General features: G+C 73.1%; 54 protein-coding genes and 1 tRNA gene (2 of these 55 running past the window's edge). 21 read left to right on the top strand and 34 right to left on the bottom strand.

Annotated elements, in window-relative coordinates; genetic code table 11:
- Positions 1-1086, bottom strand: partial view of a coiled-coil domain-containing protein gene (locus EES43_RS07875; RefSeq protein ID WP_206430172.1) — the 5' portion only. It extends 213 nt beyond the left edge of the window; only the first 1086 of its 1299 coding nucleotides appear in the window; it begins with the start codon at positions 1084-1086; its stop codon lies off the left edge, out of view.
- Between the two features lie 464 nt (positions 1087-1550).
- Between EES43_RS07875 and EES43_RS07870 the strand changes: the two genes are divergently transcribed.
- Both EES43_RS07870 and EES43_RS07865 read left to right on the top strand, forming a co-directional pair.
- Positions 1551-1625, top strand: a tRNA-Val gene (locus EES43_RS07870).
- Between the two features lie 308 nt (positions 1626-1933).
- Positions 1934-2323, top strand: coding sequence for a VOC family protein (locus EES43_RS07865; RefSeq protein ID WP_124268055.1), 390 nt, complete (start codon positions 1934-1936; stop codon positions 2321-2323).
- 193 nt (positions 2324-2516) lie between these two features.
- Here EES43_RS07865 and EES43_RS07860 read toward each other — a convergent pair whose 3' ends face one another.
- The 6 genes from EES43_RS07860 to EES43_RS31820 all read right to left on the bottom strand — a co-directional run bounded on the left by EES43_RS07860 (position 2517) and on the right by EES43_RS31820 (position 5928).
- On the bottom strand, positions 2517-2921 hold the full coding sequence (locus EES43_RS07860) for a hypothetical protein (RefSeq protein ID WP_124268054.1): 405 nt from the start codon (positions 2919-2921) through the stop codon (positions 2517-2519).
- 296 nt (positions 2922-3217) lie between these two features.
- Positions 3218-3442 carry a hypothetical protein gene (locus tag EES43_RS07855; protein WP_124268053.1) on the bottom strand — a complete coding sequence of 75 codons (225 nt, stop codon included), beginning with the start codon at positions 3440-3442 and terminating at the stop codon, positions 3218-3220.
- A 497-nt stretch (positions 3443-3939) separates the two neighbouring features.
- Positions 3940-4413: a hypothetical protein gene (locus tag EES43_RS07850; RefSeq protein WP_206430005.1), complete on the bottom strand. Its 474-nt coding sequence runs from the start codon at positions 4411-4413 to the stop codon at positions 3940-3942.
- Positions 4410-4781, bottom strand: a complete 372-nt coding sequence (locus tag EES43_RS07845) for a helix-turn-helix domain-containing protein (protein ID WP_050361301.1) — start codon at positions 4779-4781, stop codon at positions 4410-4412. Before EES43_RS07845 ends, EES43_RS07850 begins: the two co-directional genes overlap by 4 nt.
- Before the next feature lie 54 nt (positions 4782-4835).
- Positions 4836-5216: a type II toxin-antitoxin system RelE/ParE family toxin gene (locus EES43_RS07840; RefSeq protein ID WP_124268052.1), complete on the bottom strand. Its 381-nt coding sequence runs from the start codon at positions 5214-5216 to the stop codon at positions 4836-4838.
- A gap of 166 nt (positions 5217-5382) precedes the next feature.
- On the bottom strand, positions 5383-5928 hold the full coding sequence (locus EES43_RS31820) for a hypothetical protein (protein ID WP_346774273.1): 546 nt from the start codon (positions 5926-5928) through the stop codon (positions 5383-5385).
- 119 nt (positions 5929-6047) lie between these two features.
- On the opposite strand from EES43_RS31820, the gene EES43_RS31815 reads away from it, so the two are divergent.
- Positions 6048-6428, top strand: coding sequence for an HNH endonuclease (locus EES43_RS31815; protein ID WP_346774357.1), 381 nt, complete (start codon positions 6048-6050; stop codon positions 6426-6428).
- 691 nt (positions 6429-7119) lie between these two features.
- Here EES43_RS31815 and EES43_RS07830 read toward each other — a convergent pair.
- Positions 7120-7656 carry a DUF6879 family protein gene (locus tag EES43_RS07830; protein WP_124268051.1) on the bottom strand — a complete coding sequence of 179 codons (537 nt, stop codon included), beginning with the start codon at positions 7654-7656 and terminating at the stop codon, positions 7120-7122.
- Positions 7657-7658: 2 nt separating this feature from the next.
- Positions 7659-7799 carry a hypothetical protein gene (locus EES43_RS31195; RefSeq protein WP_164493073.1) on the bottom strand — a complete coding sequence of 47 codons (141 nt, stop codon included), beginning with the start codon at positions 7797-7799 and terminating at the stop codon, positions 7659-7661.
- A 169-nt stretch (positions 7800-7968) separates the two neighbouring features.
- On the opposite strand from EES43_RS31195, the gene EES43_RS07825 reads away from it, so the two are divergent.
- The 3 genes from EES43_RS07825 to EES43_RS07815 all read left to right on the top strand — a co-directional run bounded on the left by EES43_RS07825 (position 7969) and on the right by EES43_RS07815 (position 9175).
- On the top strand, positions 7969-8187 hold the full coding sequence (locus EES43_RS07825; protein WP_124268050.1) for a hypothetical protein: 219 nt from the start codon (positions 7969-7971) through the stop codon (positions 8185-8187).
- A 168-nt stretch (positions 8188-8355) separates the two neighbouring features.
- Positions 8356-8817, top strand: a complete 462-nt coding sequence (locus tag EES43_RS07820; protein WP_124268049.1) for a DUF7144 family membrane protein — start codon at positions 8356-8358, stop codon at positions 8815-8817.
- 136 nt (positions 8818-8953) lie between these two features.
- Positions 8954-9175, top strand: coding sequence for a DUF2277 domain-containing protein (locus tag EES43_RS07815; RefSeq protein ID WP_124268048.1), 222 nt, complete (start codon positions 8954-8956; stop codon positions 9173-9175).
- 26 nt (positions 9176-9201) lie between these two features.
- On the opposite strand, the gene EES43_RS07810 is transcribed toward EES43_RS07815, so the two are convergent.
- Positions 9202-9945, bottom strand: coding sequence for a DedA family protein (locus tag EES43_RS07810; protein ID WP_124268047.1), 744 nt, complete (start codon positions 9943-9945; stop codon positions 9202-9204).
- A 196-nt stretch (positions 9946-10141) separates the two neighbouring features.
- Here EES43_RS07810 and EES43_RS07805 point away from each other — a divergent pair, with 196 nt between their 5' ends.
- Complete coding sequence (locus tag EES43_RS07805; protein ID WP_241192348.1) at positions 10142-11134, top strand: superoxide dismutase family protein; 993 nt, start codon at positions 10142-10144, stop codon at positions 11132-11134.
- A 48-nt stretch (positions 11135-11182) separates the two neighbouring features.
- On the opposite strand, the gene EES43_RS07800 is transcribed toward EES43_RS07805, so the two are convergent.
- The 3 genes from EES43_RS07800 to EES43_RS07790 all read right to left on the bottom strand — a co-directional run bounded on the left by EES43_RS07800 (position 11183) and on the right by EES43_RS07790 (position 14165).
- Positions 11183-11629, bottom strand: a complete 447-nt coding sequence (locus EES43_RS07800; RefSeq protein WP_124271841.1) for a DoxX family protein — start codon at positions 11627-11629, stop codon at positions 11183-11185.
- Between the two features lie 120 nt (positions 11630-11749).
- Positions 11750-13432 carry an alkaline phosphatase D family protein gene (locus EES43_RS07795; RefSeq protein WP_124268046.1) on the bottom strand — a complete coding sequence of 561 codons (1683 nt, stop codon included), beginning with the start codon at positions 13430-13432 and terminating at the stop codon, positions 11750-11752.
- A gap of 88 nt (positions 13433-13520) precedes the next feature.
- Positions 13521-14165 (bottom strand): HNH endonuclease family protein, encoded by a 645-nt coding sequence (locus EES43_RS07790; RefSeq protein WP_124268045.1) that lies wholly within the window; start codon positions 14163-14165, stop codon positions 13521-13523.
- A gap of 265 nt (positions 14166-14430) precedes the next feature.
- On the opposite strand from EES43_RS07790, the gene EES43_RS07785 reads away from it, so the two are divergent.
- Positions 14431-15165, top strand: a complete 735-nt coding sequence (locus EES43_RS07785; RefSeq protein ID WP_124268044.1) for an ABC transporter permease — start codon at positions 14431-14433, stop codon at positions 15163-15165.
- Between the two features lie 158 nt (positions 15166-15323).
- Here the strand turns inward: EES43_RS07785 and EES43_RS07780 are convergent, their stop codons facing one another.
- Positions 15324-15986: an HAD-IA family hydrolase gene (locus EES43_RS07780; protein WP_124268043.1), complete on the bottom strand. Its 663-nt coding sequence runs from the start codon at positions 15984-15986 to the stop codon at positions 15324-15326.
- Between the two features lie 285 nt (positions 15987-16271).
- Positions 16272-17450: a peptidoglycan-binding domain-containing protein gene (locus EES43_RS07775; RefSeq protein ID WP_124268042.1), complete on the bottom strand. Its 1179-nt coding sequence runs from the start codon at positions 17448-17450 to the stop codon at positions 16272-16274.
- 135 nt (positions 17451-17585) lie between these two features.
- Here EES43_RS07775 and EES43_RS07770 point away from each other — a divergent pair, with 135 nt between their 5' ends.
- The gene (locus EES43_RS07770) at positions 17586-19652 is read left to right on the top strand and encodes an MDR family MFS transporter (RefSeq protein ID WP_124268041.1); all 2067 of its coding nucleotides are present in this window, start codon (positions 17586-17588) and stop codon (positions 19650-19652) included.
- Between the two features lie 35 nt (positions 19653-19687).
- On the opposite strand, the gene EES43_RS07765 is transcribed toward EES43_RS07770, so the two are convergent.
- A complete protein-coding gene (locus EES43_RS07765) occupies positions 19688-20176 on the bottom strand; it encodes a GNAT family N-acetyltransferase (RefSeq protein WP_124268040.1) in 489 nt (162 codons plus the stop codon).
- A gap of 337 nt (positions 20177-20513) precedes the next feature.
- On the opposite strand from EES43_RS07765, the gene EES43_RS07760 reads away from it, so the two are divergent.
- Positions 20514-22682 carry a bifunctional glycosyltransferase 87/phosphatase PAP2 family protein gene (locus tag EES43_RS07760; protein WP_124268039.1) on the top strand — a complete coding sequence of 723 codons (2169 nt, stop codon included), beginning with the start codon at positions 20514-20516 and terminating at the stop codon, positions 22680-22682.
- Positions 22683-22752: 70 nt separating this feature from the next.
- On the opposite strand, the gene EES43_RS07755 is transcribed toward EES43_RS07760, so the two are convergent.
- Entirely contained in the window at positions 22753-24012 is a 1260-nt protein-coding gene (locus tag EES43_RS07755) for a cytochrome P450 (RefSeq protein ID WP_124268038.1), read from the bottom strand.
- A gap of 302 nt (positions 24013-24314) precedes the next feature.
- On the opposite strand from EES43_RS07755, the gene EES43_RS07750 reads away from it, so the two are divergent.
- A complete protein-coding gene (locus EES43_RS07750) occupies positions 24315-25493 on the top strand; it encodes a steroid 3-ketoacyl-CoA thiolase (RefSeq protein WP_124268037.1) in 1179 nt (392 codons plus the stop codon).
- Positions 25494-25681: 188 nt separating this feature from the next.
- Here EES43_RS07750 and EES43_RS07745 read toward each other — a convergent pair whose 3' ends face one another.
- From EES43_RS07745 to EES43_RS07720, 6 genes are all read right to left on the bottom strand, one after another.
- Positions 25682-26521 carry an ECF transporter S component gene (locus tag EES43_RS07745; RefSeq protein WP_124268036.1) on the bottom strand — a complete coding sequence of 280 codons (840 nt, stop codon included), beginning with the start codon at positions 26519-26521 and terminating at the stop codon, positions 25682-25684.
- Positions 26518-28260: an ABC transporter ATP-binding protein gene (locus tag EES43_RS07740; RefSeq protein ID WP_124268035.1), complete on the bottom strand. Its 1743-nt coding sequence runs from the start codon at positions 28258-28260 to the stop codon at positions 26518-26520. The genes EES43_RS07745 and EES43_RS07740 overlap by 4 nt, the downstream gene beginning before the upstream one ends.
- Positions 28257-29423, bottom strand: coding sequence for an energy-coupling factor transporter transmembrane component T (locus EES43_RS07735; RefSeq protein WP_124268034.1), 1167 nt, complete (start codon positions 29421-29423; stop codon positions 28257-28259). Before EES43_RS07735 ends, EES43_RS07740 begins: the two co-directional genes overlap by 4 nt.
- Positions 29420-30085, bottom strand: coding sequence for an SCO2322 family protein (locus tag EES43_RS07730; protein ID WP_124271840.1), 666 nt, complete (start codon positions 30083-30085; stop codon positions 29420-29422). The genes EES43_RS07735 and EES43_RS07730 overlap by 4 nt, the downstream gene beginning before the upstream one ends.
- A gap of 80 nt (positions 30086-30165) precedes the next feature.
- The gene (locus EES43_RS07725) at positions 30166-31416 is read right to left on the bottom strand and encodes a prenyltransferase/squalene oxidase repeat-containing protein (protein WP_124268033.1); all 1251 of its coding nucleotides are present in this window, start codon (positions 31414-31416) and stop codon (positions 30166-30168) included.
- A gap of 387 nt (positions 31417-31803) precedes the next feature.
- Positions 31804-32928, bottom strand: a complete 1125-nt coding sequence (locus EES43_RS07720; RefSeq protein WP_124268032.1) for an MBL fold metallo-hydrolase — start codon at positions 32926-32928, stop codon at positions 31804-31806.
- Positions 32929-33161: 233 nt separating this feature from the next.
- Here EES43_RS07720 and EES43_RS07715 point away from each other — a divergent pair, with 233 nt between their 5' ends.
- Positions 33162-34622: an aldehyde dehydrogenase gene (locus EES43_RS07715; protein ID WP_124268031.1), complete on the top strand. Its 1461-nt coding sequence runs from the start codon at positions 33162-33164 to the stop codon at positions 34620-34622.
- Positions 34622-34855 carry a ferredoxin gene (locus tag EES43_RS07710; protein WP_124268030.1) on the top strand — a complete coding sequence of 78 codons (234 nt, stop codon included), beginning with the start codon at positions 34622-34624 and terminating at the stop codon, positions 34853-34855. Before EES43_RS07715 ends, EES43_RS07710 begins: the two co-directional genes overlap by 1 nt.
- A 26-nt stretch (positions 34856-34881) precedes the next feature.
- On the opposite strand, the gene EES43_RS07705 is transcribed toward EES43_RS07710, so the two are convergent.
- The 4 genes from EES43_RS07705 to EES43_RS07685 form a co-directional block, all read right to left on the bottom strand.
- On the bottom strand, positions 34882-36156 hold the full coding sequence (locus tag EES43_RS07705; protein ID WP_124268029.1) for an MFS transporter: 1275 nt from the start codon (positions 36154-36156) through the stop codon (positions 34882-34884).
- Between the two features lies 1 nt (position 36157).
- Positions 36158-37822 (bottom strand): condensation domain-containing protein, encoded by a 1665-nt coding sequence (locus tag EES43_RS07700; protein WP_124271839.1) that lies wholly within the window; start codon positions 37820-37822, stop codon positions 36158-36160.
- Positions 37823-38073: 251 nt separating this feature from the next.
- On the bottom strand, positions 38074-39384 hold the full coding sequence (locus EES43_RS07690) for a DUF6271 family protein (RefSeq protein WP_124268028.1): 1311 nt from the start codon (positions 39382-39384) through the stop codon (positions 38074-38076).
- Complete coding sequence (locus EES43_RS07685; RefSeq protein ID WP_124268027.1) at positions 39366-40454, bottom strand: phytanoyl-CoA dioxygenase family protein; 1089 nt, start codon at positions 40452-40454, stop codon at positions 39366-39368. The genes EES43_RS07690 and EES43_RS07685 overlap by 19 nt, the downstream gene beginning before the upstream one ends.
- Before the next feature lie 547 nt (positions 40455-41001).
- Between EES43_RS07685 and EES43_RS07680 the strand changes: the two genes are divergently transcribed.
- The 3 genes from EES43_RS07680 to EES43_RS07670 all read left to right on the top strand — a co-directional run bounded on the left by EES43_RS07680 (position 41002) and on the right by EES43_RS07670 (position 42874).
- Positions 41002-41859: a class-II aminoacyl-tRNA synthetase family protein gene (locus tag EES43_RS07680; RefSeq protein WP_124268026.1), complete on the top strand. Its 858-nt coding sequence runs from the start codon at positions 41002-41004 to the stop codon at positions 41857-41859.
- 120 nt (positions 41860-41979) lie between these two features.
- Positions 41980-42231: an acyl carrier protein gene (locus tag EES43_RS07675; protein WP_124268025.1), complete on the top strand. Its 252-nt coding sequence runs from the start codon at positions 41980-41982 to the stop codon at positions 42229-42231.
- Between the two features lie 10 nt (positions 42232-42241).
- A complete protein-coding gene (locus tag EES43_RS07670) occupies positions 42242-42874 on the top strand; it encodes a 4'-phosphopantetheinyl transferase family protein (protein WP_124268024.1) in 633 nt (210 codons plus the stop codon).
- A 144-nt stretch (positions 42875-43018) separates the two neighbouring features.
- On the opposite strand, the gene EES43_RS07665 is transcribed toward EES43_RS07670, so the two are convergent.
- Positions 43019-43630: a TetR family transcriptional regulator gene (locus tag EES43_RS07665; protein ID WP_124268023.1), complete on the bottom strand. Its 612-nt coding sequence runs from the start codon at positions 43628-43630 to the stop codon at positions 43019-43021.
- Between the two features lie 231 nt (positions 43631-43861).
- Between EES43_RS07665 and EES43_RS07660 the strand changes: the two genes are divergently transcribed.
- From EES43_RS07660 to EES43_RS07650, 3 genes are read left to right on the top strand one after another with little or no spacing between them, the layout of a single operon-like run.
- Entirely contained in the window at positions 43862-45175 is a 1314-nt protein-coding gene (locus EES43_RS07660) for a glycosyltransferase family 4 protein (RefSeq protein WP_124268022.1), read from the top strand.
- Positions 45176-45227: 52 nt separating this feature from the next.
- A complete protein-coding gene (locus EES43_RS07655; protein ID WP_124268021.1) occupies positions 45228-45959 on the top strand; it encodes a class I SAM-dependent methyltransferase in 732 nt (243 codons plus the stop codon).
- On the top strand, positions 45956-47029 hold the full coding sequence (locus EES43_RS07650) for a prenyltransferase/squalene oxidase repeat-containing protein (RefSeq protein WP_124268020.1): 1074 nt from the start codon (positions 45956-45958) through the stop codon (positions 47027-47029). The genes EES43_RS07655 and EES43_RS07650 overlap by 4 nt, the downstream gene beginning before the upstream one ends.
- A gap of 28 nt (positions 47030-47057) precedes the next feature.
- Here the strand turns inward: EES43_RS07650 and EES43_RS07645 are convergent, their stop codons facing one another.
- Positions 47058-47351, bottom strand: coding sequence for a hypothetical protein (locus EES43_RS07645; RefSeq protein ID WP_124268019.1), 294 nt, complete (start codon positions 47349-47351; stop codon positions 47058-47060).
- Between the two features lie 185 nt (positions 47352-47536).
- On the opposite strand from EES43_RS07645, the gene EES43_RS07640 reads away from it, so the two are divergent.
- Positions 47537-48316, top strand: coding sequence for a maleylpyruvate isomerase family mycothiol-dependent enzyme (locus EES43_RS07640; RefSeq protein WP_124268018.1), 780 nt, complete (start codon positions 47537-47539; stop codon positions 48314-48316).
- 65 nt (positions 48317-48381) lie between these two features.
- On the opposite strand, the gene EES43_RS07635 is transcribed toward EES43_RS07640, so the two are convergent.
- The 5 genes from EES43_RS07635 to EES43_RS07615 form a co-directional block, all read right to left on the bottom strand.
- A complete protein-coding gene (locus EES43_RS07635) occupies positions 48382-49392 on the bottom strand; it encodes an LLM class F420-dependent oxidoreductase (protein WP_124268017.1) in 1011 nt (336 codons plus the stop codon).
- Between the two features lie 111 nt (positions 49393-49503).
- Positions 49504-50352 carry a DUF5336 domain-containing protein gene (locus EES43_RS07630; RefSeq protein WP_124268016.1) on the bottom strand — a complete coding sequence of 283 codons (849 nt, stop codon included), beginning with the start codon at positions 50350-50352 and terminating at the stop codon, positions 49504-49506.
- Between the two features lie 180 nt (positions 50353-50532).
- Positions 50533-51489, bottom strand: a complete 957-nt coding sequence (locus tag EES43_RS07625) for an N-acetylmuramoyl-L-alanine amidase (protein ID WP_124268015.1) — start codon at positions 51487-51489, stop codon at positions 50533-50535.
- Between the two features lie 21 nt (positions 51490-51510).
- A complete protein-coding gene (locus tag EES43_RS07620) occupies positions 51511-52098 on the bottom strand; it encodes a class I SAM-dependent methyltransferase (protein ID WP_241192623.1) in 588 nt (195 codons plus the stop codon).
- Positions 52099-52310: 212 nt separating this feature from the next.
- The gene (locus EES43_RS07615) at positions 52311-53837 is read right to left on the bottom strand and encodes an MFS transporter (RefSeq protein ID WP_124268013.1); all 1527 of its coding nucleotides are present in this window, start codon (positions 53835-53837) and stop codon (positions 52311-52313) included.
- A 250-nt stretch (positions 53838-54087) separates the two neighbouring features.
- Between EES43_RS07615 and EES43_RS07610 the strand changes: the two genes are divergently transcribed.
- Positions 54088-56145 carry the 5' portion of an acyl-CoA dehydrogenase gene (locus tag EES43_RS07610; protein WP_124271838.1) on the top strand. Its footprint extends 192 nt past the window's final position, so only the first 2058 of its 2250 coding nucleotides appear in the window; its start codon is at positions 54088-54090; its stop codon lies off the right edge, out of view.

Below are 56145 nucleotides of genomic sequence, written 5' to 3'. Positions count from 1 at the left end.
GTCCCGCACGGCGAACCGGGTCCGCTCGATCTCCCGCTGCGGGTCCTTCGCCACCGCGTCCAGCCGCTGCAACCGGTCCCCGGCCGCAGAGACCGCCTCATCGGTCGCGTTGAGCAGGGCCCGCACCGTGCTGAGCCGCGCCGTGGCGTCGGCCCAGTGCTGCTCCGCGCGCGCCTTCCCGGCCTCCGCGAGCTTGGCCTCGGCCTGCCGTACGTTCACGAGGGCCTGCTCCGGCACCGGCTGGAGATCCTGCCAGCAGGCGGCCGAGAAGCGCCGCCGCAACTCGCTGAGGACCGGCTCCACCGCGCCTGCGCGGGTCGTCAGCGCCTGCGCGCGGGTCCGCAGGGACACCAGCCGGCGGTCGATCTCGGCGGCCCGCTCCGGCAGCCGCTCCGCCTCGGCACGCACGGCCTCGGCATCGCGCAGCACCACATCCGCCCGCTGAAGCGTCTCAGCGACGCCGTGGCGGCCCGCGCCCTGGTTCAGCTTGGTCAGCTCCGGGGCGAGGGCGGCGAGCCGGGCGGCGAGGTCGTCGGCGCGCAGACCCGCGGCCCGTACGGAGTCGAGGGCGTTGCTCGCCGCGAGGAGCGCCTGCCGGGCCCGCTCCACGGCGGGCGCGAGCCGCGCGAGCTGCGTTTCCGCCTTGCCCAGCAGCGGGCCGAGCCCCTGCGCGAAACGGTCCAGCTCGCCCTTGACCCGTACGAGGTCGTCCTTGGCCCGGGTCAGGTCGGCGCGCGCGCCGGCGGCCGCGGAGGGCTCCAGATCGTCCCGGTCCAGGTCGTGGGCGTCGACGGCGGTGATGTAGGTGTGGCTGACCTCGTCGATCCGGCGTCCCAGGGCGGCGAAGTCCTCCACCGCCCGGCGGCCCTGCGGGGAGTCGTCGACGGCGCTGATGGTTTCGACGGAGATCTTCAGATCCCGCTGGGCGGTGTCCAGCTCGTAGAAGGCCCCGGCCGCCGCGTCCTTCGCCGCCTGGGCCTCGGCGCGCTGGTTCTCCCCGCGCCCGCCGAACCAGCGGCGCGTGCCACCGCCGCCGGCGAAGGCGGCGGGCAGCACGGCGGCCAGCAGGGGCACGGGCAGCAGCACCAGGGCCACCACCTCGGCGACGGCCCGCACGCCACGCGGCGTCCGCCACCCGTCGGCCCGCCGGCCGCCCCGGACTCCCGGAACGCCCTCGACGGCGGGGCCCCCACCCGCTCGTGCCTTCGGCCGCGTGCGTGTCGCCGTCACATGCCTCTCCCGTGCTGTTCCGCCCCTGCCCGGTACATTCTCCCACCAGGTAACGACGAACACACGGGCCGGTTGGTTCGCGCTTCGGACGTCGACTTGGCCGTCTCGCTGCGCGCTTCGACCACATGAGGGCCCGGTGCCGCGCGGGACGCCGCTCCTCACGCCGGCGTCCTCAGCGCGGGCGGCCACCGGCTGTCCGAGGCGACCCGCAGGCGGACGACCGGGGCACATGGCCCGACCAGCCGAAAGCCGCCCTGAGCGGAACGCGGAACGGTTTGCGGGCGGGGCCCCCGGGCCATGTACGCTGTTCCCTCATCCACGGGTGCGTAGCTCAGGGGTAGAGCGCTGCTCTTACAAAGCAGATGTCGGCGGTTCGAAACCGTCCGCGCCCACCAGCACAAAGACCCCCAGCCGATCATGGCTGGGGGTCTTTGACATCCACTTCTGACATCAACGGGCGCGGTCACCCACGGTCGGGACGCTGCCGCCTCAGCATCCGGTCTAGGTGACTCACGGCCTCGCGCTGCGTGTCCTGCTCGACGTGTAATGGTGACGTCGGGTAGTGAAACTGTCTGAATGCCCCAGCAGTCCTGATCGCGTACCGCTGCGTTGGAACGACGGCTAAGATCCACAGCGACATCGCGTGTCGGTCGCCGGCTGGGTGAGGCATGGAGGTGTCGGGAGGTGCCCTCGGAGGCATTCCTTGTCAGTTGAGTTGAACCACACGATCGTCCATGCCCGGGACAACCGGGAGTCTGCCGAGTTTTTCGCGGACCTGCTGGGCCTTGAGATCACCGCAGAGTGGGGTCCGTTCATCGCGGTCGACCTGAGTAATGGCGTCACGCTGGACTTCGCCGCGATCCCCGCAGACAAGATCACCCCGCAGCACTACGCCTTCCTGGTCTCCGAGGCGGAGTTTGATGCGGCATACGCGCGGATCACGCAGCGCGGCATCGAGCACTACGCCGACCCGCACCGGCAACACCCCGGCGCGATCAACCACAACGACGGCGGACGCGGCGTGTACTTCATGGACCCGGTCGGCCATGCCATGGAGCTCATTACCGTGCCGTATGGCGGCTGGCCGTCGTAAGCACATGAGCCGAGGGCTGCACCCTGCGTTGGGGTGCAGCCCTCGACTGCTGCTTGGTCGAGGATCGCAGTCAGTGTCTTTGTGTTCGCCTTCCCGACGCTGGTCGTGATGATGAAGGCCATGGGGGGAGAAACGCTTGCGCGTGGGCCGAGGTCGGCATCGTCGCCCTGACCTGTGGGCGTGAAGAACGAAACTATTGCCTCCCGGGCACGTAGCGGTGGCTGACTTCTGCGGCGTAGGTGGCCCAGTCGCCAGCGGAGAGGCGTTGCCAGGCGACGGCGGCATCGGTGTGGATGCCCAGGGTGTGGGCGGGGATCTCGGTGGCGAGCTGGAAGAGCGCCGTGCTGCGGGCCTGATTGGGACGGATCCCGAGCCGGTTCAGCCGCTGTGTCAGCTGTGTGGTGCTGATCGGCCGTCCGGGCTGTCCGCCGGGGAAGAGCCATCGAGACGGTGTCAGGGCGCCGATGGTCGCGTGGCCCTTGCGGTTCGCCACGACGGTGCGGGCGAGGTGGGCGACGGGCTCGGGCAACTGGATGGGGGCGTCGCCGAGGTGGAGACGTACTTCCTGGACGCCGATCTCGACGTCCTCGGTGGTCAACCGGTGGATCGCCGACGGCCCTTGGGCGTAAAGGAGGAGAAGCAGTCCGGCGAGGCGGTCTTCGGGATTGAGGGTGTCGTCGTGCAGGAGCCGGCGTGCGACGTTCCAGCGGTGTTCGTCGTCGAGTGGCTGGGTGGGGCCGTTCCAGCGGACGGCGGGGACGTGGACAGTGGTGAGCTTGTTGGTGCGGGCCCAGCGGATGAAATGCCCGGCTATGTAGCGGTAGGTGGCGGAGTCGTCGGTGAGCCAGCGGTCGAGGTCGGCCTGTCGGCAGGTTTCCAGGGTGAGGCCGTGGGTTACCGGTGCAGGACTTTGCGCTGCTCGGGGTCTTGCTGGGATGCGAGGAGGCCGGTGAGGAAGCGTTCGAGGCGGACCATGTACTCGTCCCGCTCGGGCAGGGCACCGACGCTGACGAGGACTTGGCGGAGGTGGGCGAGGGGCGGGCTGTCGGGCAGCGCGTCGAGGGCCTCGTGAGTCAGGGCTCGTCTGCCGGCCGCGAGGTCGGCCAGGACCGGAGACACGGACGGCTTGTTCAGCCACCGCTTGGCGGTGAGGGGGTGCTCGGTGGTGGCGATGTCCTTCCGCAGGGCTTCAAGGCACCCGGCTGCGCTCCGCTCCGCCGGGCGCGCTTCCCGGCTCTGGCTGCGCCCGCGCTCCTGCCTTCGGCCCGCTTGGCGCTGCCGCCGCCGACGCGCGCCCGCTGTGTAGGCCCGTGGGGCATGAGACGAGAACCAAGCCCGCGGCTTCAAGACGATGCCTCCGGCGGGGGCGCTCAGACTCCGGGATGGACGGGGCGCCGCTCGCGAGTGCCGGCCGGAGCGTGGCGAGCGTCGTGGGGCGCCCATCCCGACCACCTTCGACCCAGGCAGAGCCGAGCAGTCGCGGCCCAGGGCGTCAAGGTCGTTCGTACAGTGGCGCGCTCCACCTTGACGCCCTGAACCACGACCGCTCCACGGTGTGTGGGTCGAAGGCGGACGGGATGGGAGTAGGGGGAGTGGTGGGTGCGGATGCGCGGTGTTTATGCAGGCTTAGGCTTGGCTGCCACTGGCAACAGCCCAACTTCTTCAAGATCGAGAACAGAGAGAAGCGGGGCTGCGATGCCAACCTTCACAGCAGACTGATGGATCGCTTCCCGCAGGTAGGGGCGCGCTACCGGAGTCGCGATGACTGAGGCGAACCGCTTAGCAATGGTTGCTGGAATGCTGACGGGCTCCGGCGTTCTGAAGACCGCGGCCACGTCTGCGACCATCCGACCCTCCGAGGTAACGACCACGGCCCGCATGCGGACAGCCAGCTGATTCCCCTCCATCCGCTGCATGAGCTGGATCTCTGCCTTGTCGTCGCTTCGTTCCTCGTCAGGGTCGTCACGAAGCCCGTCGAACCCATCGGTCCTGCGCGCACTCACCTCGTAGTAGACGATGTCAACAAGCTTGGCGAGTTGCTGCAGTTCCTCTAGCGATGACACCTCTCGCAACGACGACTCAGCACTCACGCAGCACCACGTCGGCCACCAGCCACCGGGACTGTCTCCGCGCTCTGTGCCAGCGGCTCCCAGCTGTCTGTGCTTAGGGCCGGTTCGTCGACAACGTGTGGCCTAATGGCCACAGCCATCCCTACTGCTCGGGCGTACCGCAGAAGAGTGGACAGCCGAGGGTCTCCCCCCAGGCGCTCCAGATCGGAGACGGCAGACTGAGTTGTCTCCATGGTCTGCGCTACCTGCTTCTGGGTGATGCGGCACGCTTTGCGATGCTTCACCAGGGTCTCCACGAGCATCATGACCGCGTCAACGTCGCTGGCGGCAGCACTCGTCTGCGCGTCGTCGAGGTCAAGACCAAGCAGCCCTGCAAGGTGCTCGTCCATAGCACTCCTTCCCTGACTGCCGAGTATCGCTCAGGACCGATATCACTTCAACGGCTACGTAGCGCCTGCGTCACTGCTTGGCCTGTTTTGCCACTCGGATAGCCGTTTGCGTGCCGTGTCAATATCGACTGGGTCCGTCTTCGCCTCTTGCGTGGACTTTTTGTTTACGAACCTGAGCGCGAGGAGCACCGGGCTCTCGCCGTCGATCAAGCTGTAGAAGAGCCTGAAGATCCGCTCCCCGCAGTTCAGCCTCAGCTCCCACAGCCCCTCACCGAGGAACTTGCGATCTTTGGGTAGCAGCTCCTCGTTGGCTGCGCGCTCCATGATCTTCCCCAGGCGTAGGCGCTCATGCTGTTTGAGCTGGCACTTAGCCATCTCCTTCTGGACGACATCGGCGTCCAGCGCTGACCGGTAGAACTGCCATGTCTTGGCCATCCACCCCCGCCTCCCGCACCTCACGCGGCGTTGACCTTACCGCGCGAACCCCGGCCGTAACAGAGGGTAAATCGACGCCGTCTGCTCGCCACTGACTAGTCGCTTGGAGTGGACTAGCGCCGCGCGGACACTCGCGTTAGTTGCTTGGGGACGGAGAGGTCGTGCGTCACTCCGGTGCGTCCTTGGAGCCGAAGGCGTTGTCAGAGCCGGGTCTTACGATCCCTCTATGCGAAGAGGAGCGATCACGCGAGAGTCCGTGCTCAAGGTCCTGGCGGAGCATGACGAGTTGGGGCGTGAAGCCTTCCTGACGAAGTACGGCTTCGGGGAGGCGCGGTCCTACGTCCTGGTTCACGAGGGCCAGGAGTACGACTCCAAAGCTGTCGCCGGGGTGGCCCACAAGTGGGATCAGGGGCGGGTCCTCACGCGGGACGAGTTCAGCGGGGGCAAGGATCATGCCGCGGCGTGGCTCAAGCGGGTTGGCTTCCCGGTCAAGGCCATCAAGAACCCGGACTGGGCTCGCGACGAGGTCATCCTTGCCTGCCACCTCGTGATGGAGAACGGCTGGAAGGGGCTGGACGCCGAGGACGGCCGGGTGGTGGAGCTGTCTGCCCTCCTCCAGTTGCTTCCCATCCACGCGGAGGCGGAGCGCAACGAAAAGTTCCGCAACTCCAACGGCGTCGCCCGTAAGACGTTCGACATCGCCAATCGCCACCCCGAGTATCAGGGGAAGCCCACCAACGGTGGTGCGCCACCGGCGAGTTGCAGTCCTTCGCGCCGACCGAGGACGAGGAGTTCGGCGACGACTTCAGCGCGCCGGAGGGGCGGCTGCTCATGCGGCGGCACCGGGCGCGTGAACGGAACAAGAGCCTGCGTAGGAAGAAGATCGCTTCTGTCCTTCAGCGTGGCGGACGGCTCGCTTGTGAGGCGTGCGGCTTCGACTTCGAGAAGATCTACGGGGACCGCGGTGCCGGGTACATCGAGTGCCACCACGTCCTTCCGCTCCATATCGCAGGAGAAGGCCGTACGAAGCTCAGCGATCTCGCCCTCATCTGCGCCAACTGTCACCGCATGATCCACCGGCGCGCGCCATGGCCGACTCCTGCGGAATTGCGAGCCTCGATAGAGCAGAAGCATGCAGATGACAGGCGGGCCGCCGCGGCTTTGACACGACCGCGCAGGGCAGCCGACGCAGATGCCGAACCCGTGAGCTGACATCCACTGCCGACATCAACGTCGGTGCACAACGGCAGCCTGGGAGAATCCTGGACGGCGGCCGCGGCCGGGCCCGCCAGGGTGCTTGACCACCTTCGGCCGAACTTACAAAGCAGATGTCGGCGGTTCGAAACCGTCCGCGCCCACCACGTACTACCGAATCCCCAGGTCGGGGTACAGGCGACCTGGGGATTTGCCCTTTCCACGCACTGCCACCCCAGTAGGTGCGGTAAAGCGGCCTGCTCTCAAGGGCGGGCCGCTACCGTGCGTCCGGACCATGCGGCTGAACCGGGCGGGTCCTCGGCGCGCACTTCGAGCTCTTGCAACTGCGGCTGGGCTCGTCGCCACGCCTCCAGCGCGGCCTGGATCTCCTCAGGGCTACCACCTTCCTTGATGAGGCGCCTTGCCTCAGGGGGTGGCCGACCGGAGGGTGTGCGGGTCCTGTCTGCGGGCGGCCGGGGCGCCGGCTCAGGTGTGGCAGGTGCACGCACAGCCCTGGCGGGTGCACGCGGCGTGCTGTTCGGCTGCGGCGATGTGCGGGAGCGGGCCGCGGCAGGCGGTGCTGTGTGTCGGCGCGTTGGAGGGCGCCCAGCGGCAGCGGGCGGCGAACTCCCGCACGGTCAGGCCGGCTCGGTGCGCAGCTCTCGGCTTCGCACGCCGAGGAGGACCCGGGCCCGCTGATAGTCGGTGCTTACATGGGGGAACGTACCCGTCGGATGAACTCTTCGTACCTAGCAGCGTGGTGCCATGCCGCGTCGCGGATCCGGCACGCCCGGACCACCTGCTCCGGATCGGTTGTCAGCTCCATTCGCCGGTCGGTGTCGTTGCAGTTGAAGCGTGCGACGACTCGGGAGTCGAACAGCCAGAAGTCCTCTTCGCAGCCGAGACCGATGGCTGCGGCCGCGGAGCGGTGCAGGTACCTGATGTCCTCGCCGGTGCCAAGGTTGTCGGGCGTCGTGGCCAGCAAGTACCGCTGGTTGTCTGTCGCAGGTTCGTCGACCAGGCGGACGCTCGCGATGCGCCGCCCGGTCGCTGTCTGCGCGCGGACGTTGACGAACCAGGGGCCGTCCTCGTCGCGGGGCGGCGCGACACCTTGGAGGAACTGCCGGTACTCCACGGTTTCCTGGTCGGCGGCGTACTCCCGGCGGGTCTCCAGCCGCCATGCGGTGTGCTCGAAGCCGTCGCGGAAGAAGTCGAGTATCCGGGCGGCGGAGACGACGCTCGGCAACGTCACTTCTTCGGGGCGAAGTTGACGAGCAGCGCTCGGTCGACGGTGTATCCCTGGACCTCGCCCGAGTCGACGTTCTCGTAGAGCGTCGGGCACTCGCCGGTCTTCGAGTTGGTGCCGAGCATCCGCAGTGTGCGGGCCATGTTCGTCCCCCTCTTGGTCGTGACCCGGCCGCGCAGCCGGGCGGAGCCGAACGTCGCTCGGTGATCGAGAAACGCGCCGGCGTTCGTGCGCGGCGGCCGGACGCCGGTTCATCCGCCGGCCGACAGCGGCCCGGATGCGGCTCCGCAGGCCCCGGTGCACCGTGGAGGCATGGCCGAGCATCCTCCCGTGATCGTCCATCCGCCCTCCGCGACCGGGGGGCGGCGGGTCACCGTGCGTGGGCAGATCGTGGGGCTGGCGCACGGGCGCGGTGAGGTGGCCTCCCTGCTGCGGGCCGCCGGGCTCGGCCCGGGGCCGCAGGAAGTCGTCGAGCTGAACCGGCCCGAGCTGATCGAATGGCGCGGCGGCGACCTGGACACCTGGGGGTGATCCCGTGCGACGTCGTCGTGGTCGAGGCCCCTGACACTTCACCCGTTCGGGTGCATCCAGGTGGCTGGCCCGGCCTGCCGCGAGGAACGTCGGAGCTGATCAGTCCAGACCGACAGGGCAGGTCGGGCACCACGCAGGCGTGGTGCCCGTTCCGTCAGAGGAGTTCCCATGTCGCAACCCAGCTCACCCACGCCCGGCCCATCGAGCCCCGCCTCCTCCGGGTCGGACGTCAGAACCGGCAGCCCGTGGGCCGCCGGAGGGACGATGTTCGCCGGAGTCCTGCTCTTCGTGGACGGTGTCCTCGGAGTGCTCAAGGGCATCGCCGGGATCGCCACCAACGACGTGTACGCGCGCATCAACGACTACGTCTTCAAGTTCAGCGTGAGCTCGTGGGGCTGGATCCACCTCGTCCTCGGCGTGATCCTCATCATCGTCGGCTGGGGCATCCTCAGCGGCCGGACGTGGGCCCGTGTGCTGGGTGTGGTGATCGCCTCGCTCACTCTGATCGCCAACTTCATGTGGCTCCCGTACCAGCCGGTGTGGGCCGTCGTGACCATCGCCATCGACATCTTCGTCATCTGGGCCCTGTGCACCGACCGGTCGAGGGACCGGTCGAGGACCGTGGTCTGACGGGGGAGGCGGCGAAGCCGCGGGCGGCGCGGTACCCGGGTCGGGTCCGCACCGCCCGCGGTTCGTCCGAGCGGTGCGGCCACCGCGCCGGATCGGGCCGATCGCTCTTGTCAGTGGTGCGGTCCACACTGGAGGCATGTGCCGCAGTATCAAGACCCTTCGCCCGCCCGCTCTCCCCGGAGAGGCCACCGAGGAGGACATGCGGGCCGCAGCCCTTCAGTACGTGCGGAAGGTGTCCGGTTTCCGGGCGCCCGCCGCGCACAACCGCGAGGTGTTCGATCGTGCCGTCGACGAGATCACCGCAGCCACCATGACGCTGCTGGACGGCCTCGAAATACGGGGCGCGGCCAGGAGCTGAGGGCCAGGAGCTGAGGTCCCGGAGGATCAGGGCGTGACCGGCGACGGAGCAGGGGCCGCCGGTGCGCTGGCAGGTGCCGGTACGGAGACCGGCGGGAGAGCGGCTGCCGCCGCGTTCGGCGTCGCGTCGGCCGCCGACGCGGTCGCGTCCGCCCCGGCCGGGCGCTTCATCAGGAACGCCGCCAGCCCGCCGGCGACGAACAGCGCCAGGACCGATACGGCCGTCCCGAACCAGGTCGAGCCCAGCCACCGGCCGCCGAAGTAGCCCAGCCCCACGCTGTAGCCCGCCCAGGCCAGGCCCGCCAGCGCCGACCACGGCAGGAAGTCGCGCACCCTGCGGTGCGCCGCGCCCGCACCGAGCGAGACCACGGAGCGGCCGGCCGGGGCGAACCGGGCGATGATCACCAGCGCGCCGCCGCCCCGGCTCAGGGCCGCGCCGAGGCGCTCCTGCGCGGTGGTGAGACGCCGGGAGCGGGCGATGGCCCGGTCCAACCGGTCACCGCCGCGCCAGGCCAGCCGGTACGCGACCAGGTCGCCGAGCACCGAGGCCGTCGCCGCGCAGAGGATCAGTACGACCAGGGAGGGCACCTGCCCGGTCGCCCCGCCGCCCGTGGCGCTGACCGTGGTGGAGCCGGCAGCCGCCGCCGTGGCCGCCGTGATCACGAGGACACCGCTGGGCAGCAGGGGCAGGAACACGTCCAGGAGCACCGAGAGGGCGACCACCGCGTAGATCCATGGGCTGCTGGTCAGCGCGCCCACACTCTCAAGCACCGTCTACTCCCCGATCGTGTCAACGCCGCGACGTCGCAGGGGAGCGGCAGGGGCGGCAGTGTCAGCTGTACAGCGTACGCCGAAGGGGGTATCGCGCAGGAGGCGGGCCGGGTGATGTTGTGCAGGTCACGTACACCTCGCGGACGCTGTGCCGTTAGGAGAAGGACAGCATCGGCGAGAGGCCCTGGAGCAGCGCATGACGGCAGGCTCGGTACGGACGACGACAGCGCACGGTACGGACCACGGCACGGACCACCAGGCGGACCGCGGCACGGACCACGAGGCGGACCGCGCCGGCGATCGCGTCACGGACCAGGTTGTGGACCGCGGCGCGACCGCCCCCTCGCACCTGACAGGCCGCAGAGCGGGAGCGCGGCGGAGCGGAGCGCTTCCGCGGGTCTCGGGGGTGGTCGCGGGAGCGGCCGTCCTGCTCGTGCTGGCGGGCGGCCTCGGCGCGGCCCACGGAGCGGACGGCGGGCAGAGCGGGGCGAGTCGGCAGAGCGGGGCGAGCGGGCACGGCGGTCAGGGGGCGGCCGACAGCCATGCGGCGCACGGCGGGCAGGGGCCGAGTGGTGCGGGCTCCGGGGGCAGGGGCTCCCGGCGCACGGGAACGGCGGGCACGGGAACGGCGGGCACGGGCTCCGGGGGCACGGGGACGGGTGCGGCCGGCGGAGTCGGATCCGCCGGCGGAGGTGCGGAGGTGGCCGGCGGTGTGGGGCCGGCCGGCGGGGGCGCGTCCTGGGCCCGTAAGCACGGGGTCTTCTCCCCGCCCGGCGCGTTCGTCCCGTCCGACGCCCTGACGTACGACGCCCGGCTCGTGCCGCCGGCCGCGCGGATCGAGGTGGCGCAGTACGCGGACCGGGCCGGGACCGGGGTCGCGGCCCGGCTGGAGGGGCTCGTCGCGAACCGCGCGTACGGCGCGCACGTCCACACCTCTCCGTGCGGAGCCGATCCGGCGGCGGCCGGGCCGCACTACCAGCACCGTCCGTCCGCCACCGCCGACCCGGAGAACGAGGTGTGGCTGGACTTCCGCACCGACCGGCACGGGAACGGCGCGGCGCGGGCCCGGCACGGCTGGGGCTTCCGCGAGGGCGGCGCACGGTCGGTGGTCATCCACGACGAGCAGGGTGGCGCGGGCGAACGGATCGCGTGCTTCACGGTGCCGTTCGGGCCCTACGGCACGGGGTGACGCCGGGCGTCCCGCACCGCGCCACCCCGGCCCGGCGGGGGCGTCGGGTCAGACCGAGACGGTCCGGGGCTCCTCGTGCCGGGCCGTCTCGACGGGGGCGTGCTCCTTCCGCCCGCCGAAGAACCGGTCCACGGCCAGCGCGCCCGGCCCGGTGAAGACCAGCAGGAGGAACGCCCAGCAGAAGATCGCCGAGGCTTCGCCGCCGTTCTCCGTCGGCATGAGCGCCTGCGGCTGGTGGACCGTGAAGTACGCGTAGGCCATCGAGCCGGACGCGAGGAAGGCGGCGGCGCGGGTGCCGAGGCCGAGGGCGACCAGCGCGCCGCAGACGAGTTGGATCAGGGCGGCGTACCAGCCGGGCCAGGCCCCGGCCTCCGCCTCCCGGCCGCCGAACACGCCGAAGAGCGTGGAGGCGCCGTGCAGGGCGAAGATCAGGCCGATGGCGAAGCGGTAGAGGCCGAGCGCGTAGGGCTGGGCCTCGTTCAGGCGGAGGGACAGGCGGAGGGGCATGGGGGCTCCTTCGGTCGTGGGGGGACGTGAACCGATTGAGCGCCTCAGGTTAGGGAAACCTCATCAGTGCTTGCAAGTTCAACATTCTGCTGCGTGGCGGAAAATCGTCTATTTCTCGGACGTCAGTGCGCGCTCAAGAACGGTCTCCAACCGGGCGCCTTCGGTGCTCGCTGTGGCCTGTACCAATGTCAGTGCGGAGTTCCGGCCACGCAACGTGAGCGTCATGAGCTGATTGCCGAACCACGGGCCGCCCGACCTGCCCCAGGAGACCGGTGGCGTGCCCGTACGGCCGTGGCGCGCCAGCATCCGTCCCAGCCGCTGGCCGGCCCGGCTCCAGCCGAAGCGGAATCCGGCGCGGATCGGCCGTGGGATCGAGTTGTGCACGGGCGAGCAGGTCAGCTGGAGGACGCGTGCTTCGGGCGGGCCGCCGGTGACGGTGGCCGGCCAACGGGGCTCGGTGATGTACGCGTGGTGCACGTCGCCCGAGAGCACGCAGACGGTCGCCGGGGCGTCCGGCCCGCTACCCGCGCGGCGCAGCAGTTCCGTGAACGTACGGAAGGAGTCCGGGAACGCCGCCCAGTGCTCCAGGTCGGCGGCGCGTCGCACCTTCTCGCCGAAGCGGGCCCAGCGGCTGCCCCGGGCTCCCGCGCACAGCGCCGCGTTCCACGTCTCCGCGTCGTGGACGAGCGGAGGGAGCAGCCAGGGCAGGGAGCTGCCGATGAGCAGGTGGTCGTACGAACCGGGATCGCCGAGCACTTCCTCGCGCAGCCAGCGGTCCTCGTCGGCGTCGAGCATCGCCCGCCGCCGCTCGTCCAGGACACGGGCGGCCCGGGTGTCGACCATCACCAGCCGTACTCGGCCGAAAACACGTCGGTAGCTCCAGCGGGTGCGGGTGGGGTCCGCGTCCGTCTCGGCGGCGAACCGGCGCAGCGTCTCGGTGCCGTCGGACGCCTCCCGGACCGCCGCGTAGACGGGGTCGGCCGCCAGCTCGGCGGGGGAGAGGTTGCCCAGGTGCTGATGGACCCAGTACGACATGAGCCCGCTGACGATCCGCTCGTGCCACCAGGGCGTGGCGCGGATGTCCTCCTGCCAGGCGGCGCTGGTGTTCCAGTCGTCGATGACGTCGTGGTCGTCGAAGATCATGCAGCTTGGAACCGTGGAGAGCAGCCAGCGGACCTCCGGGTCGCGCCACGATTCGTCGTAGAGGTAGGTGTACTCCTCGTAGTCCGCGATCTCCGTGCCCGGCGGTTCGCTCAGGTCGCGCCGGGCCGCGAGTCTGCGCCGCGTCGCCCCGGACGTCTCGTCCGCGTACACCTGGTCGCCCAGGAGCAGGAGGACGTCGGGGCGCTCGGCGGCGGGGTCGGCGGCGAGGCCGGCGGCCAGGGTGACCAGCGCGTCCGGGCCGACGGGGTCGTGCCCGCCGCCGGGGGCCGCCGCCCAGCGGCACGAGCCGAACGAGATCCGGACGCCCTGCCCGGCCGCCTCCTCGCCCCCGGCCACCGCGGGCGTGGTGATGGTGCTCGGCGGGAGGCGCGAGTCCCGCGGCGGCCAGACCCTCCGGCCGCCGGCCAGCACCTCGTACGCCGTGGTGGAGCCCGGGGTCAGGCCCTCCACGACCACGAGGGCGTAGTGGTGGCCCGCCACCGCGAAGGTCGGGGACGAGCCGGAGGCGCCGTCCGCGCACCGCACGTCCACGGTGCACGGACGGCTCGCCTCCACCCAGACCGTCGCGGCGGCCCCGGACTCCCAGTCGACGTACCGCAGCAGTGGTCCCAGACGCAGCCCGGTCATGTGGTGCCTCCTCGCTCCGTGGTCACGGACGAGTCCGAGCGTACGGAACGGCACCGCGCGGGCGTACGTCTTATGGCGGCCCGCGCGGTCAGCAGCCGTTCAGGGCCGACTGGAGCGCGCTCTTCTCGGCCGAGTCGACGCTGAGACCGTAGTAGTGCTTCACATGGACCCAGGCGCGGACGTAGGTGCACGTGTACGCCGCGCGGGACGGCATCCACTCGGCCGGGTCCTTGTCGCCCTTGGCCTGGTTGACGTTGTCGGTGACGGCGATGAGCTGCGGGCGGGTCAGGTCGTTGGCGAAGGACTGCCGCTGCGCCGTGGTCCAGCCGCTCGCTCCCGAGCGCCACGCCTCGGCCAGCGGGACCATGTGGTCGATGTCCAGGTCGGAGGCGGCGCTCCAGGTCGCCCCGTCGTACTGCGAGTACCAACTGCCGCTCACCGCGGCGCAGGAGGAGTCCTGCTGGACGTTCGAACCGTCGCGCTTCAGGACCACCTCGCGTGTGTTGCAGGCCCCCGACTGGGTGATCCAGTGCGGGAACTTGTCGCGGCTGTACCCGCTGGACGAGCCCTCCGCGCCGACGGTGAGCTGGCCGAGATAGGTGCGTGCGGTCGCCGCGCTGACCGGCGTGGGCATGGCCGCCGAGGCGGTCGGCGCGGTGAACAGGACGGAGGTGGCGGCGAGGGCGGCGGTTGCGGCGGCGACGGCGGTGCGACGCGCGTAGACACCTGACATGGAAACTCCCTTGATGTGGGGGGTGCTTGGACGGGCGGCCGGTGGAGCCCGGTCATCGTTGCGGCGCAAGGTTTCTGCTGAGTGGGCGCCAGGTAACAGAGTGACGACATGTGCACGTCACATCAAGGGGTAGGGCGGGTTGTGCGGGGGTGAAGTGATCCCGGGGGCGTACTCGGTGTGTTGGGGCGGCGGAGCCTCGCCCGCCCGCTGTCCGGCCCGCCCGATGTCCGGCCCGCCCGCTGTCCGGCGGCCCTATCGTGGCCGGGTGCTGCTACCCGTGTCCCCCACTCTCGGGGTCGTCCTCGCCGTCCTGTTGGTGTTCGCGGCCGGTGTCGCCGCGTGGGCCTCGCTGGGCCGATCGCGCGAGATCCTGGTGGCCGGGATACGGGCCGCGGTCCAACTCGGCGTCGTCTCCCTGGTGATCGGGTGGGTCGCGCGCGGCCTGCCGCCCCTGCTCGCCTTCGTGGCGCTGATGTTCGCCGTGGCGGTGTGGACGGCGGGGCGGCGGATCACCGGCAACCGGACCTGGCGGTGGGCGGCCGTGCCGATCGCGGCGGGCGTGCTGCCGGTGGTGGTGGCGCTGCTGATCACGGGGCTCGTGCCGGTCCGGGGCCTGGCGCTCATTCCGGTGACGGGCATCCTCATCGGCGGGGCGCTGACCGCGACCGTCCTGAGCGGGCGGCGCGCGCTGGACGAGATGGCCGCCCGGCGCGGCGAGGTGGAGGCGGCGATGGCCCTCGGGCTGCTCGACCGGGACGCGCGGCTGGAGATCGTACGCCCGGCGGCGTCGGACGCGTTGCTGCCCGGACTGGACCAGACCCGGACGGTCGGTCTCGTCACCCTGCCGGGCGCGTTCGTCGGCATGCTGCTGGGCGGCGCGTCACCGGTCCAGGCGGGCGCGGTGCAACTGTTCGTCCTGGTGGCCCTGATGGCCGTCCAGGCGGTGGCCGTCGCCACGGTGCTGGAGCTGGTCGCGCGCGGGCTGCTGCACCGGGACTGACGGGGAAGACCGGACGGGGGAGAGGGAACCGGGCCGGCAGAGAAGGGGAGGCGTGTCCGGCCGGGAGCGTGGCGGGAGCGCGCGGCGGGCGGTCCCGGGTGGCCGGTGCCGGGCGTGTCGCGTGTCGCCTCTCGGGCGTCTCGGGCGTCTCGGGTGCGTCAGGTCGCGCTGATGTGCAGGCGGATCGAGCCGTCCCCGGCCACCTCCACCCGTACCAGCGTCAGGTCCTCGACGTGGGCGTCCGGCGAGAGCGCCGCGGCACGCGGACCGACGCCCACCACGCGCATGCCGGCCGCCCGGCCCGCCGCGACGCCCGCCTCCGAGTCCTCGAACACCACGCAGTCCGCCGCCTCGAAGCCCAGCGCCGCCGCACCCTTGAGGAAGCCCTCGGGGTCCGGCTTGCTCGCTCCGACCTGCTCGGCGGTGACGCGGACGGCGGGCATCGGCAGGGCGGCAGCCGTCATCCGGGCCGTGGCGAGCGCGCTGTCGGCCGAGGTCACCAGTGCGTGCGGGAGAGCGGCGATCGCGGCCATGAACGCGGCGGCGCCGCCGATCGGGACCACGCCGTCGACGTCCGCCGTCTCCTCGGCGAGCATCACCCGGTTGTCCGCGTGGTTCTCCTCCATGGGCCTGTCCGGCAGCAGGACGGCCATCGTGGCGTAGCCCTGGCGTCCGTGGACCACCTTGAGCGCCGCCTCGGGGTCCAGCCCGTTCGCCACGGCCCACCGGCGCCAGCAGCGTTCCACGACGGCGTCGGAGTTGACGAGGGTGCCGTCCATGTCCAGAAGGAGGGCTCGGGCGGTGAGGACGGTGGCCGGCATCGGCTGACTCCAGAACGCGGGGTGAAGTGACGCGGGGGCGACGTGAAGCGGGGTGAGGTATTGCGGGGGTGGTGAAGTGCGGACAGCCCGGTGCGTGTGCCTCGGGGGCAGACGTACGCGGGCTGCGCGGGAGCGTGCGGTACAAGAGTAGCCCCGCCCGCCGGTCAGGGTGTACGGGCGGGAGCTACTTTGTTCCATCACGATACAAAAACCGGGGTAGGAACGCCAATCGGGCCGTCGTGCCGGTGCCGCCACGGGTTCAGTGACGGCAGTCAGCGACGGCAGTCAGCGACGGCCGGTCCCGTCCGTCTCGGCCTCCAGCGCCCGCCGGGTGTTCGGCCCGTACACGCCGACCGGGTCGCCCTGGATCGCTTTGTACGACTGGTAGATCATCACGGCGTTCTCCACGCGACCCGTGTAGTCCGCGTCCGCGGGCCCCTGGTAGAGCCAGACCTGCCGGAGCCGGTTCTGCAACTCGGCCACCTCCGGGCCGTGGTCGCCCCGGCGCAGCGTCGGACCGCCCGCCGGGGCGGGCGGCGCGGCGGACGGCGGGCCCGGGGTCGCGCTGCCGCCTCCGGCCGGGGCGGGCTCGGCGGTGCTCGGCGACGCGGACGGCGGGGCGGAGGCGGTGGGGTCCGGCGTAGCGCTCGCCCTGGTCGACGCGGAAGCGGAGGCAGAGGCGGAGGCGGACGTCGACGGGCTCGGCGAGGAGGTCGCGCCACGGGACGCGGAGGGCGAGGCGGTGGGGGACGGGGTGAGGGTGGCCGCCGGTTCCTCTTCGGCGTCCGGTGCGCTGGTGGTGGTCTCCGGCAGCGCCTCCTCGCGCCGGTCGTCCCCGCCGAACAGCCCTCCGGCGAAGGCGGCCGTGCCGACCACCGCCGCCACGGCCGCACCGACGGCCAGGGCGGCGAACGGCCGCCTGCGGCGCGGCTGCACGGGGTCGAGGCCGTCGGCGTCCGCTCCGGGGATCGGCCGCCCGCTCCCGTCCACCGCCGGGATGGCCCGTGTGCGGATGCCCGTGTCGGCGTCAGCGCCCGCGCCCGCGCCCGCGCCCGTATCCGTATCGAACGCGGCCGGTACGCCGCCCAGGAACAGCGGCATCGTCGCCGCCCCGTCGCCCGGACCGGCCTGCGCACCGGCACCCGCGCTACCGCCCGGACCCGGACCCCGGCCCGCACGGGTATCGGTATCCATGTCCGTACCCGGCCCCGCTCCCGCCTCCGTGCGCGGGTCCACGGCCGGCGCGGTCTCCGCCGGCGGCACGTACGGCCTGACGCGCAGCGGGTCGAAGTTCTCGGCCGCCGCGATCTCCGCCGACCGGGCGGCCCGCCGCTCCTCCCCGGCGGGCGGAGCGGCCCCCGCGTCCGGACCCGTGCGAGCGGCGCAGCGGCATGGTTCCCGGTGCTCCCCGCCGGGCCCCGCGGCCGTCCGTCTGCCGCACTCCGGGCATGCGTGTCCGGTCATCGTGGGTCCCCTCCCCTTGAACTGCCTGCGATTATGCAGCCCGCTCCGGCGATGCCCAACGCTCCGCCGCCGCTCGGCAGGCCATAACAGGACAGACCGGCCAGGATGGGGGAGTAGCGGATGGAGGAGACGCCCATGGCCCAGCAGCTGAGCCCGCCGGCCCAGGCCCCCGGCGAAGGGCAGTCCCGGCGGACCGTCCTGGTGGCGATCGGGGCGCTGCTGCTCGGCATGCTGCTCGCGGCACTCGATCAGACCATCGTCTCCACCGCGCTGCCCACGATCGTCAGCGAACTGGGCGGACTGGACCATCTGTCCTGGGTGGTGACCGCCTATCTGCTCGCCGCGACGGCGGCCACACCGCTCTGGGGCAAGCTCGGCGACCAGTACGGCCGCAAGAAGCTGTTCCAGACGGCGATCGTCATCTTCCTGATCGGCTCCGCGCTCTGCGGAGTCGCCCAGAACATGTCCCAGCTCATCGGGTTCCGGGCGTTGCAGGGCCTCGGCGGCGGCGGGCTCATGGTGCTGTCCATGGCGATCGTCGGCGACATCGTCACCCCGCGCGAACGCGGTAAGTACCAGGGCCTGTTCGGAGCGGTCTTCGGCGTGACGAGCGTCCTCGGTCCGCTCCTCGGCGGCTTCTTCACCCAACACCTGAGCTGGCGTTGGGTGTTCTACGTCAACCTGCCGATCGGCGTCGTCGCGCTGGTGGTCATCGCGGCCGTCCTGCACATCCCGGTCCGCCGCGACCGGCACACCATCGACTACCTCGGTACGCTCCTCATCGCGGCCGTCGCCACCGGCCTGGTCCTCGTCGCCTCCCTCGGCGGCACGACGTGGCCCTGGGCCTCCCCGCAGATCATCGCGCTCGCCGTGCTCGCCGTCGTGCTGCTGGCCGTGTTCGTCGCCGTCGAACGGCGCGCGGCGGAACCCGTCCTGCCGCTGAAGCTGTTCCGGATCCGCACCTTCAGCCTCGTCGCCGTGATCAGCTTCGTCATCGGCTTCGCGATGTTCGGCGCCATGACCTACCTGCCGACCTTCCTCCAGGTGGTCCACGGCATCACCCCGACGATGTCCGGCGTGCACATGCTGCCGCTGGTGTTCGGCCTGCTGATCACCTCGACCGGCTCCGGGCAGATCGTCAGCCGTACCGGCCGCTGGAAGGTCTTCCCGGTGGTGGGCACGGCCCTCACCACCGCCGGACTGCTGCTGCTCCACCGCCTCGACGAGCACAGCTCCACCTGGGAGATGAGCGTCTACTTCTTCGTGTTCGGGGCCGGTCTCGGCCTGGTGATGCAGGTCCTCGTCCTGGTCGCGCAGAACTCGGTGTCCTACGAGGACCTCGGCGTCGCCACCTCGGGCGCGACCTTCTTCCGGTCCATCGGCGCCGCGTTCGGGGTGGCGGTCTTCGGGACCGTCTTCACCGACCGGCTGACCGGCATGCTCTCGGACGCGCTCGCCGGGCTGCCGCTGCCCCCGGGCGTCGACGCCGGGCGGCTCGCCGCCGACCCGAGGGCCATCGCGCAACTGCCGGCCGACCTGCGGCCCTCGGTGCTCACCGCGTACTCCACCTCGATCACGGACGTGTTCCTGTACGCGGCGCCCGTCGTCCTCGTCGCCTTCGTCCTCGCCTGGTTCCTCCGCGAGGACAAGCTCCGGGGCTCGGTGACCGCCCCCGAGCCCACCCAGACCCTCGCCTCCAACCCCGTCGAGCGCTCCTCCTACGACGAGTGCGCCCGCGCCCTGTCGGTCCTCGCCACCCGCGAGGGGCGCCGCGAGATCTACGAGAAGATCACGGCCAGGGCGGGGTACGACCTGCTGCCCGCGGCCAGCTGGCTGCTGCTGAGGATCAAGCGGCACGGCACGGTCGAACCCTCCCGGCTCGCCGACACGGCACCCGTGCCGCTGCACGTGATCACCGACGCGGCCCGGCAGGTGGAGGAGCGAGGACTGGCTCGCCGCGAGGGGATCCAGATGGTCCTCACCGATGAGGGCGCCGAGGCCGTGGTCCGGCTCTCGCGGGCCCGCGAGGACTCCCTGGCCGAACTCCTCGGCGACTGGTGGGGACCCGAGCGCCCCACCGACCTGGTCAGGCTCGTCACCGAGCTGACCGCCGAGGTGAGCGGGTCGACCCGGGAGCGCCCGCACAGTCCGCCGCCGCCCCGCGACCACGCGGCGGGCAGGCCCCACGAGCCCCCGGTCTGAACCTCTGCCTGCATCCCCGCCGGAACCTCTGCCCCTCACAGCTCCTTGGCGAACCAGTGCTCCGCGTACGGGTTCCGGTGGTGGAACGCCGGGACCTCCCGGAAGCCGTGCTTGGCGTAGAGCCCGCGCGCCTCGACGAGATCGCTCCGGGTGTCCAGGCGCAGCAGCCGCACCCCGAGCGCGCGCGCCTCCGCCTCCGCCGCCGCCAGCAGCAGCCCGCCGCCGCCCGTGCCCCGGAACGCGGGCCGCACGTACACCCGCGTCAGCTCCGCCGTGCCGGACCCCGCCTCCGGCGTGAGCAGCAGCCCCGCGCAGCTCGCCGGCAGGCCCCCGCGCCGGCCGACGACGAACTGGCCGGTGGGCGGCAGCAGCAGCTCCGCGCCGTCCCCGGACAGCCCGTCCGCTATCTCCGCGGCGGTCGCCGGGCGTTTCCAGTACCGGCTCGCGACCTCGTCGTAGTAGTCGCGGCGCAGCCCCGTCGCGTCGGGGGAGTCGAATCGTTCGGCGGTCACGTTCCAGGTCATGAGAGGCATTCTGGCCTCCGCGGCACCGACGGACGAGGCAATTACGTGCAGGGGGCAGCGAGAGGCCGCGCGACGAACCGAGGGGCCCGACGGGGTGCGGCCGGCGGTGGCCGCACCCGCCGATTCCCCCTGCGCGGCTCCGCCGATTTCCCCCTGCGCGGCTCCGCCGATTCTCCCTGCGCGTCCCGCGTCGACCGTCCGTCGCAGCCGACCGGATCCGGTCACTCTTCCGTACCAAAGCAGGGTGACAGTCAGCCAAAGAGGGGGTTGATTGTGTCTACCTCGTAGGGGAGTGCGAGGCTTCATCCGGCGCCGCCCCGAGTCGAAAGGGCAGTGCATGGAACGGTGGGAGGGTCGGCGCGGCGTGGCGAATGCGGAACACAGTGTGCGCGGTGACGCGGCGGCGGACGGAGAGGCGAGGACCGGACTGATCCGGGCCCTGCTCTGGCTGGTCGTGGCCGCACTGGCGGTACGGCAGACGGCGGTGGTGTTCCGGCGGCCACCCGGGGAACGGCTCACCGATCTGGGGAGCTGGGTCGGTGACAACGGCGCTCTCCACGTGACGGGTTCGCTCTACGACGGCGGCCGGTTCACCGGGACGCCCTTCGCCGGGCTGGTGCTGAAACCTCTCGCCGGCTCGGCCGAGGCGGCTCTCGGCGTCGCGTGGACGATCGGGTCGCTGCTGCTGGTCGCCGCGCTCGGCGTCGTCGCGGCCCGCGCCCTGCCCGCGCCGGTCGGCCGCCGTACCGCGCTGTTCGCGGTTCCCGCGGCGATCACCCTGCTCATGCTGTCGCTGCCGGTCCGCAACACCCTGTACCTGGGCCAGACCAGCATCCTGCCCGTCCTGCTGGTGCTGGCGGCCTGCTTCGCCGTACGGGGACAGCGCGCCGCCGGTCTGCTCGTCGGCCTCGCCGCCGCGCTCCAGCCGGCCCTGCTGCTGTTCGCCGTACCGCTCTGGCTGATCGGCCGGCGGCGGACCTCCGCGACCGCCGTCGCCGTGTTCGCCCTGTGCACGCTCGCGGCCTGGGCCGCCGTCCCGAAGGCGTCGTGGGCGTACTGGGTCCGGCAGGTCGCGGGCACCGGGCTCGGAGAGCGGCCGGACAGCCTCGCCAACCAGTCCCTGCACGGGGCGCTGCTCCGGTTCGGCCTCGAAGGCCCGCTGGAGATCGCCCTGTTCCTGGTGCTCGCCGCCGCCGTCATCGTCCTCGGCGTGCGGCGCGCGGTGCGCTACGCACAGGACGGGCAGCCGCTTCTGGCCGTCGCGGTGACCGGCTGCGTCGTCGTGGCCGTCTCGCCCACCGCCTGGCAGCACCAGCTGCTCTGGGTGCTCCTCGCGGTGGTGGGCAAGGTCGGCAGGCGGGCCTCCGACCGGCTGGTCTGGCCGGCTGTCGTGGTGCTGGTCGTCACGCTGCCGGGCAAGATGCTCCTGCCCAACGTCGGCGCGGCCGTGCCGGTGCGCGACAACATGCTGCTGGTCGCCGCGCTCGCTGCCGCCTGCCTCGTGCCGTTCCTGCCGCGCACCTCGCCGTACTGGCTGCGGCCCGTCCCCACCGACTACGCGAAGCCGGTCGCGGCGCGCTGGAGACGGGTGCCGCTCCTGCCGTTCTGGCGGCGGGTCCTCAGCCGCCCCAACCTGCTGCTGGAACTCCTGCTCATCCGGGTCGTCTACTCCGCCTACGCACAGGTCAGACTCGCCGCGACGGCGGGCCGGCAGGTCGCCGAGGAGCACGGCCGGCAGGTCCACGCCGTCGAGCAGTGGCTGCACATCGACGTCGAACGCCGGGTCAACCACACGGTCGCGGAGATCGACTGGCTGCGGGAGTTCTTCGACTACTACTACTCCACGTTCCACTTCATCGTTCCGCTGACGATCCTCGGCGTGCTCTACGTGCGCCGCCCGGCCGACTACCGCTGGGTGCGGTCCTCCATAGGCTTCGCCACCCTGCTGGCGCTCGTCGGCTTCTGGCTCTACCCGCTGGCCCCGCCCCGGCTCATGCCCGGACTCGGCTTCATCGACACGATCAACGGGGTGCAGGACTTCGCGAAGCCCGACTACGGGACGCTGACCACCGTCACCAACCAGTACGCGGCGATGCCGTCGCTGCACTTCGGCTGGTCGCTGTGGTGCGGTGTGGTGATCGTGATGCTGGCCCCGAAGGCGTGGATGAAGGCGCTCGGCCTGCTCCACCCGCTCCTCACCGTCTCCGCGATCGTGGCCACCGCCAACCACTGGGTGCTGGACGCGGCGGGCGGCGCGCTGGTGGTGGCGCTGGGCTTCGGGCTCACCTACCTGCTCTCGGGGCCGAGGGCGCTGCGCCCGCGCCCCGCGCCCGGCCCGGAGCGGCCGGCCCGGTCCGAGCCGGCGGGGGACTCCGAGCCGGCGGGGGACTCCGAGCCGCTGGGCGACTCCGGGCGGGCGGGGGACTCCGGACCGGCGGGGGACTCCGGACCGGCTGGGGACTCCGAGCCGCGCCCCGCCGCGCCGGTCGGCGGCACCGCCGGGTAGCACCGGGCAGCGGGTCAGGGGCGCCGGGTCCGTCGTCAGGTGCGACGACGGACCCGGCGCCCCCGCGGTCTCAGCGGCCCTCGGCGGGCGCGGCGGCGACCTGGAGCTGCTTGATGCCGTTGAGCCAGGCCGAGCGCAGCCGCCGCGGGTCCTCCAGGAGCCGCAGGTCGGGCAGCACGTCCGCGATCGCGTTGAAGATCAGGTCGATCTCCATCACGGCCAGCGACTTGCCGAGGCAGAAGTGCGGGCCGCCGCCTCCGAAGCCGAGATGCGGGTTGGGGTCGCGGGTGATGTCGAAGGTCTCCGGCGAGTCGAACACCTCCGGGTCGTTGTTGGCCGACGAGTAGAAGATCCCGACCCGGTCGCCCTTCCTGATCCGCCGGCCGCCCAGCTCCAGGTCCTGGGTGGCGGTGCGCTGGAAGGAGACGACCGGTGTCGCCCAGCGCACGATCTCCTCGGCGGTGGTGCTCGGGCGCTCCCTCTTGTACAGCTCCCACTGCTCGGGGTGGGTGAGGAAGGCGTGCATGCCGTGGCTGATGGCGTTGCGGGTGGTCTCGTTCCCGGCCACCGCGAGCAGGATCACGAAGAAGCCGAACTCGTCCGAGGACAGGTTGCCCTCGCCCTCCGCCGCGACGAGCTGACTGACGATGTCCTTCGCCGGGCACTCCTTGCGGGCGACGGCCAGGTTCATCGCGTACGCGACGATCTCCATCGCCGCCTCCGCACCGACCTCCTCCGTGATCGCGTACTCGGGATCGTCGTACGCGGCCATCTTGTTGGACCAGTCGAAGATCTTGGCACGGTCCTCCTGCGGTACGCCGATGAGTTCGGCGATCGCCTGGAGCGGGAGCTCCACCGCGATGCCGTTGACGAAGTCGAAGGAGCCGTCGGCTCCCGCCGAGGCGAGGGCCGTGTCCACGATGGAGCGGGCCCGGCTGCGCAGCGCCTGCTCCAGCGAGCGGACCGCGCGCGGGGTGAAGCCGCGCTGGACGATCTGCCGGACCCGGGTGTGCTCCGGCGGATCCATGTTGAGCATGATCAGCTTCTGGGCCTCGATCTGGTCGCGGCTGATGTTCTCGTTGAAGCGGATCACGGCGGTGTTGGTGTTCGAGGAGAACAGTTCGGGGTGCGTGGAGACGTACTTGACGTCCGCGTGGCGGGTGACGACCCAGTAGCCCGCGTCACCGAAACCGGAGATGCCGGTGCGCTGCGCGCACCACCAGACCGGAGCCGTCTGCCGCATCAGGGCGAACTCCGGGTGCGGTACGCGGGCTTGGAGCAGGTCGGGATCGGTGAAGTCGAACCCTTCGGGCAGATGGGGGCAGCTCATGGGCACCTCTCCACTCCGGAGCCGGCGACGAACCGTACGACGGCCTATTTCTGACGAACCATCAGGAGTAGCCCGCAAGGTAGTAACGAGTTCTACAAGTCGCAAGAGTCCTGGCCTGTTCTGTTCCGTGCGGGTGAGGGGTCGAGCCCTTACCGTTACCGAAAGCGTGCGCACGGTGCGTGCACGCCCCTTGCGCAGACGGGCGCCGTTTCATAAGACTGCTGGCAGAACTAGAACGTGTACTAGTTCCTTCCGTGGGCGCCGGGACGCCCCCATCGGAAGTGCGAGGAGAGGACGAGCTCATGGCCGCGGAACCCGTCATCGTCGAAGCCGTACGCACTCCCATCGGCAAGCGCCACGGCGCGCTCGCCAACCTGCACCCCGCCTACCTGCTGGGCGAGACCTACCGAGAACTCCTCGGCCGCACCGGCATCCAGGCCGACTGCGTGGAACAGATCGTCGGCGGCACCGTCACCCACGCCGGCGAGCAGTCCATGAACCCGGCCCGCACCGCCTGGCTGACCGTCGGGCTGCCCTACGAGACCGCCGCCACCACCGTGGACTGCCAGTGCGGCTCCTCGCAGCAGGCCGGGCACATGGTCGCCAACATGATCGCCGCCGGCGTCATCGACGTGGGCATCAGCTGCGGCGTGGAGGCCATGTCGCGGGTGCCGCTGGGCAGCGGCTCCAAGCACGGGCCGGGGAAGCCCTGGCCCGACGAGTGGAACGTCGACCTGCCCAACCAGTTCGAGGCGGCCGAGCGCATCGCGCGCAGGCGCGGGCTGACCCGGCAGAAGGTCGACGCGCTCGGCCTCCTCTCGCAGCGGCGGGCCGCCGAGGCCTGGGCCGAGGAGCGCTTCAAGCGCGAGACGTACGCCGTCCAGGTGCCGACCACCGAGGAGGAGCAGGCCGCCGGCCAGGGCATGTGGCGGCTCGTCGACCGGGACGAGGGACTGCGCGACACCTCGGCGGAGGCGCTCGCCGGACTGAAGGCCGTCATGCCGAGCGCGATCCACACCGCGGGCAACTCCTCGCAGATATCCGACGGCGCCTGCGCCCTCATGTGGGCCTCGAAGCGGATGGCGCGCGCCCTCAAGCTCAAGCCGCGCGCCCGGATCGTGGCCCAGGCCCTCGTCGGCTCCGACCCGCACTTCCACCTCGACGGCCCGATCGACGCCACCCGGGCGGTCCTCGGCAAGGCCGGCATGTCGCTGAAGGACATCGACCTCGTCGAGATCAACGAGGCGTTCGCGTCGGTGGTGCTGAGCTGGGCGCAGGAGTTCGAGGCGGACCTCGACGGGCTGGAGAAGGTCAACGTCAACGGCGGCGCGATCGCTCTCGGCCACCCGGTCGGCGCCACGGGCGCCCGGCTGATCACCACGGCCCTGCACGAGCTGGAGCGCCGCGACAAGGAGTTCGCGCTGATCACCATGTGCGCGGGCGGGGCGCTGGCGACGGGAACGATCATCCAGCGGCTCTGAACGAACCGCTCCTCCACCGAACCGGCGCGCCGACCCGACCCGGCGCACCGACCCGCGGACCGAAGCGCGGACCGAAGCGCGGACCGAAGCGCACCGACCCGGCGCACCCATCCGACCCGCCGCACCCCACCGACAACCGGCGCACCGCACCGCACCCCACCGCCCCGGGCGCGCGTCGGCCCGGGGCGTCAGCGTTCGGCGTCCTCGAAACCGGCCCGCGCCTCGAACGCGGCCCGGCGGGTCGCCCGGCGCAGCGCCCGCAGCAGCGTCGGCCCCACCGTGAGGGTGAGGGCGACCGTCAGCACGGCGCGGCCCAGGTCCCAGCCCAGCGACGTCGTCGCGCAGTAGGCCAGGAACCGCACCAGGTTCTGCGCCAACGGATCGCCCGCGACGAACGAGACGCCCGAACCCAGCCCGGCGATCAGCGGCCAGCCGTACAGGTTCATCACCGTCCCGTACGCGAACGCGGCCACGAAGCCGTACGCGCCGAGCATCGCCGACTCCGCCCGGCCGCGCAGCCGGTCCGCGCCCGGCAGCAGGCCCGCCCCCATCGTGAACCAGCCCATCGCCAGCATCTGGAACGGCATCCACGGACCCACGCCGCCGGTCAGCAGCGCGGACGCGAACATGGTCACGGAGCCGAGGACGAAACCGAAGCCGGGGCCCAGCACCCGCCCGCTCAGCACCATCAGGAAGAACATCGGCTCCAGGCCCGCCGTCCCCGCCCCGAGCGGGCGCAGCGCGGCCCCGACCGCCGCCAGCACCCCCAGCATCGCCACGGCCTTCGCGTCCAGGCCCGATTCGGAGATCGTCGCCACCACCACGGCGACCAGCAGCGGCAGCAGCGCCCCGAACAGCCACGGCGCGTCCTGCGCGTGGGCCAGCCCCGATCCCGCGCCCGCCAGCAGCGGCCAGCCGAACGCCACCACCCCGGTCGCGCTGATCAGCACCAGCGCGGCGATCGAGCGGGGCCCGAGCCGCACCGGACGCGACCGCCGCCCCGTCCCGGCCACCGGAGCCCCGCTCATGCCCCCGCCTCCAGCGCGCCGCGCACCTGCGCGACCGTCAGCCACTCCTGCGGTGCGAGGACCTTGGCCGTCTGCGGGGCGAACGCCGGCGAGGAGACCACCACCCGCCCGGTCGGACCGTCCGCGACGACCTCCCCGTCGGCGAGGATTACCACCCGGTGCGCCAGCTCCGCAGCCAGCTCCACATCATGCGTGGCCAGGACGATCGCATGGCCCTCGGCCGCCAGCGACCGCAGGACGCCGACCAGCCGGGCCTTGGCCGCGTAGTCCAGGCCGCGCGTCGGCTCGTCCAGCAGCAGGAGCGGCGGCCGTCCGGTGAGCACCAGGGCCAGCGCCAGCGCGAGCCGCTGGCCCTCGGACAGGTCGCGCGGGTGCGTACCGTCCCCGACACCCGGCAGCAGAGCCGACACCAGCGCCCGGCAGGTCCCCTCCGAGGCGTCGGCGTCCCGGTCGGCGGCGGCGCACTCGGCGGCCACCGTGTCGGCGTACAGCAGATCGCGCGGCTCCTGCGGGACCAGGCCGACCCGGCGCACCATCGCCCGCGGATCCGTACGCGCCGGGGCCAGACCGCCGACCCGGACCGTGCCCGAGGTGGGCTCGATCATGCCGACCAGCGCGCCGAGCAGCGTCGACTTGCCCGCGCCGTTGCGGCCCATCAGCGCCACCGTCTCGCCCGGGGAGACCGTCAGCGTCACCCGCCGCAGCGCCTCCACCCGGCCGCGCCGCACCCCGAGCCCGTCGATCCGGGTGACCGGATCGGCCGGAACGCCCGCCGCCTCGCCGCCCCGGCGGCCGAACAGCCGCGCGAGCGGGCCGGGCCGCGCCCGCCCGGCCGCCGCCGAGGCCGCGGCGGGGCCCCCGGGCCGTACGGGCGCCGGGTCCACCGCGTGCCGCGGCGGAGCGGGCGGCTCCGGCGGGCGGGCCGAGGCCAGCCGGGTGCGCAGCTCACCGGCCGCGCGCCGGGCGTCGCGCACCGAGAGAGGCAGCGGGTCCCAGCCGGCCAGCAGTCCCAGCTCGGCCACCGGCGGGCGCACCGGGGACAGGGCCATCACCTCGGCCGGCGGGCCCATGACCGGGGCCGCGCCCGGCGCGGGCAGCAGGACGACCTGGTCCGCGTACTGCACCACCCGCTCCAGCCGGTGCTCGGCCATCAGCACCGTCGTCCCCAGGTCGTGGACCAGCCGCTGGAGCACCGCCAGCACCTCTTCGGCCGCCGCCGGGTCCAGCGCGGACGTCGGCTCGTCCAGCACCAGCACCCGGGGATGCGGTGTGAGGACGGAACCGATCGCGACGCGCTGGCGCTGCCCGCCGGACAGCGTGGCGATCGGCCGGTCCCGCAGCTCCGCCAGCCCCAGCAGGTCGAGCGTCTCCTCCACCCGGCGGCGCATCACGTCCGGTGCCAGGCCCAACGACTCCATGCCGTAAGCGAGTTCGTCCTCGACGGTGTCGGTGACGAAGTGTGCCGCCGGGTCCTGCCCCACCGTGCCGACCAGATCGGCCAGTTCGCGCGGCTTGTGCGTGCGGGTGTCGCGTCCGCCCACCGCGACCCGGCCGGACAGCACCCCGCCGGTGAAGTGCGGCACCAGACCGGAGACCGTGCCCAGCAGCGTCGACTTGCCGACGCCCGACGGGCCGACCAGCAGCACCAGTTCGCCCTCGGGCACCGTGAGGTCCACCCCGGACAGGGTGGGCCGCTCCGCCCCCTCGTACCGCACCGAGACCTGCTCGAACCTGATCACGCCTGCTCCTTGGTGCCGGGGTCGGCCGCGGGGGCGGCGGGGGAGGGAGGTACGGGGGCGACCAGCGCGGGCAGCAGCCCGATCAGCACGGCCGCCGCGGGCCACAACGGCAGCGCCGGCGCGGTCAGCGGGACGACGCCCGGCCGCAGCGCCTCCGGATCGGCTCCGGCCGCCCAGACCATCGCGCCCGCGACCGCCGCCCCGGACCCCGCGACCAGCCAGGCCCGCGCGCCCCACCGGTCCGGCCGGTAACGGGTGCGCACCGAGCGGCGACCGCCCAGGCGCAGCCCCGCCATCGCCGCGACCAGCCCGGCCAGCAGGAGCGGCAGCCCGTACACCGCGCCCTCGGCGGCCAGCAGCCCGTAGGCGCCCGCGCACACCCCGAGCAGTCCGCCCAGGGTGAGCACGTTCGTGGTGTGCCGGACGGACGGCGGCACCTGGGCCGTCCGTCCGTAACCGCGCGCGTCCATCGACGCCGCCACCGCCACCGACCGCTCCAGCGCGCCTTCCAGCACCGGCAGCCCGATCTGCGCCACGGCCCGGACGCCGCCGGTCGGACGGCCCCGCAGCCTGCGAGCGGTGCGCAGCCGCACCACGTCGGCCACCATGTTCGGCGCGAACGTCATCGCGACGACGACGGCGACCCCGGCCTCGTACAGCGCGCCGGGCAGCGACTTCAGCAATCGGGCCGGATTGGCCAGGGAGTTCGCCGCGCCGACGCAGATCAGCAGGGCCGCCAGCTTCATCCCGTCGTACAGCGCGAACACCAGTTGCTCGGCGGTGATCCGGCCGCCGATCCGGACGCCCTGCGCCCAGTCGGGCAGCGGCAGTTCGGGCAGCGTCGCCACGGTGTGCGAGCCGGGGACCGGTGAGCCGAGGACGACGGAGAACACCAGCCGCAGGGCGACGACGAACAGCCCGAGCTTGACGAACGCCCCGTACGAGCGGGCCCACGGCGCGTCCGTGCGGCGGGCCGCCACCACATAGCCGGCCACCGCCACCAGCAGGGCGAGCAGCAGCGGGTTCGTCGTCCGGGAGGCGGCGGTGGCGAGCCCGAGGGCCCACAGCCACCACGCCCCGGCCGGCAGCGCGTTGCCGCGGCCGGCCTCCGGCGGACGCAGGGCGCGCCGGAGGAGCCGCGCCGGGGCCCAGGAGCCGGTCACCGGCGGCGGCGGGCCTGGAGCACGGCGGCGGTCCCCAGCACCAGGACGGCGCCGATGCCGACGAGCAGCCCGGCGGACGGGCCGCCGCCCGCGCCGCCACCGCTGCCCTCGGAGCTCGCCGAGGCGGCGGGCGCGGACGGCTTTTCGCCGCGGTCCCGCCCGACCTGTTCGCCGCAGCCCGAGGCCGGATAGCCGGAGATCGCGCAGAGCATCGCGCTGCTGTCGTACCGCAGCGGCTTCGCCACCGAGGCCAGCGCCTGCGCGCTGCTGGCGTCCGGCGCGACGCGCGCGCACGCGGTGCGCGGAGCCGGCGGACGCTCGCCGTCGGGGGCGTCGGCCGCCGTGCCGGGATCGATCACCACGGCGATCCGCTTCGTCCCGTCCTTCGCCGGGGTGCCCGCGCAGACCGCCGCGAAGTCGGGGGCGCGGCGCGGCCGGGCCGCGTCGGCGGAGTCCTCGCTCACCGCGAACCGGAAACCCTGCACCGCCCCGTCGTCCGGGCGCAGCAGGGACGGCCCCTGGGTGGCGTACGTCCAGGTCGAGCCGTCGCCCTCCCAGAACGACCAGTAGCGGTACCCGGCGGCCTCGGCCCCGCCCGCGCCCAGCAGGACCGCCGAGCAGGCGAGCAGAGCGGCCGACAGCGCGGTGAGAGCCGTACGCAGCGGCGCGCGGCCGTGCGGCCGGACGCCCGGTCGGCCGTCCGCCGTCGCGGCGCGGCCGGAACGCGCGGGGACCGCCCGCCTCACGGCTTCTTCCGCCGCATGCTCAGCAGGAAGCCGATGCCCGCGCCGAAGGCCAGGCCGATGCCGATCAGCCACCACAGGCCGAGGCCGCCGTCGTCGCTGCTGGTGCCGCTCGACGGCTGCGGGCCGGTCGGCGTGGGCGAGGGTTCGGCGACGGTGGCCGGGGCCGGGCCCGTCGCGTTGAGCTGCTGTACGAGGTTGACGCCGCCGAAGTCGCGGACCTGGGCCCCGGTGGCGTGCGCGGCCAGGATCAGCTGCGCGGTGGCGGCGGGCCCGCCCTGCCGTGCCCAGCTCTTGGAGTTCTCGGCCAGCCACTCCACCGTGGCGGTCGCCTTGTCCTTGTGCCCGGACGCGGTGAGGGCGACGACGGCGTCCGCCGTGTTGCCGAAGTCCGGCTGCGGTGCGGCGTCCTCGGCGCCCGGCATCGGGGCCTGCTCCAGGTACGGGGTCTTCTCCAGGGCGGTCGCGAGGTAGTACGCGCCGTTCTGGGCGCTCTGCTCGGGGCTGAGGTCGTCGGCGTCGCCCTTCGCGCACACCGGGTCCTTCACGGCGTTGGAGGTGCCGGAGGCGATGCCCTTGCCCATCAGGCCGAGCACCGAGGCCGCCGTCGCGTCCGCGTTGGCGGTGAGCCCGCCCTTCTTGTCGGCCTGGTACGCGAACGCGCCGCCGTCCTCCTTCCCGCACCCGATGGCCAGCGCCTGGAGCGCGGTGTACGGGGTGGAGCCGTCGGCGGTGGTGACCTCGCCGATGGGCACGCCGGTCCGGGCCAGCGCGCCGATCACGATGGAGGTGGAGTTCGCGTCGCTCGGGCTGCCCGGGTTGTAGCCCCAGCCGCCGTCCTCGTTCTGGACGGACTTGAGCCAGTCCGCCCCGTTGTTGGCGTCCTCGCGGTGCTGGTTCAGCTCGACGAGCGCCTGTACGGCGATGGCCGTGGCGTTGGTGTCCATCACGGTCGAGGCGTCGCACGGCTTGGAGGCGTCCCGGTAGGAGGTGAACGCGCCGCTGTCGCACTGCTGCCCGACCAGCCAGTCGACCGCCGCCGCGGACGGCGTGACGTACTCGATCTTCTGCGCCAGGAAGGCCAGCGACTGCCGCCAGACCCCGTCGTACGTGGGGTCCGTGGCGCCGTAGAGCCCCGGCGGCAGGTCGGCCGACGGGGACGGGCTCGGGGCGGCGACCGCGGCGGGTGAGGCCGCGCCCAGGAGCAGGGCGGTGGTCGCGAGCGCGGCTGCGCTGCGGCGTACGGTCATGGCGGGCTGGGCCTCTCCTGCGAGGGGCCGGCTCCGGGCACACGGGGGCACCGGGCTCCGGCCCCGTGTACCTCGACGGTGCCGGCCACCGGGGTTCCGGTGGCCCGAGCCGGTCACGCTCCGCGGACAGGGCGCTCCGGCTCACCGCCCGGCGGGCGGCTCACGGGCGGGGCCCCTCCCGCCCGGACGAGGTCCGGGGCCGGGAGGATCGGCCGGCGACCGGATGCGTACCGGCTCTCCCCTGTACGGGCATGATGACGACCTGCCCACTCTACCGGTCCGTAGCGTCCCGCCCTCGGGCGACGGCCGCCCGCCCCGCCGGTCCGGGCGCGGCCGGGGTCCGGTCCGGACGCGGCCCCCGCGCGGCCCGGGACCGGCCGGGACCGCTCACACCGCGATGTACGCCACCGGGGAGCCGCCCGGCACCGCCTCCGCGCGGCCGAGCTTCACCAGCCGGCGCAGATGGGACTCCGCCTCGGAGACGGCGATGGACCGCGAACCGTGCGGGATCTGCGCCCAGGGCCGGTTCCACTCCATCCGCTCGGCCAGCTGCCACGGGGTGAGCGGCGTGGCCAGCAGGGCCAGCAGCCCCGTCAGCCGCTCCTCGTGGTGCTCCAGCAGCTCCCGCACCCGGCCGCCCGCGTCGGTGAACGCGTACTGGTGCGCGGGCAGCACCTCGGCCACGCCGAGCCGGCCGATCCGCTCCAGCGAGGCGAGGTAGTCGCCGACGGGATCTCCTCCGCTCGACCGCCGGTCGGCGACGGGAGCCGGGCGGGTGGCCGCGAAGCCGTCCGGGCCCTCCGCCGCGACCTCCGCCGCGACGTCCTCCGGGCCCTCTTCCGGGTCCTCGTACAGGCCGATGTGCGGGCTGATCCCGGGCAGCAGGTGGTCTCCGGAGAACAGCCGGCCGTGGCCCGGCAGGCCCGCCGGGTGCCGCTCCTCCAGGTGCAGGCAGACATGGCCCGGGGTGTGGCCGGGGGTCCAGACCGCGCGCAGCCGGCGTCCGGCCAGGTCCAGCAGCTCGCCCGGCACGATGTCCCGGTCCGGCAGGGCCGCCCGCAGTCCGGGCACGGTCCGCGTCCGGCCGTCGGCGCGGGCGGCGCGCAGCGGGGCGAGGTGTTCCTCGGGCGCTCCGACGGCGGCCAGCTTGCGGGTCAGGTAGTCCAGCCAGGCGCCCGGTTCGGAGTCCCGGGTGCGCCGGACGATCGCGGTGTCCGCCTCGTGCATCGCGATCCACGCCCCGGACGCCTCGCGGACGCGGCCGGACAGGCCGTGGTGGTCGGGGTGGTGGTGGGTGATGACGACGCCGTGGACGTCGGCGACCGCGACGCCCAGCGCGCCGAGCCCGGCCGTCAGGGTGTCCCAGGACGCCGGGTCGTCCCAGCCGGTGTCGATCAGGACCGGGCCGCGGTCGGTGTCGAGGAGGTGGACCAGGGTGTGGCCCAGCGGATTGTCCGGGATCGGGACCTTGATGCTGTGCACGCCACCGCCGTGGTCGGTCACCTGGGTCATGGGCTCCCCGTCTCTGCTCGGCGTGCGTTCCCGCGCGGCCTGCGCTGTGCGCCCACTGTAACGAGAACTCGTTCCAGTGGTAGCCCGGGTCTACCGAATTTCCGCATCCGTGCGGGGTTCGCCGTGGACTCCTGGGACGGGAACTGGTATCAGTTCTGACGAGTAGTCAGTTATGTTCCCCGCACCGGATTCCGGCGCGGGGGAGAGGGCCGGGTCCCGGGAGGCAGCACGCCATGACCGAGCTGGTGGAACACGGACAACTGTTCATCGGCGGGGAGTTCACCGACCCGCTGGGCGGCGACGTCATCGAGGTGATCTCCCCGCACACCGAACAGGTCATCGGCCGGGTGCCGCACGCCTGCGAGGGCGACGTGGACCGCGCGGTCGCCGCCGCCCGCCGGGCCTTCGACGAGGGCCCGTGGCCCCGGATGGCGCTGGACGAGCGGATCGCGGTGGTCACCCGGATCAAGGACGCCTTCGCCGTACGGCACGAGGAGTTCGCCCGCCTCATCAGCGCGCAGAACGGCACGCCGTACAGTTCGAGCGTCATGGTCCAGGCGCTGGCCGCGATGATGGTCTGGGACTCCGCGATCACCGTGGCACGCGGCTTCGCCTACGAGGAGCGGCGCGACGGAGTGCTCGGCCCGCTGCTGCTGCGGCGCGAACCGGTCGGTGTGGTCGCCGCCGTCGTCCCGTGGAACGTCCCGCAGTTCACCGCCGCCGCCAAGCTCGCGCCCGCGCTCCTCGCGGGGTGCACGGCCGTCCTCAAGGTGTCGCCCGAAACCCCGCTGGACGCCTACCTGCTGGCGGAGATCGCGGCCGAGGCGGGACTGCCCGAGGGCGTGCTGTCCATCCTCCCGGCCGACCGCGAGGTCAGCGAGTACCTGGTGGGCCACCCGGGGGTCGACAAGGTCTCCTTCACCGGCTCCGTCGCGGCGGGCCGCCGCGTGATGGAGGTCGCCTCCCGCAACCTCACCCGGGTCACCCTGGAGCTGGGCGGCAAGTCGGCCGCGGTGATCCTGCCCGACGCCGATCTGGACGCGGCCGTCGCGGGCATCGCCCCGTTCGCCTGGATGATCAACGGCCAGGCGTGCGTGGCCCAGACCCGCATCCTCGCGCCCCGCTCCCGCTACGAGGAGATCGCCGAGGCGTTCGCCGCCGCCGCGGGCGCACTGCGGATCGGCGACCCGCTGGACCCGACCACCGAACTCGGGCCGCTCGTCGCCCGCCGCCAGCAGCAGCGCTCCCTCGACTACATCCGCCTCGGCCAGGAGGAGGGCGCCAAGATCCTCACCGGCGGCAGCCGCCCGGCCTCGCAGGAGAGCGGCTGGTACGTCGAGCCGACGCTGTTCGGCTCGGTCGACAACGCGATGCGCGTCGCCCGCGAGGAGATCTTCGGCCCGGTCGTCTGCCTGATCCCGTACGGCGACGAGGACGAGGCCGTCCGCATCGCCGACGACTCGCCGTACGGCCTGAGCGGCAGCGTCTGGACGGCGGACACCGAGCGCGGCATCGACATCGCCCGCCGCGTCCGCACCGGCACGTACAGCGTGAACACCTTCAGCCTGGACATGCTCGGCCCCTTCGGCGGCTACAAGGACTCCGGCCTGGGACGCGAGTTCGGCCCCGAGGGCTACGGCGAGTTCTTCGAGCACAAGATGATCCACCTGCCGGCCGGCTACCGGGAGGCGTGATGGGGGACCGCTGGCACGTGGAGGTCGACCGGAGCGTCTGCATCGGCTCCGGCATGTGCGTGCACCACGCCCCCGAAGGCTTCCACCTGGACTCCGCGCGCCAGTCCCACCCGACCGAGGAGGACCGCGACGCGGGCGAACGCCTCTTGGCGGCGGCGGAGGGCTGCCCGGTGGAGGCGATCACCCTGACGCTGCTGGGGTCCAGGGAGGCGGTGTTCCCGCCGGACGACTGAGGGCCGCGGCGGCGGAACGGCGGCGATCACCCCGCCGGTTCGCCGCCGGGTGTGCGCGGCGCGCCGCCCGGCGACCGGACGAGGGCGCGGATCGCCGGGACGCAGAGCATCACGACGAGGAGGACGACGGACACCGCCGAGGAGAACAGCAGCACCCGGTCGGCCCCGACCGCGTCGGCCGCCGGGCCGGCCAGGGCCCGGCCGAGCGGGATGACCATGATGGAACCGGCGACGTCGTAGGCGGAGACGCGGCTGAGGACGGCCAGCGGGATGTGGGACTGCACGCTCGTCGCCCACATCACCCCCCAGAAGGCGAAGCCGTATCCGGCGATCACATGGGAGACCGCCGTCGCGGTGAACGACCAGCCGAGCGCCGGGGCCAGCGGGTTGAGGGCGAAGCAGAACATCGCGCAGGCGCCCGCGACGAGCGGGCGGCGCGGGCGCACCCGCATGCCGACCAGTCCGCCGACGATCGTGCCCGCGCCGTCGGCGGAGGCGATCCAGCCGTACCCGCCGGCCCCGTGCTGCTCGATCATCAGCGCCGCGCCGAGCGGCAGGGCCGGGCCGAACACGAACAGCCCGTAGACGGACCAGACGGCGATGACGCTCCACAGCCAGGAACGGGACCGGAACTCGTTCCATCCCGCCGCGAGCCGACGCCACATCGGGTCCGCGCCCTCGTCCCGGTCGGTACGGATCCTCCGCAGCGGGCCCAGGACCGCCGCGCTCAGCGCATAGGCCGCCGCGATCACCACGAACGACCCCGACACGTGCCACCGGGCGACGAGGACTCCGGCCAGTCCGGGGCCCACCAGGGCGCTCAGGGCCTCCGATATCCGCAGCAGCGCGTTGGCCTTCTGGATGTCCTCGGCGACCCGGGGGACCATGCTCGCCAGACCGGGCTGGAACAGGGCGGTCGCACCGCCGCTGAGCGCCATCAGCGCCATGATCTGCCACAGCGCGACCTCCGTGCCCAGCAGCAGCACGGCGAGGGCGACCATGGCCAGCATCCGCACCACGTCGGCGCAGATCATCATCACCTGCGGGGTGAACCGGTCGGCCAGCACGCCTCCGAACAGCACCAGCAGCACGATGGGAGTCATCCACGCGGCCAGCGCGTACCCCACCCCACCGGGTCCGTGGCCCGCGCCCAGCACGGCGGTCGTCAGGGAGACCATCAGCATGCCGTCCGCCAGCAGCGAGGTGCTGCGGGCGGTGAAGAACAGCCGGAACCGGCCCGAGGCCCAGGGGCTGGGCAGCGGGTCGGGCTGCTGCTGGACGGTCACATCGTCGACGGCCATGTCACACCTGCCGGCTTCTGCCGGCCCCTTCCTCAAGAACGCGCAGCCGACGCCACGCGCCGCCGCGGTCCGATCCGGCCGGCGGGTCCTCGACGATCACGTACCTGGAGGGCGCGAGGACTCCCGTACGGTCGGCCGACACGTCCATCAGCGCCGCGTGGGCCCCGGCCGGGGTCACCGGGTCGTCCCCGCGGGCGATGAACGCCGTGAGGCCCGGGGACGCGTCGCCGGCCGCCTCGCCGCCGTCCGGCCGGTCCGCCTCGACGTGCGCGGGCAGCCCGCCGAGCGCCCGGCTCAGGGCGTCCCGCACGGCGCGGGGCGAGACCCAGCAGCCGTCCACCCGCAGCCAGTCGCCGCCGCGTCCGGCCGGCCGGACCCCGGTCACCTCGGTGAGCGAGGCCAGCGGCACGTCCCGGGAGGCCACCGCCTCCAGCAGCAGGACCAGTCCGGTGAGGAACCCCTCCGCCTCGGCCCGGTCGAACAGCGCCGGATCGGCCCACAGGGAGATGTGGAGCCGGGGCGCCGTCCGGTACGTGAAGGCCAGGACGCGGGTCGGCAGCGCCTGGTCCGGCCCCCAGCTCAGCTCCTCCTCGCCGCTCCCGGCCTGCCGCGGGGCGTCCGCCATGAGGGTGGCGGGCAGTGCGCTGACATCGTTGAAGACCACGTCCCGCGCGAAGCGGCTCCCCCGCTCCCCGGTGACCCGGTCGATCATCTCCCACAGGCGTACCGAGTCGAACTGGCTGTGCCGGTAGGCGTTGAGGGCCGCTCCCCAGGTCTTGCGGAGCAGGGCGTCGAAGGACGGGAGGCGGACATCGAGACTGAGCAGCGCGTCCTGCGACAGGGTGTTCACCGAGCGGGCCAGTCTGGGCGTGAACCGGTTCGAGGTGGGTACGGCGGTGACGCAGACGTCCTGTCCGGCGCGGTGGGCGATCAGCGCGCACCAGGCCGCCAGCAGCACGGTGGCCGCCGGGCTGCGGGTGCGCTCGACCGCCGCCGCGAGCGCCAGCGCCCCCCGCCGGGAGCGGAGGGTGAGCTGCGGCTGCCGTCCGGGCGGGGCGGCGGCGCGCGGTTCGGCGAACATGGCCTGCGGACCGGTGCGCAGGATCCGCTCCCAGTACCGCAGGGACGCCTCCGACTTCCGCTGTCCCCCGGGCGCGGTCTCCTCGGCGGCGAGGCCGAGAGGGGTGAGCGCCGCGGGGGCCAAAAGCTCCTCGCCGGCCAGCAGGGCGAGCCATTCCTCCCGGAGGACGGCCAGGGCGCTGCCGTCGGTCACGGCGTGACTGGAGGCGAGGGCCGCGTAGGCGGGTGCGCCGCGGACGGTGAGCAGGGTGATCCGCAGCGGGAACTCCCGGTCCAGGCGGAACCGGCCGGCGCGCGCCGCGCGGGCCACCGACTCGGCGTACCGGGCGGGCTCCGGAGGGAGTTCGGGGTGGTCCAGGACGGTCACGGTGAACGAGCCCTCGGCCGCCACCACCTGTTCGCGGGGAACGGTCCCGGGGGCGTGCGGGAACGTGGTGCGCAGGCCCTCGTGCCGTACCGCCAGGGTGCGCAGGGCGTCGACCGCCGTCTCCAGGCCGGTGGCGGCGGGCACCGGCCACACGTCGTGGTTGTTGATGTGCGTGGGGTCGTCCCGCAGCACGCAGCGGATCATGTTGGCCTGGCCCATGGTGAGGGGGCCGCGTCGGCGCACCCCGCCCGCGTAGGCGACGTCGATGGTCCGCGGGGGCTTCGGGCGCGCGGCCTCCGGCCCGCCGGGCCGAGGACCCGCGGCGCGGCTCCGGCCGGGGGAGTGGGGCCGGGCCCGGTCCCGGGCTTGTCCCTGGGTCTGGCTCCGACCCTGGCTCTGGCTCTGGGTCTGGCTCTGGTTCTGGTTCTGGTTCTGGGGAGATCTGCTCATGGAGGGCTTTCCGTAGGCTTTCACAGGGCCGTGACGAGTCCCGCGCTCGCGCTCGCGTCGCTCAACGCCTCCCAGCCGTCGATCAGGAACGCGAAGGCGGCCATGTCGTCCCGGGCCTCGTCGAGGAGCCGCCCGCGCCGGGCGGCGAGGGCGTCCGCGACGGCCGGGTAGCGGTCGCCCAGCGTGCGGTAGCAGCGGTCGAGGACGTCGAGCCGTCGGGCGTTCTCCGCGCGGTCGATCCGCGTGCTGTCCCTGACGAACCCGGCGACGGCACCGGCCCGGACGCGGCCCTCCGCGTCCAGGAGCGACGCCCCGGCCGCCGCCGTCGCGGCGTGCACGGAGTCGAGGTGGTGTCTCGACAGCAGGAACTTCGCGAAGCGCAGCTGGTAGGCGAGGAATCCGGTATCGGAACGGCGTTCCTCCGTATGGAAGTTGACGATGTCGCGGTTGTGCAGGACCCCCGGCAGCGCCGCGTCGTGGGCGAGGTGGATCAGGAAGTAGTCGCTGCCGATGGTGTCCGTGGCGGGCGGCAGGGGAATCCGGCCGTACACGCTCCGGTCGAGCCCGATGTTGCACATGTCCACGCGCGTCGGGCTGACGGCGCAGAGCGTGGTGCGGTCACCGGTGAACGGGCTGGTCCCCGAGCCGCGGAAGGACTCCTCGATCAGATGCCCGCGCCACACCTCCGGATATCCGGCGGGGACCGACAGGCCGACCACCTCGTGGAACACGTCCGGATCGAGACGGCGGATATCCGAGACGTCCACCGACATCGCGCCCGTGAAGGAGCCGCCCACCAACGCCACCGGCCGGTCCTCGGACGCCGGATCGAGCCTGCTCCGGGTCACCAGCGGCCGGACGTCGGCGGCCCGCCGTCCCAGCGAGCCGAGTTCGTGGTGGAAGGGGTGGACCGGCTCGCCGTCCAGGATCTGGTAGCTGCTGTCGGAGTCCCGGCGGTGGACGGACGCGCACCCGAGGGCCTCCGCGATCAGGAACGCCCGGTTGGTGCAGGCGCCGTAGGACACGCGCGAGGGCAGCATGAGGTCCAGTACCCGGTCCGGCGCGGCGACCCCCGACCGGTTGATCACCTCCCGCAGGAAGCGCCGCTGCTCGCTCTCGTCGAGGTGGTGGACGACCACGCCCGGCGACGGAGGCAGGGCGGCCACCGCCGCCCGGTGCTCGGCGAGCACCGGCGCGGCGGAGGAGTCCAGGACGAGCAGATGCACCTCGACGCCGAACTCCCGTGCTCCCCAAGCCGCTTCCCCGCCGACCGCCGCGATGGTGGCGGCGCAGGCCCGGTGGGTGGGAAGGGTCAGGCAGACGCGGCGCACGACGGCTCCCCGCTCCGCGCGCCGGTCGCGGTGTCCTCGCGGTGCTCCCGCCAGGAGGCGAGCCCCAGCAGCCGGCTGCCGAGGCCGTTCAGGTCGGCCGTGGGGTAGCGCTCGGACTCGGGCAGCACCGGGTCGCCGACCAGGGTGCGGTTCCAGCGCGGGGTGCGCAGGTGCCGCCAGGAGTCCACGCGGGACTGCCGCAGCCGCTGGTGCTCCTCCAGCGCGGGCATCATCGACAGGTACTGAACGGCCCTCACCCCGTTCTCGGAGGCGTTGCGCGCGACGCCGTGGGCGAGGAGGCCGTTCCAGATCAGCAGGTCGCCGGGGTGCAACTCCGGCCGGACCACCGGGAACTCGTCCCGGTCGACGACCGGGCGCAGCGGATCCCGGTCGGCGCTCTCGCCGGTCTTCCACTGCTCGAACCGCCGGAACAGCTCCGGGCAGCACTGGAACCCGCCCGTCTCAGGACGGGTGTCGTTGAGCGCGATGATGCCCTGCACCCGCTGCGGCGGGACGCCGAGCGTGGTGTCGATGTCCCAGTGCAGCTCGATGTCGAAGCCCCGGTCGGTGGGCTCGATCAGGGCGCGGTCGCGGTTGCGGACGTTGGGCGGGTTGAGGTTGAGCCGGTCCAGGGTCACCCACAGCTCCTCGCAGTCCCAGACGTCGACGAAGGCGTCGTACACGCGCTGGGCCTGGCGGCTGTCCCAGAGGAGCTGGTGGTGGTAGGCCTCCACGAAGCCGTAGACGTGCAGTTGCCGGTCCAGCTCGGAGCGCAGCGGACGGTCCTCGTACCAGCTCTCCGGCCGGTCGGGGTCCAGGCCCTGGAAGTCCCAGGTGAAGTCGAGCAGCCGCCGGGCCGCCTCGGCCGGGACGGCCTCGCGGACGACGACGTAGCCGAAGGTCTGCCAGTGGGCGAAGTCCTCCTCGGACAGCACGCGCAGCGGCCGGGACTTGCCGAGTTCCCGCAGGGTCGTCTGCGCGAGGTAGGACTCGCCGTCGGCGCTGAAGTACGGGATGTCCGAGGCGGCCCGGTGCAGCAGGGGCCGGCGTCGCGGGGCGGGTGTCGTCATGGGTCCTCCGAGCGGTCCGGCTGAGCTGTTCGTCGGTGTCTGCGGGTACGCGTGTCCGGGCGGTCGACGGGCTGTCGACCGTCATCGGCCGCTGGGTGGAGGGCGGTGGAGGCGGACTCTTCTCCTCTGCCGGTGATCTCCTCTGCCGGTGAGCGTGGCGGCCCGCCGGCGCGCGGCCGGCCGCGGGCAGCGCGGACGGAGGGCGGTGCCGTGGGGGAGGAGCGGTGACCACGTCGGTCAGCAGGATTGGTCCAGACCGATGCGGCTGTCAAGTGCCGCTCCGGTATGTGGATTTGGGAACCATCGTCTCCCGAAGCGCCTCCTGTTCGACGCGCACTGTTCGACATCTTTGGTCTAGACAACAGGTGATGGGCGGGCCTAATGTCCAGAACCGCGGCCGGGTTCGTGACGAGGCTCCGCGCCTCGCCGTCCCCGCGCCCCGGTCCATGGCGACCCTGCCCAAGTCCGCCGGATCCTCGGCGATTTCGTCCGTACGCACGGTCGGCATCCCGATGGCCGGCCCATCCGCCGAGAGGGACGCGGTCTCATGAACGCACTCAGCGCCACGGTTCTGCCGGGCGTCGACCTGAAGAGCCCCGGCCCCGGGCTGATCACGCTGGACCCGGTCCGCACGGCCCTGTTACGCGGCCTGGACGACCTGCTGACCGGTCTGGCGGCGCGGCTCTCCGCGCCCGAGGTCGTGGGGCCGCCGCTGCTGGGCGTGGAGGGACTGGCGCGGCTCGACTTCTTCCGCAACTTCCCCCATCTCGGCGTGCCGGCCGGGCGGTTCGGCTCGGACGCGCTCGGCGGGCTGGCGTCCGGCGGATCGCCCGGAGAGCTCCCATTGCGGCCGACCGGCCATCTGCTGCCGTCCGCGACCTGCTACGGCCTGCTGCTCTCCCTGGAGGGCCAGGACGTCGGCGAGGACGGGCTGCGGCTCTCCGCCACCGGGAGGTGCTTCCGCAACGAGACCCACTACGACGGTCTGCGGCGGCTGTGGGGATTCCACATGCGGGAGGTGCTCTACCTCGGCACCCGGGACGGGGCGGTCGAACACCAGGAGCGGGGCGGGGAGTTCGTCCAGGAGGTGGCCGGTTCGCTGGGGCTGGTGCTGACCCGGGCAGCGGCGGACGACCCGTTCTACGACAACGGGGGCTCGCGGGCCCGGCTGATGGCGCTGGATCCGGTCAAGTTCGAGTTCAGCGCCCCCGACGGGACCGCCATCGCCTCGGTCAACCGGCACCGCAACTTCTTCGGGGAGCGGCTCGGTATCCGCGCCGGTTCCCACGGACCCGCCCACAGCTCCTGCGTCGCCTTCGGCGTGGAGCGCTGGGTCCACGCGATGATCCTCGCCCACGGCACCGCCGAACTCGCCCTGGACAGACTCCGGTCCGTCTCCCGCTGACCCGCCGGAGCCGCGCCGCACGGGCCCTCGGCCCCGCCGGCTCCCCACGATCCCCGAAGTCCCCGGACCGGACCCCGGACCCGCCGGCCGTCCCCGGAAGAGTTGAGGAGCGCCCCGCCCATGGAACGTGTCGTAGCGTGGCTTCACGAGAAGAATCCCGGCCTCGACGGCCCGATCGGCGAGGACGAGGACCTCATCGAGGCCCGTCTCATCGATTCGATGGACTTCCTGGAGTTCATCGACCTTCTGGAAGGCGTCTCGGGCAGCGCCATCGACCTCCAGGAGGTCACCATCGACGACTTCCGCACGCTCGAACGCGTCCGGGACCGATTCCTCGGCGCCTCCGGCCCCGCCGTGCGCGCCGCCGGGTGAGCGCGCGCCCGTGACGCGTCCCCCGGCGCCGGGCGGAGCGCGCCGTACGGGCGTGGCGGTGGTGGCGACCACGGCGGAGGTGCTGGCGCACCCGGAGCTGGACGAAAGCCTCCTCGCCGCCTGGGAGACGCGCAGGCTGGCACGGATCCGGCTGCCGGGCCGCCGCGACGACGTGGTGGCGGCCCGCCTGCTGCTGCGGCTGTGCGCCGCCCGGTTCACCGGGCGGCCCCTGCGGGAGACCTCGCCGGCCCAGTCCTGTCCCGGGTGCGGGCGGGAGGGCCACGGCCGCCCGTATCTGCCGGACCTCCCCGGCGTGGGGGCCGCCCTCAGCCACGCCGACGGCCTGGTCGCGGCGGCGGTCGGGCTCGGCCCGGTCGGCGTCGACGTGGAGCCCTCGACGCGCCGGCCCGGACCGCTGCCGGTGCTGCTGCGGCTGCTGCCCGAGGCCGATGTGCGGTCCGCCCGCGCCCGGCCGGACCCCGGCCCGGCGCTGCTGCGGCTGTGGGTCCGCCGGGAGGCGCTGCTCAAGGCGGGCCGCGACGACGTACGGCTGACGGAGTGGACGGACCGCCGGCGCGGGGCCGTGGCGGCCGTGGCCGGCGAGGCGCTGCCGGTCCCGTTCCCCTCCTGTACGGCGAGGTGAGCGCCCTTCCCGACCGCGTGCCCCTCCCACCGCGTGCTTCTCGTGCGTGCCGCGCCCATCTCCCGCCGCAGCCCACGCCCGCAGGCTCAATCCAGCACGTCCACCTCGCACGTCTCCGCGCCCGCGCCCTCGCCGCCCCTCAGCTCAACTCCGCGCCGGTAGTGCCGTCAGGTCGATCAGGCGGCAGACCGTCTCGATGTCGATCTTCACCTGGGCGATCGAGGCGCGGCCCGACAGCCAGGTGATCAGCGCCGAGTGCCAGGTGTGCTCGATGACGCGGACCGCCGAAAGCTGCTCCGGCGTCGGATGCTCCGACCCCATCGCGTCCAGGATGATCGCCGTCGTGAGCCGGGAGACCGTGTCCACCTCGGGGCTCACGCTGCGGTCCGCGAAGGTCAGCGCCCGGACCATGGCGTCCGCCAGGTGCGGCTCGCGCTGGAGGGCGCGGAACGCCCGCATCAGGGTCTCCGCCACCCGCTGCGCCGCGTCCTCGCCGGCCGGCGGGCGTTTGCGCAGCGTGCCGTGCATGTGCTGGAGCTGGTCCTGCATGGTGGCGACCAACAGGTGGACCTTGGAAGGGAAGTAGCGGTAGAGGGTGCCGAGCGCGACCCCCGCGGCCTCGGCCACCTCCCGCATCTGCACCGCCTCGAACCCTCCCCGGCTGGCGAGCTGGGCGCTGGCGTGCAGGATGCGGCGGCGGCGGGCCTCCTGGCGCTCCGTCAGCGGAGGCGCTGCCGGTCTGGCGTCGGCGGTCATGCTGTCCCCCTTCATGGCTTTCCGTCCACACCCGGGGGCGGGCGAGCGGGCGTCCGGGCGCGCACAGCATGCCAGGGCGTCCGTCGTGGCGCGAATCACCTGATCCGGCCGTCACACCGACGCTACCTGCCGGTAGATTCGATGCACGTCGAACGATCGAGTCTGAAACTTGTTCTAGATTAGCGCGACCGGTTACGCTCCGGCGAAAACGCAGTCAGAAGGGGGCCGAGTGTGACCGCTGAGGCCGTGGAGACAGGCCCCCGCACGGGCGACGGACGTTCGGCCGGGGTCGGTGACGGGCCGCTGCGCATCGCACTCCTCACCTACAAGGGCAATCCGTTCTGCGGCGGCCAGGGCGTCTACGTACGCCATCTCGGCCGCGAGCTCGCCCGCCTCGGCCACAGCGTCGAGGTGATAGGCGCCCAGCCCTATCCGGTGCTCGACGAGGGCGTTCCGCTCACCGAACTGCCCAGCCTCGACCTCTACCGGCAGCCCGACCCCTTCCGCACCCCGAAGCGCGGCGAGTACCGGGACTGGATCGACCTCGCCGAGGTCGCCACCATGTGGACCGGCGGCTTCCCCGAACCGCTCACCTTCAGCCTCCGCGCCCGCCGCCATCTCCTGGCCCGGCGCGGCGAGTTCGACGTCGTGCACGACAACCAGACCCTCGGCTACGGGCTCCTCGGCGACCTCGGGGCCCCGCTCGTGACCACGATCCACCACCCCATAACCGTGGACCGCAGGCTCGACCTGGCCGCTGCCGCCACCCGCCGCCGACGCGCCTCGGTGCGCCGCTGGTACGCCTTCACCCGGATGCAGAAGCGCGTCGCCCGCAGGCTGGAGACCGTCCTCACCGTCTCCGGCTCCTCCAAGGCGGAGATCGTCGAAGACCTCGGGGTGCGCCCCGAGCGCGTCGAGGTGGTCCACATCGGCGCCGACACCGACCTCTGGTCGCCCGATCCGTCCGTCGCCGAGGTGCCCGGCCGCATCGTCACCACCTCCAGCGCCGACGTGCCGCTCAAGGGCCTGGTCCACCTCGTCGAGGCGCTGGCCAAGCTCCGCACCGAGAACCCCGCCGCCCACCTCGTCGTCGTCGGCAGACGAGCCGAGGACGGGCCGGTGGCCCGTGCCATCGAGCGCCACGGCCTCGCGGACGCCGTCGAGTTCGTCAAGGGCATCAGCGACGCCGAACTCGTCGACCTCGTGCGCGGCGCGCAGATCGCCTGCGTGCCCTCGCTGTACGAGGGGTTCTCGCTGCCCGCCGCCGAGGCCATGGCCACCGGCACCCCGCTCGTCGCGACCACCGGCGGCGCGATCCCCGAGGTCTCCGGCCGAGACGGCGTCACCTGCCTCGCCGTGCCGCCCGGCGACCCCGACGCGCTGGCCGGGGCCCTCTCCCGGCTGCTGGCCGACCCGGAGCTTCGCGCCCGGCTCGGCGCGGCGGGCCGCGAGCGGGTGCTGGCGCATTTCACCTGGGCCAGGGCCGCCGCCGGAACGGCCGAGCTGTACCGTCAGGCGATCGCCGCCCGCGGAGCCCGCAGGTGACCGCGACCCCGCTTACCGCACCCCGTCCCTCCGACCTCGAAGGCAGGCCCTCGTGCTGACCGTCGACTTCACCCGCTTCCCGCTCGCCCCCGGCGACCGAGTGCTCGATCTGGGCTGCGGTGCCGGCCGGCACGCCTTCGAGTGTTACCGGCGCGGTGCGCAGGTCGTCGCCCTCGACCAGAACGGCGAGGAGATCCGCGAGGTCGCCACGTGGTTCGCCGCCATGAAGGAGGCCGGGGAGGCGCCCGAGGGCGCTACCGCCACCGCGATGGAGGGCGACGCGCTCAACCTGCCGTTCCCCGACGAATCCTTCGACGTCGTGATCATCTCCGAGGTCATGGAGCACATCCCGGACGACAAGGGCGTCCTGGCCGAGATGGTGCGGGTGCTCAAGCCGGGCGGCCGGATCGCCGTCACCGTCCCGCGCTACGGCCCGGAGAAGGTGTGCTGGGCCCTCTCCGACGCGTACCACGAGGTCGAGGGCGGTCACATCCGCATATACAAGGCCGACCAGTTGCTCGCCCGCATCCGCGAGGCCGGGCTCAAGCCGTACGGCACCCACCACGCCCACGCGCTGCACGCGCCGTACTGGTGGCTGAAGTGCGCGTTCGGCGTCGACAACGACAAGGCGCTGCCGGTGCGCGCCTACCACAAGCTGCTCGTGTGGGACATCATGAAGAAGCCGCTGGCCACCCGGGTCGCCGAGCAACTGCTCAACCCGGTCGTCGGCAAGAGCTTCGTCGCGTACGCCACCAAGCCGCACCTTCCGAAGGCCGAGGCGTGAGCACTCCCGAACAGACCGAACACCTCGTCCTGCCCGGGGTCCTCACCGCCGCCGAGGCCGCGGAGACCGTCGCCGCGCTGGCCGCCGTGCAGCGCGAGGACGGTGCGCTGCCCTGGTTCCGCGGCCACCACCTCGACCCGTGGGACCACACCGAGGCGGCGATGGCGCTGGACGCGGCAGGCGAGCACGACGCCGCCGAGCGCGCCTACGAGTGGCTGGCCCGCCACCAGAACCCGGACGGCTCCTGGTACGCCGCCTACCACGACGGCGACCCCGGCCGGCCCACCGACCGCAGTCGCGAGAGCAACTTCTGCGCGTACGTGGCCGTCGGCGTGTGGCACCACTACCTGGCCACCGGCGACGACGCGTTCGTCGACCGGATGTGGCCCACCGTCTACGCCGCGATCGAGTTCGTCCTCGGACTCCAGCAGCCCGGCGGCCAGATCGGCTGGAAGCGGGAGGCCGACGGCACGCCCGTGAACGACGCGCTGCTGACCGGCTCCTCCTCCGTCCACCAGGCGCTGCGCTGCGCGCTGGCCATCGCGGAACAACGTGAAGAGCCGCAGCCCGACTGGGAGTTGGCGACCGGTGCGCTGGCCCACGCGATCCGCAGCCACCCCGAGCGCTTCCTCGACAAGAAGCACTACTCGATGGACTGGTACTACCCGGTCCTCGGCGGCGCGGTGACGGGAGCCGAGGCGACCGACCGGATCCAGGAGGGCTGGGACCGCTTCGTGGTGCCCGGCCTCGGCGTCCGCTGCGTCCTGCCCAACCCCTGGGTCACCGGCGGCGAGAGCTGCGAACTGGCCCTGGCCCTCTGGGTGACGGGCGAGTCGGACCGGGCGCTGGAGATCCTCCAGTCCGTCCAGCACCTGCGCGCCGAGGGCGGGCTGTACTGGACGGGATACGTCTTCGACGGCCACCGCGCCTTCTGGCCGGAGGAGCTGACCACCTGGACGGCGGGCTCCCTGCTGCTCGCGGTGGCCGCGCTCGGCGGGGACGAGGCGACCACCGCGGTCTTCGGCGGCGAGCGGCTGCCGGTCGGCCTGGAGCCGGACTGCTGCCGCTGAGCCGAACCCGCCCCGGGGCGGGGCCGGTTCAGCGGCGACGCATCCGGCCCGCCACGGCGTGCCCGATGAAGAGGTAGACCACGGCCGCCAGACCGTAACCGGCGACGACCCGCGCCCACGCCTCGTCGAACGTGAACAAGTCGTAGGACCAGCCGGCCAGCCAGCCGGCGGCGTCATGGACCCACTGGACCAGGTCGTTGCCCCGGTTGGCGTCGAGCAGGTACATCAGAATCCAGAGAATGATGATGAAGGCCATGATGTCGGCCACGACGGCGATGATCCGTGCCGCTGTACTGCTTCCTGAGCCTGTTCTGGGAGACATGGATTCCTGGTTGCCGCTTTACGCAGGGTGAAACCCCCGAATGGCGGTACCGGATGCGGCCCGTACGGGTGCGGGCGCGTCCGGGCCGGAGTGCGGGAGCCGTCACCCACCGTGATCCGCCTGCGGTCCCGTCCGCCACGGATATCCGGGTGAACCACCCGCGCGCCACCCACTAGGTTGCCCGCATGACGCTCCTGACGTACGGCCGCTACTGCGACGAGATCCTGACCCAGACCGACGCCCTGCGGGCTCACCTGGACGGAGCCGATCTCACCGCGACCGTCCCCACCTGCCCCGACTGGACCCTGCGCGAACTCGCCGTGCACCTCGGCGGCGCCCACCGCTGGGTGGGCGAGATCGTCCGCACCCGGGCCCAGGACGACGTCCCCGAGGACCGGGTGCCGGGGGGCGCCGGACCCGCCGAGGACGGCCCCGCCGCGCTGGACGCCTGGCTCGCCGAGGGCGCGTCGGCCGTCGTCGCCGCGCTGCGGGAGGCCGGTCCGGACACCGGGGTGTGGACGTGGTCATGGCAGCGGCGGACCGCCTTCTGGGCGCGCCGCGTGACCCACGAGACGGTGGTGCACCGCGCGGACGCGGCGCTCACCGCCGGGGCCCCGTACGCGGTCGCTCCCGAGGTGGCGGCCGACACCGTCGAGGAGTGGCTGCGGATCGTCTCCTTCGCCCAGGAGAACGGCGACCCGGAGGCGGCCGAACTGCGCGGCGGCGGAAGGACCTTGCACCTGCACGCCACGGACGTGCCGGACGCCGAGTGGCTGATCGAGCTCGGCGAGGACCGCTTCACCTGGCGCCGGACCCACGAGAAGGCGACCGTCGCCCTGCGCGCTCCGCTCACCGACCTGATGCTCGTCATGAACCGCCGGCTGCTCCCCACGAGCGAGCGGGTCGAGGTGCTGGGCGACGCGGAGCTGCTGGACTTCTGGCTGGCTCGCTCGTCGTTCGGCTGAATCGGTATACTACGAAAGTATGTGACGTAACGTCATATGTGGTGGATCGCGTCCCGACGGTCGGCTCAGCCGTTCAGCTCCGCCAGGACCCGCAGCGTGTGCGGGTCCGGTGCGGTGACCAGCAGATCCGTCACCGGGCCCGCGCGCCAGGCCGCCAGCCGGTCCGCGATGCGCTCGCGCGGGCCCACCAGCGAGATCTCGTCGGCGAACGCGTCGGGCACCGCGTGCACCGCCTCCGCCCTGCGGCCCTGGAGGAACAGCTCCTGGATCCGCCGGGCCTCCTTCTCATAGCCCATCCGCGCCATCAGGTCCGCGTGGAAGTTGCGGGCCGCGTGGCCCATCCCGCCGATGTAGAAGCCGAGCATGGCCTTCACCGGCAGCAGCCCCTCGGCCACGTCGTCGCAGACCTGCGCGCGAGCCATCGGCGCGATCATGAACCCGTTCCGCAGGTCCGTCAGCGACGCCTCGTACACGTCCGTGCGCTCCGGCGACCAGTACAGCGGCAGCCAGCCGTCCGCGATCCGGGTCGTCTGCGCGATGTTCTTCGGCCCCTCCGCCCCCAGCAGCACGGGCAGTGAGGACCGCAGCGGGTGCGTGATCGGCTTCAGCGGCTTGCCGAGGCCCGTGCCGTCCGGTCCGTCGTACGGAAGGGAGTGGAAGCGCCCTGCGAGCGTGACCGGAGCCTGCCGCGCCAGCACCTGCCGGATCACCTCGACGTACTCGCGGGTCGCGGTCAGCGGGCTCCTCGGGAACGGCCGCCCGTACCAGCCCTCCACCACCTGCGGCCCGGACAGCCCCAGGCCGAGCAGCATCCGGCCGCCCGAGAGGTGGTCCAGGGTGAGTGCGTGCATCGCCGTCGCGGTGGGGGTGCGGGCCGCCATCTGGGCGATGCCGGTGCCCAGCAGGATCCGCGAGGTGTGAGCGGCGATCCAGGTCAGCGGGGTGAAGGCGTCCGAGCCCCAGGACTCCGCCGTCCACACCGACGCGTAGCCGAGCCGCTCGGCCTCCTGCGCCAGGGCGAGATGCCCCGGGTTCGGGCCGCGGCCCCAGTATCCGAGAGCGAGTCCGAGCCGCATTCCGTTGCCTCCGGCCCTAGGTGACGATGCGTCAGGCGGTGGTGCGGAACGGACTGTACGACAACGGCCCCCCGCCCGGAAGGGCGAGGGGCCGAGGGGCGGGCGCGGGGATCAGCCGCGCTGGATGCCCGTGGTGTCCTGGAGGACGCCGCGGCGGCCGTCCTGGGTCTGGGTGACGAGGCTCTGGCCGCGCTGCTCGACCGCGAGGTACCAGGTGCCCGGCGCCAGCTCGGCGATCGGGTTCGGCGCGCCGTCCTCGCCGTACAGCGGACGGGCCACCGGCACGGCGAACCAGAACGGGGTGAAGTCGCCCGCCGGAGCGCCGCCGCCCTGGGCGGCCTGCGGAGCCTGCTGCGTCTGCGCGGCCTGCGCCGGGTCCGTCTGCCCCTGCGGTCCGGGCTGCGCGCCGTACGGCTGCGCCTGGCCCTGCGGGCCGCCCGGGTAGCCGTAACCCTGGCTGCCCTGACCGGCCGGGTAGCCGTAGCCCGGACTCGGCTGCGCGCCGTACGGCGACGGTGCGCCCTGCTGCGGGCGCGGCGCACCGGTGAGCGGGGCCTTCAGGGCCGGGACGAGCGGTCCGGCGATGATGCCCGCGGCGAGCACGATCGTCGCCAGCAGCCCGAGGATGAGGCCCGCGCCGGCGTTGCCGGTGTCGATGGTCGTCCAGAACGCCGTCCACAGCGCGAAGACGGTGAACGCCGCCCCGAACTGACCGATGTCCAGACCGGCGACCTTGCGGCCCGGCGTCGCGCGGCTGACGATCACGAGCGCCGCGCCGATGACCCCGGCGAGGAAGATGCTCATCAGCACCGAGAGCGAGTCCCAGGCGCTCGGGCTTTCGTAGCCGGTGCAGTTCGCACCGGTGCAGTCGCCGGAGAGGTCGAGGAAAGAGGCGATGAACAGCACGGCCGCTGCTCCGATCACCACGCCGTCGCCTCGAGTGAGGGAGCGGATATTCACGTGAAGGTCCTTAGTGGGTCGTCTCGTCGGGGTGTTCGTCGCTGCCGCCGGTGGTGCGGCGGGTACGGCATGAGGCTCGGGGGCGGCTCCCCATCGTACGGATGAATCTATCGTCTGCCCGGTCGGGTCGGGGCTGTGGAACGGATCCCGGGCGGCCATCTCCCCGATACCACCGCAGAACTACCCCTTCAGGAAGCTGCTGATGCCTTCGGCCAGACCGTGCGCGGCCTTCTGCCGCCAACTCGCGCTGGTGAGCAGCGCGGCGTCCTGCGGGTCACGCATATTGCCGCATTCGACGAAGACCTTGGGGACCCTCGAGAGATTCAGTCCGCCGAGATCATTCCGGGTGTCGAGTCCGGTATTGCCGCCGATGTAATTGGAGGGAGCACTTCCGGTGCTCCGGACGAAGTGTCCGGCGATGCGCGTCCCGAGATCCGTCGAACTCTCCACGATTCCCGCGGTGTCCGCGGCCCCGCCCTTCACCCGGGCGGGCAGGATCACGTGGAAGCCCCGGTTGCCCACGGCGGAACCGTCGGCGTGCACCGAGACCACCGCGTCGGCCTTCGCCGCGTTGCCGATCCGGGCCCGCTCGTCCACGCACGGCCCGAACGGCCGGTCGTCGTCCTGGGTCAGCAGGACCCGCGCGCCGCGCGCCTCCAGCAGGGCCCGCAGCCGGTGCGACACGTCCAGGGTGAAGCGGGCCTCCGCGTAGCCGGCGTCGGTGGAGGTGCCGGTCGTGTCGCACTCCTTGCGGCCGGTGCCGATGTCGACCTGGCGGGCGATCTCCCGGGTGTGGTCGCGGTTGCGCGGATTGTGGCCCGGGTCGATCACCACGGTGCGGCCCGTCAACGGGCCCCGGACCGGCGGCTTCCCGGCGGCCGTGGGCTCCGCCGGGCCGGAGGCAGCGCCGGACGGCGGGGCCGGGGAGGAGGCGGGCGGCGCGGCGGAGGAAGAGGAGGAGGGCGTGGGCGGGGCCGGGGCGCCGCCCACCGGCCGGGGCGAGGCGGTCGCCGCCTCACCGCCGTCCGGGCCGCCGCCGCAGCCGGCGGCGCTCAGAAGACAGGCGGCGGCCAGTGCGGCGGCCACGAGCGGGCGACGGGCACGGCGGGTGGGGGGAACGCTGTCGTCGTACGGCACGCGGCGATGCTATCCGGGCGCTCAGCTCCCGGTCCCGGTACGCCGCAGGACGCGCAGCGAGTCGGTCGCGGACACCTCCGTGAACGCCCCGGAGGCCAGCGCGCGGCGGTAGATCCGGTACGGGGCCTGCCCGCCGTCCGCCGGGTCGGGGAAGACGTCGTGGATCACCAGCAGCCCGCCCTCGGCGAGGTGCGGGGCCCAGCCGTCGTAGTCCGCGCCCGCGTGCTCGTCGGTGTGTCCGCCGTCGACGAAGACGAGCCCCAGCCGGCCGCTCCACACGGCGGCGACCTGCGGGGAGCGGCCGACGATCGCCACCACGTGCTCCTCCAGTCCGGCCCGGTGCAGGGTGCGGCGGAAGGACGGCAGCGTGTCCATGAGTCCGATCTCGGGGTCCACCACGCCCGGGTCGTGGTACTCCCAGCCCGGTTGCTGCTCCTCGCTGCCCCGGTGGTGGTCCACGGTCAGGGCGCTCACCCCGGCCGCGCGGGCGGCGGCGGCGAGCAGGATGGTGGACCGGCCGCAGTACGTCCCCACCTCCAGCAGCGGCAGCCCGAGTCCGGCGGCCTCCTCGGCGGCGGCGTACAGCGCCAGCCCCTCGTGGACCGGCATGAAGCCCTTGGCGGCCTCGAACGCGGCGAGGATCTCCGGCGTGGGCCCGGCGACGGCGGGCTCGGCGGGCTCGGCGGTCACGGCGTTCCTCCAGGTGGTTGGGGTGTCCGACCGGCCGTCGGGTATCCGGCAGGCGGCGGTCGGCTGTCCGACGGCGCCCCATGCTGCCGTACGCCCCGGCGGCCGTGATCCGCGGGGGCGGCGCGGCACGGTCACCGCGGCCGTGCCCCGGTTCCGCCGGCCGGCGCGAGCGGGGAGGCTCCAGCGGAGGCGGCGGCCCCGTCCGTGCCGCTCGCGAGCGGCACCGGGTGCGCGGACGGGCGGTGCGCGGGCAGGAACGCGGCCAGCACCATGCCGACCAGCACCGCCCCGGCGGCGATCAGGAAGGAGATCCGGAAGCCCTCCATGGAGGGCAGTTCCACCGAACCGGCGCGTACCGAGGTGTCGGCCAGCACCATGCCGATGACCGCGCTGGACACCGACGTCCCGAGCGACCGCATCAGGGTGTTGAGGCCGTTCGCCGCGCCGGTCTCCGAGGGGTCGACCGCCCCGGTGATCAGGGCGGGCAGCGAGGAGTAGGCGAGCCCGATCCCCGCGCCGAGCACCACCGCGATCAGCACGGTCTGCCAGGCGGCGTTCATCAGGCCGAGCCCGGCCAGGTACCCGGCCGCGATGACCGCCATGCCGATCAGCAGCGAGACCTTCGGGCCGCGGCGGGCGGATATCCGCGCGTACAGCGGGGCCACGAACATCATCGTCAGGCCGAGCGGCGCCACGCACAGTCCCGCGACGACCATCGACTGCCCGAGGCCGTAGCCGGTGGAGGCGGGCAGTTGGAGCAGTTGCGGCAGGACCAGCGAGACCGCGTAGAACGCCACCCCGACCATGATCGAGGCGAGGTTGGTCAGCAGCACCTCGCGCCGGGCCGTGGTGCGCAGGTCGACCAGCGGGGCCGGGGCACGCAGTTCGAAGAGCCCCCACAGGACCAGCAGGGCGAGCGAGGCGGCCAGCAGCCCGAGCGTGGTGGGCGAGGTCCAGCCCCAGTCGCCGCCCTTGGTGACGGGCAGCAGCAGGAGGACCAGGCCCGCGGAGAGGCCGAGGGCGCCGACGTGGTCGAAGCGGCCGGGCGCGCGCAGCGGCGGTTCGGGCACGAACGCGAGAGTGAGCGCCATGGCCACCGCGCCGAGGCCCGCCGACCCGAGGAAGAGCGCGTGCCAGTCGGTGTGCTGGGCGACCAGGGCGGCGGCGGGCAGCGCCAGTCCGCCGCCGACGCCGATCGAGGAGCTCATCAGCGCCATGGCCGATCCGAGCCGTTCGCGCGGCAGTTCGTCCCGCATGATGCCGATGCCGAGCGGGATGGCGCCCATGGCGAAGCCCTGGAGCGCGCGGCCCGCGATCATCACGACGAGCTCGTCGGTGGACGCGCAGACCAGCGAGCCGACCACCATGACCGCGAGGGACAGCAGCAGCATCCGGCGCTTGCCGTACAGGTCGCCGAGCCGGCCCATGATCGGCGTCGCGACCGCTCCGGCGAGGAGGGTGGCCGTCATCACCCAGGTGGCGTCGGCCGGGTCCGTGTCCAGCAGTACCGGGAGGTCCTTGATGACGGGGACGAGCAGGGTCTGCATGACGGCGACGGTGATCCCGGCGAAGGCCAGGACGGGCACGACGGGGCCGGGCCGGTCGCCGCTCGGACGGGGAAGTCCTCCGGACTGCTGGGCGTCTCGTGTCCGATGCATGCGTGCGGCCTCCGGGCAGTGTCGACCACCCGGGCTCCCCCCAAGTGTGTGCATCGTGAACGTTTCTGCCGGACGCCGTATTCCGGGCGCGGCCCGGCGGCCGGACCGCCTCGTCCGTTCCTCGTCCGTTCCCCGTCCCTCCGGTGGCCCTTCTCGGCCCGGCCGTGTCTCCTGACCTTCCGTCAGATTGAAACGTGTTCTACTCTTGCGCCGTTCCAGTGGCCGCGACCGGACGAGGATCCGCATGGGCATGCGCAGGGGCATCGGCAGGGGCATCGGCATGGGCATCGGCATCACCGAGGAGCACCGCGCCCTGGCGCGGTCCGTACGCGGATGGCTGGCCCGCGCCGTGCCGCCCGGCGAGGCGCGGGCCCTGCTCGACGCCCCGCCGTCCGTCGCCCCGGACCCCGCCGCCCCGTACCCCGGCCCGGCGCGCGCGAAGGCGCTCGCCGAACAGGGGCTGACCGGCCTTCACCTGCCCGAGGAGTACGGAGGAGGCGGCGGCACGCTCCTCGACCTCGCCGTCGTCCTGGAGGAGGCCGCGTACGCCTCGCTCCCCGGTCCGCACCTCGCCACCGCGCTCACCGCCGCCGTGCTGCACCGGGCGGCGGGGCCGGACAGGGGGCCGGACGGGGAGGCGGGCGGCCTGCTGCGCGACCTCGCCGGTGGAAGCCGCACCGCCGCCGTCGCCCTGGCCCCCGGCACCCTCACCGCCACCCCCGTCGACGGCGGCCACCGCCTCGACGGCACCGCCCCGCCCGTCCTGACGGCCGACGCCGCCGACCTGCTGCTCCTGCCCGCGGCCACGGCCGCCGGCCCCCGCTGGTTCCTGGTCGACGCCACGGCCGCCGGGCTCACCGTGCGCCCGCACCGCAGCGTCGACCCGACCCGCCCCACGGCCGAGGTGCGCGCCGACGCCGTGGCGGTGCCCGCCCGCCGTACGCTGCCCGCCGACCCGGCGCTCCTGCGCGACCTCGCCGCCGTCCTGCTGAGCGCCGACGCCTGCGGCACCGCCGCCCGCAGCCTGGACACGGCCGTCGAACACGCCACCGTTCGCGAGCAGTTCGGCCGACCCATCGGCCGCTTCCAGGCCGTCAAACACCTCTGCGCCGACATGCTCCTCCGCCTCGAACAGGCCCGCGCCCTCACCTGGGACGCGGCCCGCGCCGTCGACGGCGACCCCGGTGCGCGCTCCCTCACCGCCGCCCTCGCCGCCGCCACCGCGCCGGAGGCCGCGTACAGCTGCGCCAAGGACGCCATCCAGATCCTCGGCGGTACCGGCTTCACCTGGGAGCACGACGCCCACCTCCAACTGCGCCGCGCGGTCCTCGCCCGCCAGCTCCTCGGCACGGCGGACGCCCACCGGCTGCGCGCCGCCCGCCTCGCCGAGGACGGAGCCCGCCGCGAACTCACCCTGGAACTGCCCGCCGAGGCCGACCGCCACCGCGCCGACGCCCGGCCCCGCCTCGCCGCCGCGCGCGGCCTGACACCCCGCGAGGCCCGCCGGGTCCTGGCCCCGACGGGCCTCGCCGCCCCGCACCTGCCCGCCCCCTACGGCCTCGACGCCGGCCCCGTACAGCAGCTCGCCGTCCAGCGCGAACTGGCCGAACAGGGCATCGTCCTCAGCGACCTGGCCGTCGCCGCCTGGGTGGTGCCCTCGCTGATCGCCCACGGCACGCCGGAGCAGCAGAAGCGCTATGTGCCGGCCACCCTGTGCGGCGACCTCCAGTGGTGCCAGCTCTTCTCCGAACCGGACGCCGGATCCGACCTCGCCGCGCTGCGCACCCGTGCCGTACGCACCGCCGAGGGCTGGCGGATCACCGGGCAGAAGGTGTGGACGAGCGCGGCCCGCGCCGCCGACCACGGCATCCTGCTGGCCCGCACCGACCCGGACGAGCCCCGGCACCGGGGGCTCACCTACTTCCTGGTCGACATGAAGAACACCCGGGGCATCGACGTCCGACCGCTGAAGGAGATCACCGGCGACGCCCTCTTCAACGAGGTGTTCTTCGACGACGCCCTGCTGCCCGCCGACGCCGTCGTCGGCGAGGTCGGCGGCGGCTGGCGCGTCGCCCGCGACACGCTCGGCAGCGAACGGGTCCACATGGCCGACCAGTTGACCTTCTACAGCGGGCTCGAAGCGCTGATCGCCCGCTCCGCCGGACTCGACGACGCGACCCGCGCCCGGATCGGAACGCTCGCCGCCGAGGCCCACGCGCTCGCCTGCGTCACCCTGCGCACCACGCTCCAGCAGGTCTCCGGCGGCGAACCCGGCGCCGGAGCCTCGGTCCGCAAGCTCGTCCAGACC

It is taken from the genome of Streptomyces sp. ADI96-02, from assembly GCF_003846185.1.
GTDB lineage: Bacteria > Actinomycetota > Actinomycetes > Streptomycetales > Streptomycetaceae > Streptomyces.
Note: the sequence above shows the minus strand (reverse complement) of the source record. Positions and strands in the feature narration are given on the sequence as shown.

Bases quoted from the DNA above. Each gene is read 5' to 3' on its own strand.
- EES43_RS07845 (WP_050361301.1), bottom strand. From the start codon at position 4,781: ATGGACGAGCACCTTGCAGGGCTGCTTGGTCTTGACCTCGACGACGCG.
- EES43_RS07840 (WP_124268052.1), bottom strand. From the start codon at position 5,216: ATGGCCAAGACATGGCAGTTCTACCGGTCAGCGCTGGACGCCGATGTC.
- EES43_RS31815 (WP_346774357.1), top strand. From the start codon at position 6,048: ATGCGGCGGCACCGGGCGCGTGAACGGAACAAGAGCCTGCGTAGGAAG.
- EES43_RS31195 (WP_164493073.1), bottom strand. From the start codon at position 7,799: ATGGCCCGCACACTGCGGATGCTCGGCACCAACTCGAAGACCGGCGAG.
- EES43_RS07825 (WP_124268050.1), top strand. From the start codon at position 7,969: ATGGCCGAGCATCCTCCCGTGATCGTCCATCCGCCCTCCGCGACCGGG.
- EES43_RS07820 (WP_124268049.1), top strand. From the start codon at position 8,356: ATGTCGCAACCCAGCTCACCCACGCCCGGCCCATCGAGCCCCGCCTCC.
- EES43_RS07815 (WP_124268048.1), top strand. From the start codon at position 8,954: ATGTGCCGCAGTATCAAGACCCTTCGCCCGCCCGCTCTCCCCGGAGAG.
- EES43_RS07805 (WP_241192348.1), top strand. From the start codon at position 10,142: ATGACGGCAGGCTCGGTACGGACGACGACAGCGCACGGTACGGACCAC.
- EES43_RS07795 (WP_124268046.1), bottom strand. From the start codon at position 13,432: ATGACCGGGCTGCGTCTGGGACCACTGCTGCGGTACGTCGACTGGGAG.
- EES43_RS07790 (WP_124268045.1), bottom strand. From the start codon at position 14,165: ATGTCAGGTGTCTACGCGCGTCGCACCGCCGTCGCCGCCGCAACCGCC.
- EES43_RS07780 (WP_124268043.1), bottom strand. From the start codon at position 15,986: ATGCCGGCCACCGTCCTCACCGCCCGAGCCCTCCTTCTGGACATGGAC.
- EES43_RS07775 (WP_124268042.1), bottom strand. From the start codon at position 17,450: ATGACCGGACACGCATGCCCGGAGTGCGGCAGACGGACGGCCGCGGGG.
- EES43_RS07770 (WP_124268041.1), top strand. From the start codon at position 17,586: ATGGCCCAGCAGCTGAGCCCGCCGGCCCAGGCCCCCGGCGAAGGGCAG.
- EES43_RS07765 (WP_124268040.1), bottom strand. From the start codon at position 20,176: ATGACCTGGAACGTGACCGCCGAACGATTCGACTCCCCCGACGCGACG.
- EES43_RS07760 (WP_124268039.1), top strand. From the start codon at position 20,514: ATGGAACGGTGGGAGGGTCGGCGCGGCGTGGCGAATGCGGAACACAGT.
- EES43_RS07755 (WP_124268038.1), bottom strand. From the start codon at position 24,012: ATGAGCTGCCCCCATCTGCCCGAAGGGTTCGACTTCACCGATCCCGAC.
- EES43_RS07750 (WP_124268037.1), top strand. From the start codon at position 24,315: ATGGCCGCGGAACCCGTCATCGTCGAAGCCGTACGCACTCCCATCGGC.
- EES43_RS07745 (WP_124268036.1), bottom strand. From the start codon at position 26,521: ATGAGCGGGGCTCCGGTGGCCGGGACGGGGCGGCGGTCGCGTCCGGTG.
- EES43_RS07725 (WP_124268033.1), bottom strand. From the start codon at position 31,416: ATGACCGTACGCCGCAGCGCAGCCGCGCTCGCGACCACCGCCCTGCTC.
- EES43_RS07720 (WP_124268032.1), bottom strand. From the start codon at position 32,928: ATGACCCAGGTGACCGACCACGGCGGTGGCGTGCACAGCATCAAGGTC.
- EES43_RS07715 (WP_124268031.1), top strand. From the start codon at position 33,162: ATGACCGAGCTGGTGGAACACGGACAACTGTTCATCGGCGGGGAGTTC.
- EES43_RS07710 (WP_124268030.1), top strand. From the start codon at position 34,622: ATGGGGGACCGCTGGCACGTGGAGGTCGACCGGAGCGTCTGCATCGGC.
- EES43_RS07705 (WP_124268029.1), bottom strand. From the start codon at position 36,156: ATGGCCGTCGACGATGTGACCGTCCAGCAGCAGCCCGACCCGCTGCCC.
- EES43_RS07700 (WP_124271839.1), bottom strand. From the start codon at position 37,822: ATGGGCCAGGCCAACATGATCCGCTGCGTGCTGCGGGACGACCCCACG.
- EES43_RS07685 (WP_124268027.1), bottom strand. From the start codon at position 40,454: ATGACGACACCCGCCCCGCGACGCCGGCCCCTGCTGCACCGGGCCGCC.
- EES43_RS07680 (WP_124268026.1), top strand. From the start codon at position 41,002: ATGAACGCACTCAGCGCCACGGTTCTGCCGGGCGTCGACCTGAAGAGC.
- EES43_RS07675 (WP_124268025.1), top strand. From the start codon at position 41,980: ATGGAACGTGTCGTAGCGTGGCTTCACGAGAAGAATCCCGGCCTCGAC.
- EES43_RS07665 (WP_124268023.1), bottom strand. From the start codon at position 43,630: ATGACCGCCGACGCCAGACCGGCAGCGCCTCCGCTGACGGAGCGCCAG.
- EES43_RS07645 (WP_124268019.1), bottom strand. From the start codon at position 47,351: ATGTCTCCCAGAACAGGCTCAGGAAGCAGTACAGCGGCACGGATCATC.
- EES43_RS07640 (WP_124268018.1), top strand. From the start codon at position 47,537: ATGACGCTCCTGACGTACGGCCGCTACTGCGACGAGATCCTGACCCAG.
- EES43_RS07635 (WP_124268017.1), bottom strand. From the start codon at position 49,392: ATGCGGCTCGGACTCGCTCTCGGATACTGGGGCCGCGGCCCGAACCCG.
- EES43_RS07620 (WP_241192623.1), bottom strand. From the start codon at position 52,098: ATGCCGGTCCACGAGGGGCTGGCGCTGTACGCCGCCGCCGAGGAGGCC.
- EES43_RS07615 (WP_124268013.1), bottom strand. From the start codon at position 53,837: ATGCATCGGACACGAGACGCCCAGCAGTCCGGAGGACTTCCCCGTCCG.